Below are 57671 nucleotides of genomic sequence, written 5' to 3' on the forward strand. Positions count from 1 at the left end.
CTGCAGGATCCACGATGCGATGGACTTGAACAGCGGTGCGGCCGACTGCCCACCCGAACCGTCGGAACTGCGCTTGGGATTGTCGAGCATGATCCCGACGACGAACCGTGGGTCATCGGCCGGGGCGATCCCCGCGAAGGTGATGTTGTAGCTCGAGTTCGAGTAGCACCCACACGCGGGATCGACCTGCTGTGCCGTACCTGTCTTGCCGGACAGCTGATAGCCCGGTACCGCGCCCTTGGCGCCGGTACCCTCCTGCTCGCCCGTCGGATCGTCCTGGAAGATCCCGCGGAACATGTTGCGCACCGTCACCGCGGTCTGTGGGCTCACGACCTGCACGCCCTGTGGTCGTGGTTCGTCGGACGGCGATTGCCCCTGTCGTGTCTCGGACTCGAGAATGCGCGGCGGGATGCGCAGTCCGTCATTCGCGATGGCCTGGTACATGCCGGTCATTTGCAACAGCGTCATCGACAGGCCCTGTCCGATCGGCAGGTTCGCGAACGAACCACCGGACCACTGGCTCAGCGCGGGAACCTCGCCGCCGCTCTCGGCGGGCAGACCGACGCCGGTGATGCGGCCGAGCCCGAAGCGGTTCACCATGTCGGCGAACCGTTGCTCGCCGACCTGCTGGGCCAACATGAGGGTGCCGACGTTGGAGGACTTACTGAAGATCCCGGTGGTGGTGTACGGGGCGACACCGTGCACCCACGCGTCGTTGACGGTCACCCCGGCCATGTGGATGCTGCCGGGAACCTGATGGACCTGTTCGGGTGTCGTCAATCCGTACTGGATCGCCGCCGAGGCGGTGATCACCTTGTTCACCGAGCCCGGCTCGAACGGTGAGGTCACCGCGGGGTTGCCGAGGTTGGCGTCGGGCTGATCCGACAACGGCTTGGATGCGTTGAACGTGCCGTCGTTGGCCATCGCGAGCACCTCACCGGTCTTCGCGTCGAGCACCACCGCCGACGCCGACCGTGCCCCGGATGCGGCCTTGGCCTTCATCACCTCGCTCTGCACGTACCACTGGATGTCGGAGTCGATGGTCAGTTGCACGTTGGCGCCGTTGATCGCCGGGTGGACGTTGCGTGTCGATCCGGGGATGATCGCGCCGTCGGAACCGCGGTCGTAGGTCTTGGAGCCGTCGGTGCCGGCCAGCACCGAGTCGAGTGAGGCCTCGAGACCGATCAGTCCGTTGCCGTCGTAATTGACGTCCCCGACGATGTTGGCGGCCAGCGATCCACCGGGATAGATCCGCACGCTCTGCGGATCGGCCCCGACCTCGGGGTAGTCGGTGGTGATCCGCGACGCGACGTCCGGGCTGATCGAGCGCGCGAGATAGACGAACGTCTCGTCGCTGGTGAGCTTCTTGTAGAGGTCGTCGGCGCTGATCGATCCGCCGAGCGCGCCCGAGACACCGTCGGCGATCTGGTGCAATCGCGTCTCGACGTCAGGCAGGCTGGGATTGTCCTTGTGCGCCTTGGCGATCGAGTTGCGCACCGCTTTGGGCAGAAAGGTCAACGACCGTGCCTCGTCGGTGTAGGCCAACGGTCGTCCGTTGCGGTCGAGGATCGCCCCACGCTTGGCGGTCATGATCTGCGTGTATTCGCGCTGCGCAGCTGCCTGTTGCGCCAGCGACGGTGCCTCGATGGTGTGGACCACCACCATGCGGATGGCCACGGCGATGACCGCGAGCAGTACCACCACACCCGCGATCCGACTGCGAACCACAAAGGTGTGCGGCCGCTTCGGGGGTTGTCGGGGGGGCCGCGGTGATCGGCCTGCTCCGCCGGCGGGCGATCGGCCTGCTCCGCCGGCGGCCGAATGGCCGGAGGCGGCCGGTCTGGTCGCACGTGTCGTCATGATCGTCAATTGTCCACCGTACTAACGCGTCTCCGGCGAATTTCCGCTCGGCGGGTTGCTCGTCGCCGGCGCGGGCACGGCCTGCGGCAGCACATTGGGCGCAGGCGCGGTCGCCACCGGGGCCGGCGGTGCCGTGACGGCACCGGCAGGTGCCGGGGTCGTCGGGGCCGTTGCACCCGGCGTCGCGGTGCCGGCCGGAGCGCCGGAACTCGGTGTGGTGGAGTTCGGTGCAGTGGAGTTCGGTGCAGTGGAGTTCGGTGCAGTGGAGTTCGGTGCGGCGCTCTGGGCGCCACCGAGACCCACCGAATCGTCGACCTTCTTCGGATCGATCGTGGCAGCCGGATTGGGCTGATCATCGGGATTGATCGAGGGCATCCGCTTTCCGGTGGCCGGCTCCGGGTCGCCGACGATGTGTGGCTTGCCGTCCGCGCCGACCACCATGCGTGCCGGGTTCTGATCGACCACCAGCCCGAGTGCCCCTGCCGCATCGGACAATTCGGGTGCCGAGTTACCCGACTCGAAGCTGCGCTTGAGTGCGTCGGTGCGATCGAGCAACTCCTGATTCTGTTGGCGGGCGATGCCGATCTGATAGGAGTCCTGCGCAGCCTTGGTGGAGAGCCACAGGCTCAAACCCAGGCCGAAGGCCAGCACCAGCAGCACCGGGATGACGAAAGGTATACGGGAGAGCCGTTCGGACAGGCTGATCCGCCGGGTACGAGACGCCACGACGACGGGTTTGGAGACCGAACCACGTTGCGATCCCCGCTCCTGCGCGGCGATCCGCTTGCTGTGCCGATCGATCGCCCGCTGGGCCGCCCGCGATCGGGTCGGCCGTCCGACTCCGCCGCGGGTGTGCCGGGTGGTGCGTTCGGTGGTGTCGGAATCCTTGTCGCGCAGTCGATCCTGGCGTTCGATGTCGTCGAGAAGGGTCATCTCACCTCCTCCTCTGCGATTCGTTCGATGACGCGGACCCGGACCGGTGCCGATCGCGGATTGGTGTCGAGTTCTTGTTGGTCAGGGCGCTCGGCCCCCCGGGTGACGAGTCGGAATCGTGGTGCCGTGCCGGGCAATTCGACCGGTAGACCGGGCGGCGAGGTCGAGGTCGTCCGTAATGCGAACTCCCGCTTGACGATTGTGTCCTCGAGCGACTGGTAACTCATCATCGCCACACGGCCACCCACCCGCAGCGACGCGAGGACCCCCGGAAGCGCTTGCCGGAGCGCCTCGAGCTCGCCGTTGACCTCCACCCGCAGCGCCTGAAAGGTCCGCTTGGCCGGGTGCCCACCGGTGCGCCGGGTGGCCGCCGGGATCGTCGCGTAGAGCAGTTCGACGAGCCGCGCACTGGTGGTGAAGGGCTCACGCTCGCGTTCACGCACGATCGCCGACGCGATCTTGCCGGCGAAGCGTTCATCACCGTATTCGCGGAGTATGCGGGCGATGTCACCATGCGAATAGGTGTTGAGCACATCGGCCGCAGTAGGACCGGCCTCGGGATTCATTCGCATGTCCAGTGGTGCGTCGACGGCGTAGGCGAATCCCCGATCCGCCTGGTCGAGCTGCATCGAGGACACGCCGAGATCGAAGAGGGCAGCATCGATGCGGTCGGCGCCGGCTTCGGCGAGAACCGCTGGGAGTTCGTCGAATCTGGCCTGGTGGAAGGTGATTCGATTGCCGAAGTCGGCCAGACGGGTAGCGGCGATGTCCAGTGCAGCCGCGTCCCGGTCGATCCCGATGACCCGGACCGACCCGAACTCCCGCAGGATCAACTCGGTGTGACCACCGGCACCGAGCGTGGCATCGACGAACACCGGTTGTGCGACAGTGGGATTCGAGAGAGCCGGGCGCAACGATTCGATAATGCGTCGAGCCATGACGGGCACGTGCCCGTGTTCGCCGGAACGGCGTTCACCCGAGCGACGCGACGGCGGGGTCTGCGCACCCGCACTGTTGTCGTCGTCCTGCGGTGTCACCGGCCTGCCCCTCCGAGTGCGCCGACCCCCGAGCGGCCGCTCCCGTCGCGCGGGCCGGCCTCGATGAGGGGTGGCTGTCGTGTGTTGCTTGCGTCGGCTTGTGGTGGAGCGGGGTCCCGACCCGATCGCGCACCTGGCGTTGGGGAAGTACGCCAGGGTCGGACCGGGTCGGGGCCTCGTGCCACCCGAAGCCCTGTGCATCTGTCCTGCACCCACGTTGCGGAGTTAGAGCACCGCGCTCAACGCCGCGGAGTTCGCCGCCGAGAAGTTCTCCTCATGCTGGCTCTGGTAGTCACGCCATGCCTGTGCGTCCCAGATCTCCAGGTGATCGAAACTGCCGATCACCACACACTCCTTGGACAGTCCCGCGTACTGCCGATGCTCGGCCGACAGGGTGATCCGCCCCTGCCCGTCGGGCCGTTGTTCGTCGGTGCTGGCGAAGAAGTACCGCTGGAATGCGCGCGCTTCGGGATCGTTGCGCGACGCCTCCATCGTCTTCTCCGCGATCGCATCGAACTCCTCGGCCCGATACACCGACAGGCTGTGGTCCTGGCCGCGTGTGACCATCACCCCTCCTGCCAATGCGTCGCGAAACTTCGCGGGCAACGTGAGTCGCCCCTTGTCGTCCAACTTGGGCGTGTAGGTACCGACAAATCTCGTCGACATGTCGGCACCTCCCGCCCACCGGGTCCGGCGTTCCGGATCGCCTCACCCAGTGACGCCCACAGTACCCCACTTTCCACCACTTTCCACCCCAAACCCGCCTCGATTCCCCACCCGACCATAAACACGCAGGTCAAGAGCAGAAGTCAGGGTTCGACACGGCACGGATCGGTCGTGTCGTCGACAGGACAAGGCCTGACAGTTGTGGCCTGTGGTGAGGAATAGGGCTGGTGAGGTTGCTACTTCGGCCTCGTGGGGCGTGGTGGGGCATCGGGTGGGGCGCGGTGGGGAACGCGGTGGGGCGCGGTGGGGAACGCGGTGGGGCGTGGTGGGGAACGCGGTGGGGCGTGGCAGGAGGGACTTGATGAATCCGGTGGCCGAGCCCCGGAAGCGGGCATACGACAGCAGCCGCACACCCGTAGGGGTGTGCGGCTGCTGTGGTGAGTCAGTCGCGGAACCTCAGTGGGTTCGTCGCGGGATCACTCCTGCTCGAACCGGCGGTTGAAGCGGTCTTCCATGCGTTCGGTGAACTTGCGTTTGGGCGTTGCGGCCTTCGAGCCGCGCCCGCCCGAGCCGCGGTCGGCCGATGGCGGCGCACCCTTGCCGGGTAGCCCGCCCCAGAGCGCAAGCAGCGCGGCGGCGAACATGACAAGGAAGCCGACGAGACTCAGGATGGGGAAACCACCCACGTCGAGTCCGATGATGGGTCCCACGATCAACAGCGCGAGACCGAGGACGAAAACGACGGCCGCCTGGATGCGGCGACGACCGGTCGACCGCCCGAGGCGGCGCCGGGTAACGCTGGACGCGAACTTCGGGTCCTCCGCGTACAGAGCGCTTTCGATCTCTTCGAGCATGCGCTGCTCGTGCTCCGAGAGTGGCACCGACCCTCCTTACCTGTTACCGACGAGCCATCGACGAGATGTTCGCCGCGATACTCGCCTGATGACTGTGTTCGCGGCCTACGACCATGATACGAGGTGATTCCGGCGGCGACCACCATAACCGCACTCGTTGGATCGTTTTTGTGTTCGGGGCTGTTACCGGCGCCTATGCGATGACGTGGCGAGGCATCGATGCGTGACCCCCAACGGGTTGTGGCGCATCACGCAGGATGTGCCAGCGATCCGGATTGCGCACCATGTCCGCCTTGTTCGTAGGCGATCACCACGCCCTCGACCGTGTCCAGGAATGTCAACACCAGGCGATGCAGCTCGGCGACGACGACGGGATCGACGTCTCGCTCCAATCCGGCCTCGATGTTCATTCGAAGAACAGACCATGCGGCGAAGCGTTCGGCCTGTTCGGCCAGATCCGGCATGATCACCGCCAGACGATTCCACGCGTTCGACGACAACCCGCGCGTCGAACGGCCGCTGGTCGGCTCACCGATGGCCAGTGCGGCGCCGGCGGCCCGCAGCGCGGTGAGGTACAGCTGCCGGAAGCGTTCGGCGTCGTCGGTGATCCCGTCGGCGTTCTCGAGAAGGAGATCGGCACGTTCGAGCAGGTCACGTGCGCGCCCGACCACGATCGGATCCACCTCGACCTGTGTGGTCGTTCGACGTGTCATCATGGGCCTCCCTCCGTTGTCGCGGTGCTCACGGGCGGCCAGTTGGGCTGTACCGGCCGTTCCCTCGGGTCAACGCGGTCCGAGGGCAGGCGCTTCCCTCGCCCACCGCCGGACCGCGTCGGTCGTCGGGTGGCGGCGAACAGCTTGCGGAGGCACATTCATCGAACACCCGTTCGACGGATTCAATATTAGTCAGATCTGGTCGCCGGAGCAAGGCGTGCGGGCAACCCGATGCGCAACACCATGCCCGACGGCACCGACACAATGCCGCACTCGGCCGGGGTGCAAGGAACGACGACAGGAAGGACCGCACGTGACGATTCGGATCGCCCGTCTCGACGGACGTGACTGTGCGGTCTGGCTCGGTCCCGCGCTCGAGATCTACGTCACAGCGATGAATTACCCACGCGGGACCGAGATGCATCGCGCCGGATTGTGGCGCGAGCACATCCGTCGACCCGGCTGGGAGGCCTACGGCGCGATCGCGACCGCGCCCCACGCCGAGGACGGCTCGCTGGACCTCGTCCGCCGACGGTTGGAGCCGCCCCTGTCCCCCGGCGGCGATGAGGTGCTCGTCGGCATCGCCTACGGCTATCGCGGAGCGCGCGACCAATGGTGGAATCAGCAACTCCGCGCCGGCTTGCGATCGACCGGTCGGGACCCGCGGGTCATCGATGAGATCACCGAGGACTACTTCGAGCTGACCGAACTCCACGTCCATCCGAGTGCCCAGGGGCATCGGATCGGTGAATGGTTGCTGCATCGCCTGCTCGCCGACCGACCCGAACACCACGTCCTGTTGTCCACCCCGGAAATCGCCGACGAGGGCAACCGCGCCTGGGCGTTGTACCGGCGCATGGGATTCGGTGACGTGCTGCGCGGATTCACCTTCACCGGCGACCCGCGCCCGTTCGCTTTCCTCGGGCGACGACTACCCCTGGCCGCACCCACGATCGTGCCGGGCGCCGCCGCCGGTCCCATCGTTCCCGGCGAATCCGACCGCACCCGATGACCGGGCACCCGGTGGGCGATGCGATCGTCGTCGGCGCCGGCCACAACGGACTGGTCGCGGCCGCCTATCTGGCCCGGGCCGGGCGCTCGGTGAGCGTCGTCGAGCGCGACACCATCCCCGGTGGGGCGGTGTCGACCATCGAACGCTTTCCCGGATATCGCGTCGACCGGGGCTCGTCGGCGCACCTGATGATCCGCCACTCCCCGGTCCTCGACGAACTGGCACTCGCCGACGCCGGCCTGACCTACCTCGACTGCGACCCGTGGGCGTTCTGTCCGGCGACCGACACCGCCGGTCCGATCGTCTTCCGCACCGACCTCGACGCCACGTGCGCCTCGATCGAACGTGCCTGTGGACGTACCGACGCCGACGCCTACCGCGCCTTCGTGGCGACCTGGGCACCGCGCGCCCGAGCTCTCATGCGCTCCTTCTACGAGCCGGCCACGCCGGGTCGGTTCGCGCGTGCCTTCGGCGGGCTCGGCCCCACCGCCACCACCGCGCGGACCGGCCTGTTCGGTGCGCGATCGGGTCGGATGATGTCGGTGACCCAGGATCTGATGTCGTCCGGGGATGCCCTGCTGGACCGCTGGTTCGGCTCCGAGCACCTCAAGGCCGCCCTGGCCTGGTTCGGCGCCCAGTCGGGCCCGCCCATGAGCGCCCCCGCGACCGCTCCGATGATCGGGTTCGCGGCACTGATGCACCAGATCCCACCCGGCCGCGCCGTCGGGGGCAGCGGAGCGTTGACCGATGCCCTGGTGCACCGTCTCACCGGTGACGGTGGCGAAGTGATCACCGGTGCGGCGGCCACCGCGATCACCCGATGTGGCGACCACTGGCGGGTAGAGACGGTCGACGGCCGGCGGCGATGTGCCGACACGGTGATCGGCGCCTGCCACATCCTGGCCACCCTCGACCTGCTCGCGGCGGGCGGATTCGACCCCGGATCGCTCGCGCGATGGCGGCGTCAGATCATCGTCGGCTCGGGTATCGGGATGGCCGTACGGCTGGGAACCAGGGAGCTGCCCGAGTATCGGGATCTGCCCGCCGACCTCCCCGCGCACGGCGTGCATTCGGCGTTGGGCCTGCTCGTCACCGATCGGGACCACCTTCGTCGCGCGCAGACCGCGGCAGCGGTCGGCGAACTGCCCGATCGGCCGGCCTGTGTGGCGATGGGATTCTCCGGCATCGACCCGACCCTCAGTCCACCCGGACACCATCTCGTCAATCTGTGGGCGCAATGGCATCCGCGTCATCTCGCCGACGGGTCGGGGTGGGACGAGGTGGCCGCCACCGCCGCCGACGCGGTGGTCGCCGAGGTCGAGCGCCACGCGCCCGGTTTCGCCGACGGCATCGAGCACCGCCACGTCCAAACCCCGCAGGCGCTGGAATCCGAACTGGCACTGATCGGCGGCAACATCATGCACGTCGAGATGACCATCGACCAGATGTTCATGCTGCGTCCGCACCCGGACCTGTCCGGCCACGAGGTGCCCGGCGCCGACGGAATCCTGCTCGCCGGCGCCTCGACCCATCCCGGCGGCGGGGTCACCGGGGCCAGCGGGCGTATCGCCGGACGGGCGGCGATCGCCCGCAGCTCGGGCCGGCACCGCGGCGATACACGCGGTCGGCGCCTATGGCCGCTATCACCCCGGCATCTGGCACGATGATCAGCGTGCGTCCGCCGATCACTCGCCCGAGCCCACCCCGCGCGTCTGCCTTTCTGCTCACGGTCGTGCTGCTCATCGCGGCGCCGTTGATGTCGGGATGCCTGCAACGGTCCACGACGGTCGGTGATCGATTCGCGGGCAGCGTGGTCGTGGCCACCTCACCGGACAATCCGCGTGGCGCACCGAAATTCGACATCCCCGAGTCGATGACCGGCAACATCGCGGTCTCGGACTATCGCGCCAGCACCTCCACGGAGAGTTCGGGCGCCCCGGCATCGGCGCAGCCGGGTTCGCCGTCGGAGGACACCGACCAGCCGGGTTCGTCCCCGTCCGATTCCACGCCGTCGGATTCCACGCCGTCGGAGTCCGCGCCGTCCGATTCCACACAGGCGGCCCCGACCCCGCAGGAACAGTCCGGCGACAGCAGCGACGACGCCACGCTGGTCGGCAGCCGGGCGACCTTCAGCAATCTGACCGCAGGTCAGCTCAGTCAGCTCGGCGATATCATCGCCGACGCCTTCGGCGACACCGCGATGACCATGGACCTGTCGGCCAAGCGCAGCGGCTCGGTGGTGCGATTCCGCGGGTCGACCGACCTCACCGGACTGATCCCGAATCGCGACTACGTCCGGTTCACGATCTCGTTCGCCGGCCCGATCACCGCCACCAACGGTGACCAGAACACCAACACCTCGGTCTCCTGGACACCCGAGCCCGGCAAGTCCGCCGATTTCACCGCCGAATCGACCTACGCCGACCCGTCGACCGCCGCGTTCGGCGGCTGGACGTGGCTGATGGTGCTCATCTGCGCCGCCGTGGTGCTCGTCGTCATCCGGTTGGCCTACGTCTCCCGCGACCGCAGCCCGCGCCCGGGACGCCCGGCATCGGCAGCGGGCAAGAAGACATTCGGGAAAAAGACGTCGGGGACCACGACGTCAGGGACCACGACCTCGACGACCACGACCTCGACGACCACGACCTCGGCGACGAAGACCGCCGGTGACACGACACCGGAGAAGGCCACCGTTCCCGCCGACGCTGCGCCCGATCAGGGAGCTGCACACGAGGACCCCGCGGTGCCGAACCCCGCAGTGCCGAACTCCGCAGCGCCGGACCCCGGAAACACCGGCAAGTCCTGACCCGACTCCCGCCGGATCACCCTGAGCCGACCGATCGGCCCCTCAGCGCGCCCCGACCGTCGGCAACGCGTCGGGCACGCCCACGCCGAGGCGGTCGAGCACCTCGCAGGTCGCCTTGGCGAAGTTCAGGCTGCAGAAGTGCAGGCCGGCAACGCCTTCGGCGATGAGTCGTTGCGCGGTCTCGGTGGCGAAGTCGATGCCGACGGCACGTACCGCGGCGCGATCCTCCTCCGGGCCGTCACCGGCGGCCTCGGCGAAGCGTTGCTCGACCGCGGGCGGGATCACCGACCCCGACAGCTGCGTCATACGACGGGCACTGGCCAGCGAGGTGATCGGCATGAGCCCGGGAATGATCGGCTTGGCCGCCTGCTCGGGGTCGGCGCGTGCCACCCGGTCGCGCAACCGCAGGAAGTCCTCGACGTCGAAGAACATCTGGGTCACCGAATACTCGGCACCGGCACGCAGCTTGCCGACGAGTACGTCGGTGTCCTGGTCGAGATCGCGGGCCCGGTGGTGCCCCTCGGGAAACGAGGCGACGCCGACGTGGAAGTCACCGAGCCCGGAGATCAGCTCGACGAGTTCACGCGCGTACTGCACACCCTGCGGGTGTCGAATCCATTCGCCGAGTGGATCACCCGGCGGATCCCCGCGCAGCGCAAGGAGATTCGTGATGCCCTGGTCGGCGTAGGAACCGACGAGGGCACGCAGTTCGGCGATGCTGTGATTGACGGCGGTCAGATGCGCGACCGTCAGCAGGGTCGTCTGCGTCGCGAGCTCACCGGCGATGCGGACGGTACGATCCCTCGTCGATCCGCCTGCCCCGTAGGTCAGCGACACGAATGCCGGGTCGAGACGTTCGAACACCCGGACCGCCCGCCACAGCCGGGCCTCGCCCTCGATGTCACGGGGTGGCATGAACTCCACCGAGAAGTGCACGACGCCGTTGGCCGGTGGTGCGGCGAGGCGCTCGACGACGGAGAGCGCCGGTGGGGATGAGGTCACCGCGTCATTGTACGTAGGTCGTCACAGTACGTAGGTCGTCACTGCACGTTGGTCGTCACTGCACGTCGGTCGTCCAGGGCGGGGCCGTTCGCGACAGGCACTCCGGGCGTGTCTGTTCGTGGGAGACATGCCCTAGCCTGAGGGAGTGAGCCCGACCGCACCGCCGCCCGCCGCAGAGCCGACGTCGTTGTCGGAGGTACCCGACGCCACGGGCGTGGTCCTCGAGCGCTTCTTCGACGCCACGTTGCCGGTCGCCGGTGCCATCTCGCCGGTCGTGGGGCGCGCCGCCGACATCGTCGCCGACTTCGTCCGGCTCGGCGGCAAACGGGTTCGGCCGATGTTCGCCTACGCGGGCTGGTTGGCCGGGATGAGCAGCCCCGAGAGGCGCCCGCCCCATCCCGAGCAGTCCGTCGCCGATGCGTTGCGGGTCTGTGCCGCACTGGAACTCGTGCAGGCATGTGCACTGATCCACGACGACATCATCGATCATTCCGACACCCGCCGCGGTCGGCCGACGGTGCATCGGCGCTTCGAGACCGCCCATCGCGACGCCGGGTGGTCCGGTGACGGAGCCCGCCACGGTGTCGCCGCGGCCATCCTCGCCGGTGATCTCGCGCTGGCCTGGGCCGACGACCTCGTCGGCGGTCACAGCCCGGCCGGCCCGGACACCGGTGCACCCGCACCGAATCCGCTTCCGGCCGAGGTGTCGGCGGTCTGGGCGGCGATGCGCACCGAGGTGCTCGGCGGGCAGTATCTCGACATCGTCAACGAGGTCAGCGGCGACGACACCGTCGAATCCGCCTATCGGGTGATGGAATTCAAGACCGCCGCCTACACCGTTGCACGTCCTCTCGAGCTGGGGGCCCGCATGGCCGGCGCACCTGCCGCACTGCTCGACGACCTGCGCTCGGTGGGCCACGATCTGGGCATCGCCTTTCAGCTGCGCGACGATCTGCTCGGGGTGTTCGGCGACCCGGATCGGACCGGTAAGCCCTCCGGCGACGATCTCGCCGAGGGTAAGCGCACCGCGCTTCTGGCGTTGGGCCTCGAGCGCGCCGAGCTGCGCGACCCCCGGTCAGCGGCGGTGTTGCGCGACGCGGTCGGCCGCCGTCTCGACGACCACGAATTGAACCGCATCCGTGAGCTTCTCGTCGACGTGGGGGCCGTCGAGGAGATCGAACGCCGCGTCACCGCTCTGCTCGACGCCGCCGTTGCCCGGCTCGAACGCGCCGAGATCGGCACCGACATCCGGGCCGACCTGATCGCGATGGCCGGTCGGATCGCCCACCGCGAGGCCTGACTCATGTTCTCGCGCAGTCGAGTTGTGACGGCGATCGGCCGGCCCGCGCTCGCGCATCCGGCCCCGCCGCCGCGCCTGCCCACCGAGATCTGGCTCGGCGGGATCGGGGCGATCGCGGTGTGTCTGGGCGGCTTCTCGGTCGCCGACATCCCACGCAACCACCCGGGTCTGCAGGACGTGGGACTCGACGCGATCACCTACGGCCACGGAAAGACGTTGGGCGCGGTCGTGTTCTGGCTCGGCGTCGCATTGATGGTGTTCGCGTGGATGAGAGTGGGTCGCCGACTGTGCGCGCCGGTTGCCGGCGACCCCCTCCTGAGCCTGACCACACTGCGGTGGACCGTGATCGGGTGGGCCGCACCGCTGTGCGTGACCGTGCCACTGTTCAGTCGCGATGTCTACGCCTACCTCGGCCAGGGGGTGGTCTTCGCCGCCGGATTCGATCCCTACGCCGACGGACCGGCCCACCATCCCGGTCCCGTACTCGACAGCATGGCGCAGGTGTGGGCGTCGACGACGGCGCCGTACGGCCCGATGTTCATGGCGATCACCCGAGGTGTGGTGGCCGTGTCGGGTGAGCACGTGCTCACCGGTGTCTGGTTGATGCGTCTGGTGCTGTTGCCCGGACTCTTGTTGTCGCTGTGGGCCGTTCCACGTCTGGCGACCCATTTCGGCGCGTCACCGGAGGTCGGGGTGTGGCTGGCGTTGCTCAATCCGATGGTGTTGATCCACCTCGTCGGCGGCCCGCACGTGGAACTGCTGATGATGGGTGTGCTGGCCGCCGGACTCGCACTGACCGTCGCCGGCCGGCACATCAGCGGTCTGGCGGTGCTCGGGCTGGCCGTGTCGATCAAGGTCACCGCGGGTGTGGCGATCCCGTTCGTGGTGTGGATCTGGCTCTCGCACATCCGATCCGAACGCAAGGTCACCGGCGGCGATGTCGCGCGGGTGTTCGCGGTGGTGATCGCCGTGCCGGTCGCGGTGTTCGCCGCCTGGACCGCCGCGCTCGGCCTGGGACTGGGCTGGCTCACCGGGCTGGGCTGGGCCGACCAGATCATCAACTGGTTCACGCTGCCCACTGCCGCAGCACATCTGGTGACGCTGGTCGCGGCACCGTTCACCTCACTGAATCTGTGGCCGGTCCTCACCGTCACGCGGGCGATCGGTGCGGTGTGTCTGGCGATCATTCTCGTGGCGTTGTGGTGGCGCCACCGCGCCGACGAACGCAGCGCGATCGCCGGACTGGCCTGGGCGATGCTGGCGGTGCTGCTGCTCGAACCCTCGACACTGCCCTGGTACTACACGTGGGTCCTCGTCGTCGCGGTCGCGTTCACGCTGCCCGGCTGGGTCCGCGCCGTCGTGGTCGGTGTGTCGACGTTCATGTTGATCGTCTTCCAGCCGGACGATTCGATCGTCTTCTACAAGCTGCCCGAGGTCGCGTTGGCCGCCGCACTGTCGCTACTCGCCGCCATCTCGCTGCTGCGCCCCGACCCGCTGCGCCTGGGCGCCCTGGCCCGCCGGTTGTGGGGCGCCGAACCCGGCGGGTCCCGAAGGTAAGCCCTAGAACGCCTGTGCCTGCGCGCGTCGGATGACCTCGCGTGCCGAGTGCGTGTGCAGCGCCGCCGCCGGATGCATCTGCAGATCGTCGAGCTCGGTGAACAGCCAGCGCAGCGCCTCGTCGCGGGTGAATCCGCCGTCGAGCAGGACATCGACGAGGCCGGTGAAGTGCTTGGCGATACCGAGGTCGTCGAAGAACAGGCAGGGCACCGCGGGCTCGCCGTCTCGGGAGACGGCCAGCAGGCGGTGGTCGCGGATCAAGGTGCGCACGCGATTGGTCGACACGCCCAACCGTCGGGAGACCTCGTCGATCGAATACGTCTCGACCTCGGCCGGGATGACATCGTGCGAGAGGGGAAGTGAACTCACGGCCCAGAGATTACCGTCTCGCGGGCCGTGTCTTCACCTGGTTCGCCGCCACCACCGCCGGGCCCGGTGCGCAGCACCGCAGTGGTTACGGTGCGCAGCACCGCAGTGGTTACGGTGCGCAGCACCGCAGTGGTTACGGTGCGCAGCACCGCAGTGGTTACGGTGCGCAGCACCGCAGTGGTTACGGTGCGCAGCACCGCAGTGGTTACGGTGCGCAGCACCGCAGTGGTTACGGTGCGCAGCACCGCAGTGGTTACGGTGCGCAGCACCGCAGTGGTTACGGTGCGCAGCACACCGGTGGTTCCGGGGCGCAGCGCCGCCACCCGGGTAGATTCACTGTCGTGCAGGCAGGGGTCGACGAGCTGATCGGGGCGGTGCTGGAGGACCGCTACCGCATCGACGCGCCCATCGCCCGTGGCGGCATGTCGGCGGTGTACCTCGCTCTCGATCTTCGGCTGGGCCGCGACGTCGCCGTCAAGGTGATGGACACCCGCTACGCCGCGGACCCACAGTTCTTGCGCCGCTTCGAGTTCGAGGCGCGAGCGGTGGCCGGTCTGAAACATCCCGGGCTCGTCGCGGTCTACGACCAGGGCATCGACGATGGGGTCGCGTTCCTGGTGATGGAACTCGTGGAGGGCGGCAGTGTCCGAGAACTGTTGCGCGAGCGCGGTCCGATGCCCCCGCATGCGGTGGTCGCCGTTGCCGATCCGGCGCTGGGCGGACTGGGTACGGCACACGCGGCCGGCCTGGTACATCGCGACATCAAACCCGAGAACGTGCTGATCTCCGATGCCGGCGAGGTCAAGGTCGCCGATTTCGGGCTGGTCCGCGCGGTCGCCGAATCGGGGGTCACCTCGGCCAGCGTCATCCTCGGTACCGCCGCCTACCTCTCCCCCGAGCAGGTCGAGTCCGCGACCGCCGATGCCCGCAGCGACGTCTACTCGATGGGGGTCATGCTCTTCGAATTGCTCACCGGGCGTACGCCGTTCCGCGGCGATACGCCACTGGCACTGGCGTACCAGAGACTGACCTATGACGTGCCGGCACCCGGTGACGTGATCGCCGGGGTACCGGTCGAACTCGACGAGGTGGTGTTACGGGCGACCGAACGCCGCCCGGCCGATCGCTATGCGAACGCCTTCGAGATGCGGGAGGCACTGCTCGACGTGGCCGAGGATCTCGATCTGCCGCCGTTCACCGTGCCGGCCCCACGACGCTCCGCCGAGCGGGAGACGATGGCCCGCCGTCGTGCGGCGGTCAGCCCACACGGCACCCGGGTTGCCTCGCGGCCCGGGTCCCGATCGACGACCGACGCGCCACCGACGAAGGCGTCGGCGCTGATCGATCGCGATGCCGCACCCGGACCCGCTACGCGCGACCGCGGCAGTGCGCAGGGCCTGCCCGAGCCGTTCGACGATCCCGCCGACGGGCGGCTGCACGCACTGATCTGGCTGGTGATCGTGCTCATCGCGGCGGCCGCGGCGGGTGGCGCCGGATGGTGGGTCGGCTCCCAGTTGCTGCTCTCCTGAGAGAGCAGCACCCGAAAGCCCCGGCAACCGAAAGCCCCCGGCATCCGAAAACCTCAGCCGCGCAACATCTCCGCGACGAGGAACGCCAGCTCCAGCGATTGCTGGGTGTTCAGGCGCGGGTCGCATGCCGTCTCGTAGCGCCCGGCGAGGTCGAGGTCGGAGATGTCCTGTGCACCACCGAGGCACTCGGTCACGTCCTCGCCGGTGAGCTCGATGTGGATGCCACCGGGGTGGGTTCCCAGTGCGTGGTGGACCTCGAAGAATCCCTGCACCTCGTCGACGACACGGTCGAAGTGGCGTGTCTTGTAGCCGGTGGGCGAGGAGTGGGTGTTGCCGTGCATCGGGTCGCTCTGCCAGATCACCTTGTGCCCGCTCGCCTCGACCGCGGTGACGATCGGTGGCAACACGTCGCGGACTTTGCCGTTGCCCATCCGGGCCACCAGGGTGAGCCGGCCGGGCTCGTTGTACGGGTCGAGACGTTCGACGTACTCGACGGCCTGCTCGGGGGTGGTGGTCGGACCGATCTTGATGCCGATCGGGTTGCGGATCAGCTCGGCGAAGGCGATGTGGGCACCGTCGAGTTGGCGGGTGCGCTCACCGATCCACAGGAAGTGCGCCGACAGGTCGTAGAGCACCTTGCCGTCGGCGCCGACGCTCGGGTCCTCGGGCGCCTCGGCCAGGCGCAGCAGGGCCCGTTCGTAATCGAGAACCAGTGCCTCGTGCGAGGCAAAGATGTCGGCGGCGCCCAGCGAGGAGTCGGAGACCCCGCACGCATCCATGAAGCGCAGACCCCGGTCGATCTCCGAGGCCAGCGCCTCGTAGCGGGCGCCGGCCGGGGAGGTGCGGACGAATTCCCGGTTCCAGTCGTGGACGCGCCGCAGGTCGGCCTCCGAGTGGGTCAGCGCGCGAACCAGATTCATCGCCGCGGCGGCGTTGGCGTAGGCGCGCACCAGTCGTGAGGGGTCGTGGATGCGGGTGGCCTCCTCGGCCGGGAACCCGTTGACCATGTCGCCGCGATAGGACGGCAGGCCCAGGGCGTCGGTGTCGGCGGAGCGGGGTTTGGCGTACTGACCGGCGATGCGGGCGACCTTGACCACCGGCAGGCTCGCGCCGTAGGTGAGTACGACGGCCATCTGCAGCAGCGTGCGGATGTTGCCCTTGATGTGGGGCTCGGTGTTGTCGGCGAAGGTCTCGGCGCAGTCGCCGCCCTGCAGAAGGAAGGCCCGGCCCTGTGCGACCTCGGCGAGTTGTCCGGCGAGCGTGCGGACCTCGGCGGGCATACAGATGGGCGGCACCGACTCGAGCACTGTCCGCATGCGCCGCGCGTCCTCGGCGGGCCAACTCGGTTGCTGCAGCGCGGGACGGGCCAGCGCGTCGGCGAAACGCGCCTGCAGGTCGCCGGGCAGCGGCGGGAGTTCGGGCAGTTCGTCGATCGGAACGTCTACGGTCCAGTTCACCACCGCTCCAGCGTAGCGAGGCCGGGGTCGCAAACGTGCATCGGCCGAGATTGATCAGGCGCAACACAGCGAGGCCGGGGTCGCAAACGCGCATCGGCCGAGATTGATCAGGCGTCGGGCTGCCGTGCCTGTTCGATCGCCTGCCACTTGCGCCAGTTGTGGCGAGCATCACTGAGTGCGTCGTGGGCGTCGGTGGGTGCCGACGGCAGGGGTGGGCGCCCCGCGTATTCCCAGTGCTGACGCAGTTCGCGGGTGAAGCGCGGGATCGTTCGCGGCAACGCGGTCATCGGACCCCACAGCTGGCACAGCACGACGTGGTCGTAAGCGCCCACCCAGGCCCACAATTCGACGTCGCCGGGCTCCGCGGTGAGGAAGTCCAGGAGGTCGTCACGGATGGCGCGCCGGGACCGCCACGCCCGTGACGCCGGCGACGGCAGCTTGGGCAGCACGTTCGCCCGAACCCAGTCCCCGGCCCGGCCCGGATCGAACTCGGTGGACACCGCGTAGAATTCTCGACCGTCCTCGGCGACGACACCGATCGAGATGAGATCGATCGTGGTGCCGTCCTCGATAAACTCCGAGTCGTAGAAGAACCGCATACTGGTAAGTATCACCCGCCACCCGGCGAGGGTCGCCGCCGGAGAGGAACGAAGAGCCCGTCATGACGACAATGCTGACTTCGGTGGATGAGCGGTTGCGCCGCTGGTCGCCGACCCGGCGCGCGCGCATCGTCATCGGCGTGATCTTCCTCGCCTCGGCGGGGATGCAGATGTTCGGGGTGCCGTTCACCTCCAGCTTCGGCACCCGGACCCGCATCGACCTCGACGTCTACCGGATCGGTGCGCAGATCTGGCAGCAGGGCCAGAGCCTGTATGCCGACGGGTCGATGCCGTTCACGAGCGATGGCATCTGGTTGCCGTTCACCTATCCGCCGTTTGCCGCCCTCGGCTTCGTCCCGCTCGGTGCCATGCCCCTGGCGGTGGCCGGGGTGGTGATGTCTGTGCTCACCATCGCGCTGCTGGTGCTCATCGTCCACATCGTGCTGTCGCTGTTGTCGGTGGGCGCCCGCACGAACCGTTGGTGGCTCGCAGCACTCGTCGCCGCGGGTGCACTGTGGCTCAATCCGGTGTGGATGACGATGGGTTTCGGTCAGGTCAACGTCATCCTGATGGCGATGATCCTGCTCGACGTCTTCGTCATCGCACGCGTGCGCAAGCCCTGGACGCGGGCGCAGGGCATCCTGGTGGGTCTGGCCTCGGCGATCAAGCTGACCCCGCTGGTGTTCATCGCCGTCTTCGCCGTCGCCCGCCGCTGGCGCGCAGCCGCCACCGCCGGACTCACCTTCGTGCTGGCGGGCGCGTTCGCGGCGGTGTGGCTACCGCGCGATTCGTTGGGTTACTGGACGCACACGCTGTTCCACACGACGCGGATCGGCGATCCGGCCGGACGCATCAACCAGAACCTCAACGCGGCATGGGTGCGCATCCTGCCGGGCGTCGACGGTCAGATCGCCTGGGTGCTCAGTTCGCTGGCGGTCACCGTGCTGGCGTTGTGCGCGGTGCACGTCTGCCGTCCCCGGGAGGCGTTCGCGGCGGACGCCGGCCCCGCGGCGCGGATCAACGCGGTGCTGGCGACCTGCGCGATCGCGGTCTGGGGTCTGCTCGTCTCCCCCACCTCGTGGGCGCATCACTGGGTGTGGGCGATCCCGCTGATCCTGACCGCCATCACGGTCGCCGCGCGCACGTCGTCTCGCGGCACCCGGATCGCCCATCTCGGGTTGGCCGCGCTCGGGCTGATCCTGTTCTCCCTCGGGCCTTTTCAGTTCCTCCCACAGAGTTCGGCCTCGTGGTCGGTGCTCGCGCAGATCGTCGGGAGTTCGTATTCGATCTGGGGTATTGCCGCCCTCGTGGTGATCTGGCGGTTCCCGGCCGAAGGCTTGCGCGCGCCGAGCATCGACGAGGCCACCGGCCGGGCCGAACTCGCCCAGACCCACACGAGCTAGGCGCTCGCCCGCTCAGGCTGCGGGCTTGGACTCCACGGCGTCGGCGGGCGAACGCTCCTTGAGGCTGGCCGCGTAGACGTCGACGTACTGCTGACCCGACAGACGCATCAGCTCGTACATGATCTCGTCGGTGACGGCGCGTTCGATGAACCGGTTGCCCTGCATGCCCTCGTAGCGATCGAAGTTCAGCGGCTTACCCACCCGGACGGTGACCTTGGTCGGCCGAAACATCACCGTCCCAGGCGGATTGAACTTGTTGGTACCGATCATCGCGACCGGGATCACCGGCACCCCGGTCTCCAGAGCGATCCGCGCGAGCCCGGTCTTGCCCTTGTAGAGCCGACCGTCGGGTGATCGGGTGCCCTCGGGGTACATGCCCATCAGCTCACCCTTTTCGAGCTGCCGGCTCGCCGCGGTCAATGCACCGGCGGCCGCCTCCGCCCCGGACCGGTCGATGGGGATCTGCCCGACCGCGGTGTAGAACCACCGCTGGAATCCACCCTTGAGCCCGGTACCGGTGAAGTACTCGGCCTTGGCCAGGAAGTAGATGCGACGCGGGCACATCAGCGGGAGGAAGAAACTGTCCATCACCGCCAGGTGGTTGCTGGCCAGGATGGCCGGTCCGCGCGCCGGAATGTTCTCCAGCCCTTCGATCGTCGGCCGCCCCAACAACCGGAGCAGCGGGCCCAGCAGCACGTATTTGAACACCTGGTACCACATCGCGTGTGTCACTACCCTTCGTCGCACCGACGAGCGCTTTCCGGCCACTCGATCCGGTTGTGAACTCTACTCACCCCAGCCGGTGCCCGTGAGACATCGGCCACCCGACGGACAGGACTGTGGCATCCGCCGACGCCGCCATGGGGTTCCGGTCGCCATCACGCATGGGCCATCGGGCGCCGTCGGACATCGAGGTCATCGGACATCGGGACATCGGGACATCGGGACATCAGACATCGGCGACCTGCGGCACGCGCGCACTGATCCCCTGGCGGGCGACCTCGGCGGCACCGAGCACCCCCGCGTTCTCACCGAGTTGCGTACCGCGGATGCGCGCGAGCTGCCGATGGCCGGCCCCGGTGATCAGACGCGCATAGTGTTCGCGGGCCTCATCGAGGTACAGCCCCGACGCGGTCCCGACACCGCCGGCGATGACGATGAGATCGGGGTCGAAGACGTCGGCGATCATCGCCAGCCCCTGGCCGAGCGAGGCGGCGAACTCGGCGAAGGCGGCCACCGCCACCGCGTCGCCGTCGGCGGCGGCACCGGCCACCCGTCGGCCGGTCAACGACCCGGGGTCGGCGGCCACGTCGGTCGCGAGCTGGCTGCGACCCCAGTCGCCGTCGGCAAGCAACTCGACCACCGTGTCGACCAAAGCCGTTCCGCTGCAGTACCTTTCCCAACATCCGCGCTTACCGCAGGAGCATGGACGGCCGTCCGGGACGATGGTGAGGTGCCCGAGCTCCGGTGCGACACCGAAGCTGCCGCGATAGATCTCCCCGTCGATCAGCAGCCCCGCACCGATGCCGGTGCCGATCGCCAGCACCAGCACATTGTGTCCGCGGGCCGCCGCCCCGTAGTGACGTTCGGCCACCGCGGCCGAGTTCGCGTCGTGTTCGGTGAACACCGGGATACCGATGCGCGCGGTCATCTCCTCGGCGACCCGGGCCTCCCGCCATGGCAGATGGGGGGCGAATCGCACCACCTCGCGATCGGGGGTGAGGAAGCCCGCGATCGCCATCCCGACGGCCTTGGCCGCCCAGCGCGAGGTCAGCTCGCCGACCAGACGGTCGAGGCAGTGTTCGAGGGCCTGGGCCGTCGGCGGGGTCGCCGCGCGCAGGGTGTCGAGCATGACGCCCGAGTCGTCGACCACGGCGGCACGCACGCTGGTGCCGCCGATGTCGATGCCGATTGTCAACTCGCCCATCACTTCTCACTTTCCGATGTCGGGTCGACCACACCGTGTTTGCGCGACGCACCGGTCGGCGGTGTCTGCGGGGCGGCCTCGAGTCGCACCGCGATCGGCTGGTAGCGCCGCGGTGGTGCCCCGGCGTCGGCGGGCGCGCTGCGCAAAGCCGCCGCGATCGCCTCCAGCAGGGTGATGAGTGCGGCGATCAGCCGCGCGAGCAGATCCCCGATCTCCTGCATCAGTGAGGTGATCTCACCGACGGCGGCCGCAGCCGATCCGTCGCCGAGGAAGGCACCGGCCGCGGTGGGACCGCCCGATCCGGACGCGGCCGGTCGTGCCGTGCCGGTGGGCCCCGTTCTGCCGGTGGGCCCCGATGCACCGGTGCCGAACCAACCCGCGACGACGTCGATCTGGGCGGCCAGCGCGAGCAGCAGGTCGCGTAGTGGGTCGCCCGTCGACTCGCCACCGCGCGCCGAACCCGACCCGGTGTCGGCGCCACGGCTGGTGTCGTCAGTGCTCATGCCCTCGCCTCATACGCTCGGCTCATCCGGTCGATACTCCATCTGGCGATTCGTGTGCACAAGCACGGTACCCTCTGCGGCACGCCCGCCTCCATTCCGGGGGCGCGCGCTTGCGCAGCCTCAGGCCTGACGGTCCCGTGGCCAGACGGCCGGATCCGGGGTGAAGCGCACCCTGATCCGTTGGCCGTCCCAGCTCGCCTCACCGACGTGGCAGCGCCGCAGCACCGACGGCAGCCGCACCGCGTGACGGAACCCGTCGACGGTGACGAGCAGGTCGTCGCCACTGCGGCCCAGGTCGAACCGGCTGGGGTCGGGCAGCCGCTGCTCCCACGACATCTCGAAGACGGTGTCGAGCCCCGTACCGGACACCGTCCTCACCTCGGCATCGCCGCTGCCGCGCGCGGCGCCGGTCGGTCGGGCAAGTGACACAGCGAGTTTGCGTAGCCGCGCCGGTCGATCCAGTGGGGCGGCGGCGAGCTCGACGGTGGAGACGGCCACGTGCGGGTCGTCGACGACCACCTCGACGGGCGCGCCGGCACCGACGCCCCGGTTCACCACGATCGATCGCATCGGAAATCCCATCAGGTCGGCGATCGCGAGATGTCGGGGGAGCGCACCGGCGCCGCGTGCGTCGGCCGCCACGACGAGATGCCCGGCGACGACGTGCGGATCGGTGAGCAACTCCGCGATGTCGTCGCAGTCGCCGGCGATGGCGTCGACGGCGGCGGTCAGCTGCGCGAGCATCGGTGTGTCGGCGGCCGCCGCGAGACGTCGGTGGCGCGGCCACAACCGTTCGAGGGCCTGCAGCAGGATCGTCGGCGCCCGCAGCAGGGAGTACGGATCGGCCACCCCGGACAGATCGACGACGATGCGTTCCCAGGTGCCGCTGGTGGCCTCGTCGCGGATGCGCCGCAGCAGCAGGAATTCCTCGACGCCCGGCAGCGCGGCGAGTTCGGCGGCGTCGATGCCGGCCAGCGTGGCCAGCACCGGCAACCTCGTCTTGGCGCCCCGGATACCGGCGGTGAGCAACTCGGCGAACACCGCCCAGGTCTTCTCCAGCGACTCCAGCCGGTCCAGGGTCAACAGGTGTACGCCCGAGGAGACCGCGACGCTCGAGCCGGGCATTCGGAAGACCCCCAACAGATCCGGGGTCGGTGAGAGCCGGTCGACGGTGATCAGTAGGGTGTGGCGGTCCGGCCGGGCCAGCGGTGCGCGGGCGCGGTTACGACCGCGGTCACGACGCAGTGCTCCGGCGGCCGCGACCACGGAGATCCCGGAACCCCCCGGCCCCAGCACCACGTGGATGGGAGTGAGATCGATCAGCCTTCGACCCTCTTCTTCAGGTCGTTGAGGGCGGCATCGGTGATGGCCTTCTCGGCGCGCCTCTTGAGTTGCCCGATCATCGGCACCATCAGGTCCACCATCAGTGTGTAGGTGACCTTGCTCGAGCCGGGCACCTGTTGGACGACCTCGTAGCGGCCCCGCTGATCGCGTTGCAGGTCACTGGAGACCAGCTCCCACGACACCCCGGTGCCGTCGGCGTCCCACTCGTACCGCAATTCGTAGGTGTCGCGCAGCACCCCGGCGTCGAGCACAAACCGTACCCGGCGCGCGCGACCCGCCGAATCCCGTTCGGTGACTTGGACTTCGCGGGCCGCACTGACCCATTCGGGATAGTTGTCGAAGTCGGCGATCACCGCCATGATGTCGGCGGCGTCGGCGTTGACCACGATCGAACGTTCCGTGCGGTCGGCCATCACGCACCCGTCCGGCCGGACGCGGCCGCGGGCTCGCCGACGCCGCGACCGTCCTCGAGGACGTCCTTGCACTCGAAGGCCATCACCTTGCCGGCCACCCGGCGCTGCCGGTTGAGTTCGGCGAGCAGGTCCGCGCGCTCTCGGTCCGACCGCCCGCCGCCGACCACCGACGCGGCCGGTTCGGCATGCAGGAAGTAATGCAGGACGAAACCGTCGAGCACGGGCTCGCACCAGATCTCCATCGTCCCGTCGATCGGCCCCGACACGCGCCAGCGCACCCCGGCGGCCGCCCGGTCCTCGACGACCTCGAGATGCAGATCGGGCCACCATCGGCGCCACCTGGTCCGGTCCCCCACCACGTCGGCCGCACTCACCGGGTCCGCGGCGACGAAGGTGTCGTCGGCAACCTGAATGCTCGTCACGACTCCAGCTTCACATATCGGCGCGGCCGATCGGTAGGCAACGTCTGCTCCGGCATCGTCTGCACCGCACGTACCTCGCGGCGAACCCGATCGGCGGCGCAACGACCTCACCCGGTCCCGGCCCACCCCGCCGCCTCGTGCCAACGGTCGTCGTTACGATGGTCAGGTCATCGTTGACGGTCGAAAGGTGCAGGATATGAGCGAGTACAGCGTTCCCGCGAGGTTCACCATCGAGGCCGATGAGAACGCCACCTCGATCATCTTCGGCATCGCCGAACGCACGCCGGGCCAAACCGTCTTCCGCCGCAAGGAGGGAGCGACATGGGAGCCGGTGCGCGCCGATGACATCGCCGCGCGGATCACCGCTCTGGCCAAGGGCTTGATCGCCTCCGGCGTACAGCCCGGCGATCGGGTGGCGCTGCTGTCGGCGACCCGCCTGGAATGGGTGCTGCTGGACTTCGCGATCTGGTCGGCCGGGGCGATCACCGTGCCGATCTACGACTCGTCGTCGAGCTCGCAGATCGAGTGGATCATGACCGACTCCGCGGCGTCGACGATCATCGTCGAATCCGACGAGCACCGGAAGCTCTACGAGGGCGCGAGTCTCGACCATCCGGTGCGGGTCCTGCAGATCGATCCGGCCGACGGGCCGGGCGCGCTCGAACAATTGACGACCGCGGGCGCCGAGGTCGACGACGACGAGGTCACCAAGCGTCGTGCGACGGTCCACGCGGGCGACCCGGCGACGCTGATCTACACCTCGGGCACCACCGGCCGCCCCAAGGGGTGCGAGCTGACACACGCCAACATGCTCTCGGAGGTCCGTGGGGTGCTCGAGGGCAACATGTCGCAGTTGCTCGCCCCCGGCAAGCGGTTGCTGATGTTCCTGCCGCTGGCCCATGTGCTGGCGCGCGCGATCACCCTGGTGGCCATGGAGGCCGGTGTCGAGGTGGGCTTCACCAACGACATCCCGGGCCTCGTACCGGAATTCGCGGTGTTCAAGCCATCGCTGATCCTCTCGGTACCCCGCGTGTTCGAGAAGGTCTACAACACGGCCCGCCAGAAGGCCCACGACGAGGGCAAGGGTCGGATCTTCGACATGGCGGCGGCCACCGCCATCGACCACGCTGCCGCCGCCGAACGCGGCGACGTCGGAATCGTGTTGCGCGCCAAGCACACCCTGTTCGACAAGCTCGTCTACGGCAAACTCCGCGCCGCGCTCGGCGGCGAGTGCGAGCTCGCGATTTCCGGGGGCGGGCCACTCGGGTCACGCCTGGGATTCTTCTTCTCCGGGATCGGTATCCCGGTCTACGAGGGCTACGGCCTGACCGAGACGACTGCGGCGGTGACCGTCAACACCCCGGGCGCGGTCAAGATCGGCACCGTCGGGAAACCGTTGGCGAGCAACGCCGTTCGGATCGCCGAGGATGGGGAGATCCTGCTGCGTGGCGGCGTGGTGTTCAAGGAGTACTGGCACAACGAGGAGGCCAGCGCCGCCGCCATCACCGACGGCTGGTTCCACACCGGCGATCTCGGATCACTCGACGACGAGGGGTTCCTGAAGATCACCGGGCGCAAGAAGGAACTCATCGTCACCGCGGGCGGCAAGAACGTCTCGCCCGCCGGCCTCGAGGATGTCATCCGTGCCGACGCCCTGGTCTCGCAGGCCGTCGTGGTCGGCGATCAGAAGCCGTTCATCGCCGCATTGATCACCGTCGACCCCGAGGCCTTCCCGGCGTGGAAGGAACGCAACGGCAAGCCCGCCGACGCATCGGTGGCCGACCTCGCCGACGACCCCGACCTACGCGCGGCGATCCAGTCGGCCGTCGACGAGGCCAACAAGACTGTCTCGCACGCCGAGTCGATCAAGAAGTTCCGGATTCTCGGTGACGATTTCAGCGAGGAGACCGGCGAGATGACCCCGACGCTGAAGGTCAAGCGCAACGTGGTCGTCGACAAGTACGCCGGCGACATCGACGCGCTCTACGCCAAGCGCTGAGTCGCCCGTCGGCGCCGCCTGGGTCGTCGACACCACCGGCCGGAGCCGATCACAGCAGCTGACGTAGCCGCGCGGCCATCTGCGACCACTGCCAGTGGTCCTCGACGAATCGGCGTCCCTGACGGCCCATCTCGGCGGCGGCGTCGCGATCGGAGAGGATCCCGATGAGCGCGAGCGCGACCCCGGCGACATCGGTGCCGTCGACGACGGTTCCGGTGACCCCCTCGCGGACGGTCTCCGGGGCGCCGCCGGAGAGGCCGGCGACCACCGGCACACCGCAGGACGACGCCTCCAGGTAGACGATGCCCAGGCCCTCGACGTCGAGGCCCTTGCCCCGGGTGCGCGCCGGCATGGCGAAGACGTCGGCGATGGTGTGGTAGGCGGCGAGTTCGGCGGCCGGGACCGGCCCGGTGAACAGGACGTGCTCACTGACGCCCTCCGCGTGGGCGATGTCGTGGAGCTTCTCGGCGTAGGGTCCGCCCCCGACGATCACGAGTGCGGCGTCGGCGATCTCCGATCGGATCAGCGGCAGTGCACGGATCAGGACGTCCTGCCCCTTGCGCGGCACCAGCCGTGACAGGCACAGGATGGTGGGTCGCTCACCGAGTCCCAGCTCGGCACGAAGTCGTCGGCGCGACGCAAGATCCGGAGCGAACCGGGTGACGTCGACGCCCGGCGGGAGATACTCCAATGCGGCACGCGGACCGAACGCCGACGCGAATCGGCCGCGGGTGTAGCGGCTGACGTAGGTGATGACGTCGGTGTGGTTGCCGATGTAGCGCAGGATGCCGCGCGCCCCCGGGATCATCGACCACCCGACCTCGTGCCCGTGTGTGCTGGCGATGATGCGGCGGGCCCCGGCCCGACGCAGATATCCCGACAGCACCGCCAACGGCGCGGCCGCCCCGAACCACACCGTCGAGATGTCTTCGTCCCGAATGATTTTCGCGGCGCGACGAGCGACGAATGGGGTGGGCAACATCAGCGTCGTCGGATGCCGATAGACCCGGTAGGGTACCGCGGCGTCGAACTCCTCGTGGCTGCGTCCGCGCCAGCGCGGGGCGTAGACCACCACATCGTCCGGATCCAGCAGATCCACGAGATTCTGCAGGTAGGACTGGATTCCGCCACGCCGCGGCGGAAAATCGTTGGTCACCAGGAGCGTTCGGTGCGTCACGCCACCATCCTTGCCGATCTCATCGCAGTTCGGCCGTCAGCCACGCCCGCCACCGGGCAACGAACTGGGCCCGCGTGATACCCAGGGTGGCCGACAACGCGGCATCGGCGCGCATGGCGTCGCTCGATGCACCCACCGCCACGTACAGCGCCCGCAGCCTGGGTTCGCCGAAAGTCGCCGCGACGAAGGTCGCCACCGACCAGGCCGACTGATAGGCCATCCGCGAGGACTCGGCGTCGACGGAGAACTGCTGATCGGTCGGCAGATCGGCCGGGGTGTCACCGGCCTGCACCGCGGCCGCGAGATCCGGGGCGGCATCGGCGGGACGTGTGTAGGTGCCCTTGCGCCCGACGTACTCGGCCACTCCCTCGGTGAGCCACATCGGCGCGGTGGTCGCGGTCTGCGCGCGGGTGGCGACGTGGGTGAGTTCGTGACGCAGGACCACGCCGAGTGCCGGTGCGGGCAGATCACGGGCCACCGGGGTGAGCAGGACACGCTGGCCCGTCACCGAGCCGGCGGACAGGTCGAGGTGGGCGTAGATGGTGGCGGCCGCGGCGGTGTCGGTGGCCGAGGCGGCCAGGGCGTGGAATTGGTCGTCGGCGGCAGTGCTCACCACCACCGAACGCTGGGGCCACCTGGTCCCCCAGAACGCCGATACCGCGGCGATCGCGCCGGGCAGCAGGGAACGGATGCGGGCAACCATCTCGGCGGTGGGGCCGGGCGCCGTCGAACCAGGGGCCACAGAGCCGGAAGCCACAGAGTTGGGCGCCACAGAGTTGGGGGCCGGTGCGCCGGAGGTGGCCGCGGAATCGTCGGCGCCGTCCGGATAGGACGCGATGACCGAGGTGCCACCCGCGGTGGGAACGTCGGCAACGGCCAGCGCCGGCAGGTCCCACATCTGCGTCGGCGGTGCGGGCTCACCGGCCAGGGTCGAGTCGCCGACCAGTTTCCAGGTGTCGTCGTAGCGGGCGGCGACGAGCTGGGTGTCGATCACCACCTCGTCCTCGTCGATGCCGGGGGTGCTCACACCGCCGAGCGCGACGTGCAGTTCGACCGGAGCCACCCAGGTGTCGGAGCTGCCCTGCTGATCCAGCCGTGCCTGGACGTCGGCGCCGACCAGGGTCTCGACTTCCTCGGTGGGAGCGAGCTGGTAACGGAACTCCTTGAGCTGCAGCCGTTTTCCGCGTCCCGGCGTGTCGGGGCGACGCACCGCCGACGACAGGTTGTCCTGTACGGTCTGCAACCGGGCGCGCAGCGCCGGATTGATCGACGGGTCGAGCAGCGCCGCGAGCTGATCGGGGGTGCCCGAGCGCAGCGCGGTCGACAGCGCGTCGAGGAGCTGTGTCACGCCCTGGGAGCGCTGGTCCAGATAGACGTTGCTCGTCGACACCGGTGCCGACGACGAACTCGTGCCGGAAACGACACCGTCACCGTCGCCTCCGCAGGCCGTGATCAGCAGTGACGTGACGACGAGCACCGCACCGGCGCTCGTGGTCACCCCGGTGCGCAGGGTCGCCGACCGCGGGCGGAGCACGCCCATCGCCCACCGCGGGCGGAGCACGCCCATCGCCCACCGCGGGCGGAGCCCGCCCATCGCCCACCGCGGGCGGAGCACGCCCATCGCCCACCGCGGGCGGAGCACGCCCCTAGTACCGACGCGCGGAGTTGTACGGTCCCGCGTCGTCGATGGGGACGACCTTGACCGGCACACCGAAGGTGGAGGCGTGGATCACGTAGCCGTCGCCGACGTACATGCCGACATGCGTGGCGTCGGGGTAATAGATGATGAGATCGCCGGGCTGCAGATCCTGGCGCGAGACCGGCGTGCCGCCGGCGAGTTGCGCCTCACTGGATCGCGGCAGGAGCTTGCCCGCCTGCTTGAACGCCCACACCATCAGGCCCGAGCAGTCGAATGAGTCGGGGCCGGTGGCGCCCCACACATAGGGATCGCCGATGCGGGTCAGCGCGGCCTGCACGGCGACGAGTGCGGGGGCTGTCCCGCGGGGTACGGCTGCGGGGTCGAAGTCGAAGCGCGGCCCCGCGAGCGCGGCGAGCTGCTTACCCGTCAGGCTCTGGTAGATCACCCGGATCTGGGCGGCCTGTAGCTGCAGTTCGGCCTGCTTCTTCTGCAGATCGCCCCGTACGCGTTCGGCGTCGGAGACCGCGCGGGTGGCTGTCGAGGCTGCCGTATTCGCGGCGTCGCGGTCCGAGACGGTTTGGGCGCGCACCTTTTTCAGCGCCGACAGATCGGCGGCGGCGCGACGCGAGACCATCTCCAACCCGGACATCTGGTCGAGCAGGGTCTGGGGCGAGTTGCTGGTGAGGACGGCGTAGAGCCGGTTGGACCGGCCACCCATATAGCTGATGCGCACCAGCGAATCGAAGCGCGTCTGCAGCTCGTTCAGCGACACCTGGGAGCGGTCGAGTGAACTCTGTGCGGCAGCGGCGGCCTTCTTGGACTGCGCGACGATGCCACGCTGTTTGTCGTACTCGATCTGCGCGTTGTGCATCTGTTCGGCCGAGGTCTCGGCCTCACGGCTCAGCGAGGTGTAACGCGCCAGCAGCTGATCCGCCGATTGCGGCGGGTCGGCCACGGCATGCGGCGTCCCGAACACCGCACCGATCTGCGTCAACGCGACCGCGAGCACCGCGATCACGGTGGTCAACGCCAGGCGCGCCGATCGGTTGGGACCGATCGCCGATCCGGCTCCCACGATTGTCACCACATTCCCCTTGCCACTTCCCCACCGACCCGGGCTCGTCACCTCTGCCTCAACCGGGGCGTCGTAGTCCTCGACGCGCTCGGGCGAATCGCGCTGTGCGCGATCCGCCCGAATACATGCTCACACGTTCTCACCGAGAGCGGGATCAGTATCGGCGAACCCCGGTCAGCGACCATGCGTTGACCGACGCCTTCTGCACCGGGACACCCTCGGTGGAGGCGTGGATGAACTGGCCGTTGCCGATGTAGAGACCGGCGTGGCTGCCACCGTTGAAGATCAGGACGTCGCCCGGCTGCGCGTCGGCGTAGTTCACCGCGCGTCCACCGCCGAGCTGGCCGTAGCTGTCGCGCGGGATCGTCTTGCCGGCCTGCTGGTAGGACCAGTAGACGAGACCGGAGCAATCGAAGGCATTGGGGCCGGCGGCGCCGTAGACGTAGGGCGCGCCGATCTTGGTTTCCGCGGCACGAACGGCCTTCTCGGCAGCACTCTGCACCGGGGCGGTGATGCCGCCACCACCCGGGCGGAACTGGTTCGGAACCTGATTCTGATCGATGCCGGGCACCGTGAACTTGCCGAGATTCGGGATCTCGATGGTCGCACTGGGCGCCGGAGCCGGTGCGGCAAGGGCCGGACCTGCGGCTACGGCGAGCGAGCCGACGGTCAGCGAGCCCGCGATCATCGCCTTCTTGGCGATGCCTCCGCGATTCGGCTGTTCCAAACGATGTTTGGCCACGAAACGAGTTCTCCTTTGGTTCTCCCTTGACCGCCTACCGAGTTAGCTGTCGGGTTCGGGCCGAGAGAATGGCCCTACGCGATCCGGACACAACTGTGTCCAGGGCGCGACTCACCCCAATCCGGATTGCTCCGAAAACGTGTGGTTCCCCGGTTCGTCCGTCGGACGATTGAGCGGTGATCTCCCCAGACCGCTTCGGTTTGAAGCGGGACGCTCTGTGAAGGTCTCGGAAAGGTTACGAAATCGGATGCGTGTCTGTCCACTAGGGGACAAAGGGCCCGATTCGCGGTGACGGCTAACCGGCTCGCAGAATCCGCAGACCCGGGCGCGAACCGGGTCCGCATGCAGGGCCGATGGCAAGTTTTGCCGATCGTGCAGACGCCGTGCTCACCATCGAAGCAGCAGCGAACACATCGACCGCGGAGCAGATCTCGGCGTCGGAATCCCCCACCTCGCGGGCCACCCGTCGACCACCGAGATCGTCCCCATCACCGCTGGTCACAGGCTCTACGAAGAGGTTCATCATGCAGCCGTCACACGCGCGGTGACGGCCCGGGCAGCTGGCGCAGTCGATGTACATTTGTGATCTCCATCTCACTTGCTGTCTGTCGGACGTGTCGGCGGGCGATTCATCCCGGTCCGCCCGTCCCGGCCCGTTGCGCAACGGGCCGGGCGAGCTCCGGTGTCGACCACCGCAGCCGACAGTAGAAGCGGCCACCGACAGAATCGGCGCGCCGCCGACGACGGGCCCGAGAACACACCGATCACAGCAGCCACTCGCACCCCAGCCAATGCTGTCGGTGGGTCGAACTAGTGTTCGCGGCGTGGTGGTTGATACGGCTCAGCTCTCCTTCGCCGACCTCGGCGCAGGAGCAGACACCGACGACGCGGGCTTCGGCGAGCAGTCCCTGTTCGATACGACGATCGTGGTGGTCGACCTGGAGACGACGGGGGGCGATCCGGCCCGCGACGCCATCACCGAGATCGGCGCGGTGAAGGTGCGCGGCGGCGAGGTGCTCGGTGAGTTCGCGACCCTCGTCGACCCGCAGCGGTCGATCCCGCCGCAGATCGTCGCGCTGACCGGGATCACGAGCGCGATGGTCTACGACGCCCCACAGATCGGGGAGGTGTTGTCCTCCTTCGTCGAGTTCGCGCGCGGATGCCTGCTGGTGGCCCACAACGCGCGCTTCGACATGGGATTCCTGCGCCACAACGCCGCGCGGCTCGACCTGGCCTGGCCGTTCCACACCAGCTTGTGCACCGTCCGGCTCGCGCGCCGCGTGCTGACCCGTGACGAGGCCCCCACCGTCCGTCTCGGTGCCCTCGCCGACCTGTTCGACGTCTCGGTGCGTCCGACGCACCGGGCCCTCGACGACGCCCGCGCCACCGTGGAGGTCCTGCATCGGCTCCTCGAGCGCATCGGCAACCAGGGGGTGCGCACCTACGCCGACCTGACCGCCTATCTACCCCGCGGCAACCCCCGCCTGCGCGCCAAACGCCATCTCGCCGAAGGACTTCCGGCACGACCAGGGGTCTACCTGTTCCGTGGACCGTCCGCCGAGGTGCTCTACGTGGGTACCGCGACGGATCTGCGACGCCGGGTGATGTCGTACTTCAACGGGTCCGACCCACGACCCCGGATCGCCGAGATGGTCAACCTCGCCGTCCGCGTCGACCACGTCGAATGCGCCCACGCACTCGAGGCCGGGGTCCGCGAACTGCGGTTGATCGTCGCGCACACGCCCGCCTACAACCGGCGCTCCACCCGTCCCCACCGTGGCTGGTGGATCACGCTGACCGGCGAGCGATTTCCCCGACTGCAGATCACCCGAACCCCCGGCACCGACTCCGTCGGACCGGTCGCCAATCGCAACCGCGCCGCCGAGATCGCGGAGCTGATCTCACGAGCCGCCGGACTGCGCACCTGTCGGGCCCGGATGCCGGGCGCCGCGACACACCATTGGTGCCGGACCCCCGCCGACGGTGGCGACGTCCTCGGCGGGTGCGCCGCGGCCACCGACCGTCCACTGACGGTCACCGACTACGTCGGCCGGGTACAGGCCGCCCACGATCTGCTCTCCGGCCGCGACTCGGCTCTGTTGTCAAGGCTCATCGACGAACTCGATCGGCTCACCGACGCGCAGATGTTCGAGACCGCGGCACGTCACCGCGATCGCGTCGCCGCGACCATCGACACGCTGGCACGCTGTCAGCGACTCTCGGCGCTCTGCCGGATCGCGGAGATCGTCGTCGCCCGGACCGACGGCGCGGGTGGTTGGGAGTTGGCCGTGATCCGACACGGTCGGCTGGCCTCGGCCGGGCACGCCCGACGGGGCGTGGCCCCCATGCCGGTCGTCGACGCGTTGGTCACCTCCGCGGAGACGGTGCTACCCGGGGAAGGGCCGCTGCTGGGTGCGTCCCCGGAGGAATCGGCACTGCTGTACCGGTGGCTCGGCGAGCCGGGCGTGCGGATCGTCGCCGGTTCCGAGGGATTCGCGTCACCGGTCGGATCGGCCGCGTGCCGCGGCGAGTGGGCGGCCGCGGCGCGCTCGGCCGCCGAGACCGCCGTGCCCCGCCGCCGGACGCCGGCCCCGCACCCGAAGGCCGTGGCGCAGCGCGCAAAGGCGGAACGGGCCGGGGGATCCACGCCCTAAGCTGATGCCATGATCACCGCCATCGTCCTCATCCACGCCGACGTTCACCGCATCCCGGAGACCGCGCAGGCGGTCGCCGACATCAGCGGCGTCGCCGAGGTGTATTCGTGTGCAGGCGACGTCGATCTCATCGCCAAGATCAAGGTGCGTGACCACGCGGAGATCGCCGACGTGGTGACCGGCCGGATCAACCGGCTACCGGGGGTGACCCACACCGCCACCCACATCGCCTTCCGCAGCTACTCCAGCTCGGAGGTCGAGGGCGGCTTCTCCATCGGCGAGGAGTAGCGCGAGTCGACGTGACTCGAGGTGTGACCTGTCTACGGCCGACCGGCCAGCTCCTGTGAGCGGGCGGCCCACCGATCGAGCAGCGCGGTTGCGGCCCCGGAGTCGATGACGGCCTCGGCGCGCGCTTTCGCCGCCACCATCGCCGTGGTGAGGCTGTCGACGCTGTGGGCCTCGGTCATCTCCGCCGACACGATGGCGCCCGCGGCGTTGAGGACCACCGCGTCGCGGACCGGTCCCCGCGCCCCGGCGAACAGGTCGCGGGCGATCGCGGCGTTGGCGGTGGCGTCGCCACCCTGCAGCGCGGACAGCTCCACGAGTTCGATCCCGAGTTCGCGCGGATCGAAGGCGAGTTCGACGACCCGGCCATCGACGACCTGCCACACCGTCGAGGTGCTGGTCGTCGTCAGTTCGTCGAGTCCGTCGTCGCCCCGGACCACGAGCACGGCCGCGTCCCGTTCGGCGAAGGCCTGGGCGAGCACCGGTGCGAGATCGGCGAAGGCACAGCCGATCAGCCCGCGGGAGGGACGCGCCGGGTTGGTCAGCGGTCCGAGCACGTTGAACACCGTCGGGATGCCGATCTCCCTACGCGGTGGCCCCGTGAAACGGAACGCCGGATGGAAGACGGGCGCGAAGCAGAATCCGATCCCCAGCTCGTCGACGCAGCGACCGACATCGGCGGCCCCCAGGCCGATCGACACGCCGAGCGCCTCGAGGACGTCGGCGCCACCACTCTTCGACGACGCCGCGCGATTGCCGTGTTTGACCACTGCGACGCCGGCTGCGGCGATGACGACGGCGGTCATGGTGGAGATGTTGACGGTGTGCGAGCGGTCGCCGCCGGTGCCGACCACGTCGATCGCGGGCCGGGACACGGTCACCGGTACCGCGTGCTCCAACATCGCCGCGGCCAGCCCACGCAGTTCGGCGGGCGCGGCGCCCTTCATCTTGACCCCGACCCCGAACGCCGCGATCTGTGCTCCGGTCGCCCCGTCGGTCATGATCTCGTTCATCGCCCAGGCCGCTTCATCGACGGTCAGGTCGATGCCGTCGGTGACCCGGCCGAGGATCTGCGGCCACGTGTACGTCTGCGCGCTGCTCACCCCAAGAACTGTAGGGCTGACCCGACAATCCCCGGGCTGTGGGGCCCACCCCACGGCCCGGCCTTTCACCCGCCCATTCACCGGCCGGAGTGGTCCGCCTTCTCGGCGCGCTGCAGCACCTGCCACCCCACTGCCCGACCGCCGTGTCGCGACCCGAGACTGGCCATCCTCGATCGTTCCTGCGACAGGTGCAGCGCGTCGACGAGTTGCACCCGTGCCAGCACCACCGTCTCGTGTCCGTCGGGCACCGGGCTGTCCTGCTCCGGATGCACCGGCCGGTACCCGTCGAGCGCGGCAACCGCGATCGCGTCGGACACCCGCGAGGTGGGCAGCGCCAGGACATGCCGGACCACCGCCTGATCCGCCGGGCGCCACGAAGACCCTTCCAGCACAGTCGAACTCGACGCGGCGTCGTCGACACACGACGCAACGACCTCGAGGTCGGCGTCGTCGACGTCGATCACCTGCGACTCGCGGTGGGAACCGATCCGTGCGGTGAGTCGTTGCCATCGCGAACGGGACACCGGACGGCCGTTCACGTCCCGCGGCGCAGGGTCCGGCTCCTGGCCCGATCGCGAAGTACCCATGCCCCGAGCAAACCACGACGGGCCCCACAGACACGCCGAGACACCCGCGCAACCGGCGCCGACCAGCGCGAAGAGAAAAAGTTCCCACCAATCTCGGACCCAAGTGGTCACCGCGTACTACGAACCGTCATACTTCAACTTGTGACTAGCGCTGTAGGTACTTCCGGAACGGCCATCACCGCGCGCGTGCACTCACTCAACCGGCCCAACATGGTGAGTGTCGGCACGATCGTCTGGCTGTCCAGTGAGCTGATGTTCTTCGCAGGCTTGTTCGCGATGTATTTCGTCGCGCGCGCCAACGCCAATCCGGTCGACGGATGGCCGCCGGAGCCCACCGAACTCAATCTGGCCCTGGCCATCCCGGTGACGACGGTCCTCATCCTCTCGTCGGTGACCTGCCAGATGGGCGTGTTCGCCGCCGAGCGCGGAGACGTCTTCGGACTGCGCCGCTGGTACCTGCTGACCTTCTTCATGGGCGCGTTCTTCGTCTGCGGTCAGGGCTATGAGTACTACCACCTGGTGCACGAGGGCACGACGCTGTCCTCGAGCGCCTACGGCTCGGTGTTCTACATGGCCACCGGATTCCACGGCCTGCACGTCATCGGTGGTCTGGTCGCCTTCATCTTCCTGCTGATCCGCACCAAGCTGTCGAAGTTCACCCCGGCCCAGGCGACCGCGGCGATCGTCGTGTCCTATTACTGGCACTTCGTCGACATCGTGTGGATCGGCCTGTTCGTGACGATCTACTTCATCCGATGAGAGCGCGGCACGCCGGGAGCACCCGGAGTCCCTGCGCAGTAACCGAGCTTTGCGCGGGGTGAACCCGCATCACAGCCCAGAGTCCGTCCGCTAGTAGAGAGACTAGAGATGAGTTCATCTCCACCGCGATCGTCGGATAGCGACGCAACTGACGCGGTCGAATCGGTCGCGACGCCGTCGACGACCCCGGCGAGTTCCGCCCGCCGGTCGAAGGCACGACGCAAGCTTCGCCGACGTGTCAGCGGCACCATCCTGTTGCTCGCCGGTCTGTTCATGGCCGGCATGATCGCGTCGCTGCTGACGCCCAAGCCGCAGGTCGCCACCGCCGACGTCGACAACGCCGCGCTGATCAGTGCGGGCAAGCAGTTGTACGAGACCTCGTGCGTCACCTGTCACGGCGCCAACCTGCAGGGTGTGCCCGATCGCGGCCCGTCGCTGCTCGGTGTCGGTGACGCGGCCGTGTACTTCCAGGTGTCTACCGGCCGTATGCCCGCCGCTCGCGGTGAGGCACAGGCGCTGCGCAAGCCGCCGAAGTTCACCACCGCCCAGATCGACCAGCTCGGTGCCTACATCCAGGGCATGGGTGGTGGTCCCAGTGTGATCTACGAGCACAACCCGGACGGTTCGATCAAAACCGAGAACGGCGTGCGCGTCGTCGCCCAGGATTCACTCCGCGGCGACAACCTCGCCCAGGGTGGCGAGCTGTTCCGACTCAATTGCGCGTCATGCCACAACTTCACCGGCCGTGGCGGTGCGCTGTCCGGCGGTAAGTTCGCGCCGACGTTGTCCGACGTCAAGGAACAGCAGATCTACACGGCGATGCTCACCGGCCCGCAGAACATGCCGAAGTTCTCCAACCGCCAGCTGTCGGTGGACGAGAAGAAGAACATCATCGGCTTCATCAAGTACGTCACCGAATCCAAGCCGCAGGGCGGCCTCGGGATCGGCGGCTTCGGCCCCGTCAGCGAGGGCATGGTGATGTGGTTTGTCGGGGTTGTGGCGATCGTCGCCGCCGCGATGTGGATGGGATCTCGAGCATGACCGTCAGCGATAAGGACGTCCCGACCAAGGACGAACTCGACCAGATGAGCAACGACGAGCTGGTCAAACTCGGCACCAACCTCGACGGTGTCGAGATCATCCACCGCGGCGAGCGTTACCCCGAGCCGGGTACCGGTGTCGAGAAGCGTGCCGAGCGTCAGGTCGCCATCTGGCTGACGATCTCGGGCATCTCCGCGCTCGCCTGCTTCGTCGTCTTTTGTTTCAATCACTGGCACTTCGCCATGCCGGACGACCCGAACTACTGGTGGTACACGCTCAACACGCCGCTGTTGGGCATCACCTTCGGTTTGGCGATCCTGTCCATCGGCATCGCACTGGTGCTGATCACCAAGAAGTTCCTGCCGTCGGAGATCTCCGTACAGGATCGTCACGACGGGCCCGGTTCCAGCGACGTCGACAAGGCGACCATCGTCGCCGAGCTCAAGGACTCCGGCACCACCTCCACGCTCGGTCGTCGCAAGATGATCATCGGCTCGGGCATCTTCGCGTTCGGCGCACTCGCCTTCACCGGTGTGATCGCCGCGGTCGGCGGCATCATCAAGAACCCGTGGGCCGATCGTGACGACGCTCCCCTGTGGAACTCGGGCTGGTCACCGATCTACAACTCCAAGGAGAACCCCACCGAGACGGTGTTCCTGCGTCGCGACGTCGGTGACCCCTACCGGGTGGCGCTCGTCCGGCCCGAGGACCTCGACTCCGGGGCGATGGAGACCGTGTTCCCGTGGCGCGTGTCCGACGGACTCGGTGAGACCGAGGAGTCCCGCGAGAAGCTCGTCTGGGGTCTGCGTTACGTCAGCAACCCGGTGATGCTCATCCGTCTGCGTCCCGCCGACGCGGCCAACGTGATCAAGCGCAAGGGCCAGGAGAGCTTCAACTACGGCGACTACTTCGCCTACACCAAGGTCTGCAGCCATCTCGGCTGCCCGACCTCGCTCTACGAGCAGCGCACCAACCGCATCCTCTGCCCGTGCCACCAGTCGCAGTTCAACGCACTCGACTCGGCCAAACCGGTCTTCGGTCCGGCAGCACGCGCACTGGCGCAATTGCCGATAACGGTGAACGATCAGGGGTACCTGGTCGCCAACCGTGCCCACAACCAGGGCAACTACATCGAACCCGTCGGACCGGCTTTCTGGGAGCGTGACTCATGACCATCGCCGACCGCATGGCCACACAGGCCGAAGAGGTGGACTCGCGGTACCACCTCGCCGCCGGTATGCGCCGGCAGATCAACAAGGTCTTCCCGAGTCACTGGTCCTTCATGCTCGGCGAGGTCGCCCTCTACAGCTTCATCATCCTGCTGCTCTCGGGTGTGTATCTGACCTTCTTCTTCGATCCGTCGATGAGCGAGGTCATCTACCACGGCGATTACGAGCCGCTCAAGGGCGTCATGATGACCCGCGCCTACGAGACCACGCTCAACATCTCGTTCGAGGTGCGTGGCGGCCTGTTCGTCCGGCAGGTGCACCACTGGGCGGCCCTGCTGTTCGCGGCGTCGATCATCATCCACATGGCGCGCATCTTCTTCACCGGCGCGTTCCGGCGTCCGCGTGAGGCCAACTGGATCATCGGCTGCCTGCTGCTGATCCTGGCGATGTTCGAGGGCTTCTTCGGTTACTCGCTGCCCGACGACCTGCTCTCCGGAACCGGTGTGCGTGCCGCGATGAGCGGCATCGTCCTCGGAATCCCGTTGGTGGGCACCTGGATTCACTGGGCGCTGTTCGGCGGTCAGTTCCCGGGCGACATCATCATCCCGCGCATGTACGTGATGCACATCCTGCTGTTCCCGGGCATCATCCTCGCGCTGATCGGTGCTCACCTGGCGCTGGTCTGGTACCAGAAGCACACGCAGTTCCCCGGCCCCGGCCGCACCGAGAAGAACGTCGTCGGCGTGCGCATCATGCCGGTCTTCGCCGCCAAGGGCGGTGCGATGTTCGCGGTGGTCACCGGTGTCCTCGCGATCATGGCCGGTGTCTTCCAGATCAACCCGGTGTGGGTCCTCGGCCCGTACAACCCGGCGCAGGTCTCGGCGGGCTCGCAGCCCGACATCTACATGATGTGGACAGACGGTCTGGTGCGTCTGATGCCCGACTGGGAGCTCTACTGGGGTCATTACACGATTCCGGCGGTGTTCTGGTGCGTCGTGATCATCACGTTGATGTTCGGCGTGATGTTCGCCTACCCGTGGATCGAGAAGCGCCTCACCGGCGACGACGCGCACCACAACCTGCTGCAGCGTCCGCGTGACACCCCGGTGCGTACCGGCCTCGGCGCGATGGCCTTCAGCTTCTACATCATCCTCACGCTGATGTGCATGAACGACATCATCGCGTTGAAGTTCCACGTCTCGCTCAACGCGACGACCTGGGCGGGCCGCATCGGTCTGATCGTCATCCCGCCGCTGCTGTACTTCGTCGCCTACCGCTGGGCGCTGGCATTGCAGCGCAGCGACCGCGAGGTCCTGGCCCACGGTATCGAGACCGGCATCATCAAGCGCCTGCCGCAGGGTGAGTACATCGAGCTGCATCAGCCGCTCGGCCCGGTCGACAGCCACGGTCATCCGATCCCGCTCCCCTACGAGGGCGCAGCCGTTCCGAAGCGGATGAACAAACTCGGCTCCTCCGGTGCCCCCGGCACGGGTTCGATCCTGCTCGCCGACCCGCCCGAGCAGCAGAACCGCAACATCGAGCACGAGCACGAGCAGGAACTCGCCGAGCGCAAGGCCCTGCGCGAGCTGCAGGAAAAGGGCGGCAACCCGCTCGAGTAGCCAACCTCGAGACCGGCGCAACCGCCGGAAGTGCAACGAACACAACGACATCGGCTGTCGTCACGGATCACGTGACGACAGCCGATTCGTTTGTGCCCGATTCGCCCGCTGTCGGGGCCCGGCCAGTACCGTGACAACCATGCCCCGCACCTTCGTCGACCGCCTCCGTGCCCGAGCGGTCGCGCGGCGAGCCGATCGCGTGACCCGCGGCCTCGGGTCCCTCGACGCCGCCGTCTACGACTCCATCGCCCGCTCCCCCAGCCCGCTGCTCGACGCCACGATGCCACCGCTGACACGTGCGGCCGACCACAGCAAGTTGTGGATCGCCATCGCCATCGGACTCGCCGCCAGCGGCCGGCCCGGTCTGCAGCGCGGTGCCGTGCGAGGGCTCGGCTCGCTGGCCGTCACCAGTCTGGTCACCAATCAGGTCGCCAAGCGCCTGCGACGACGGCCCCGCCCGACCGCCACCCTGGTGCCTGCGCCCCGCCGAAGCCGAACACTCCCGACCTCCAACTCGCTGCCGTCGGGGCACTCCGCGAGCGCTGCCGCCTTCGCCACCGGCGTGGCGATCGAAAGTCCCCTTGCGGGACTGGCGATGTCGGCACTGGCCGGTCTCGTCGGCTTCTCCCGGGTGGCGACCGGCGTGCACTATCCGGGAGATGTGGCGATCGGCCTGGGAATCGGCGCGGCCGTGGCGACCGCGGGCGGCCAGATCGCACCGCCGATCACCCGTCGCCGGATCTCGATCCCCCGACCCACCCGTGACGAGGCACCGGAGGTCACCGACGGCGCCAACGTGACCGTGTTGCTGAACCCGGCGTCCGGCGACGGCCGGGGTGCGCGGATCCGCGACCGGATCCGCGCCGAGTTGACCGCCGCCCGAGTCGTGGAGCTCGACTCCGGTGACGACTTCGCCGCGATCGCCCGCGACGCCGCCGAGGACTGCGACGTGCTCGCCGTCTGCGGTGGCGACGGGACGGTCGCCACCGCGGCGGCCGCGGCGCTGGCGACCGACACCCCGCTCGCGGTCTTCCCCGGCGGCACATTCAATCACTTCGCCCGCGACATCGGGGCCACGACCGCCGACGACACGATCGCCGCACTGCGTGAGGGGCAGGTGACCCGCGTCGACGCGGCGTGGCTGGGGTCGGATCGGGTCGTGCTGAACACCGCCAGCATCGGCTCCTACCCGCATTTCGTGCGTGCACGCGAACGCCACGAAGGCCGGACCGGAAAGGCACTGGCCAGCACCCTGGCGATCCTGCATGTCCTGCGCCATTCCCGACCGCAACGCATCCGGGTGGACGGCGAGGACCTCGACGTCACGTTGTTCCTGCTGGGCAACTCGATGTACGGCTCATCCGGCTTCGCCCCGGCCCGTCGCGAACGCCTCGACGACGGACTCCTCGACGTCCGCTTCCTCGTCGCCGGCGGACGGTGGGCGTTCGCGCGGCTGGTCTTCGGGTTGTTGAGCGGCCGCCTGCAGCGCTCCCGCTCCTACCGGGAGATGCAGGTCCCGGAGTTCTCGTTCAGCTCCGAGGAGCCGGTGGTCGTCGCGCACGACGGTGAGATCGGCGAGTCCTATCGGGAAGCCACCTTCACCGTCGCCTATCGTGCCCTCAAGGTGTACGGCTCCAGCGTCGTCGGAAAGCCCTGAGACCGCTTCCGCCCGGACACCGATCCGTCCCAGCCCTTTGCCGAGGCACGACAGGAGGCCCGACCATGCGGTGGATCGATCACGCCATCTGGTGGCATGTCTACCCTCTCGGATTCTGCGGCGCACCGATCCGGGACCACGACGCGGCCCCGGCTCCCCGACTGCGCCGTCTGCTGAACTGGCTGGACTACGCCGTCGAACTCGGCGCCTCCGGGCTGTTGCTGGGTCCGGTCTTCGCCTCGCAGGCTCACGGCTACGACGTCGTCGACCCGTTCCGGATCGATCCCCGCCTCGGCCGGCAGCAGGATTTCGACGATCTCGTCGCGCAGTGTCGGGCACGGGGACTGCGGGTGGTCCTCGACGGGGTCTTCAGCCACATCGGCGATCAGCACCCGGCGGTACTGCGTGCATTGCATGAGGGACCCGGGTCCGAGGCCGACATGTTCGACATCGACTGGGCGGCCGACGGCGGGCCCCGACCCCGCGTGTTCGAGGGGCATTCGTCGTTGGTGCGCCTCAACCATGCGTCCCCGCGCACCGCCGACCACGCGGTGGCCGTGATGAACCACTGGCTCGACCGCGGCATCGACGGCTGGCGGCTGGACGCCGCGTATTCGGTCCCCGTCGACTTCTGGGGTCGGGTGCTACCCGAGGTCCGCGGCAGGCACGGCGACGCCTGGTTCCTCGGCGAGGTCATCCACGGCGACTACAGCGCCTTCGTCACCTCCTCCGGCGTCGACTCGGTGACCCAGTACGAACTGTGGAAGGCGATCTGGTCGGCCATCGCCGACCGCAACCTGTTCGAACTGAACTGGGCCCTGGTGCGCCACAACGAATTCCTGGCGCGGTTCGTGCCGAACACCTTCGTCGGCAATCACGACGTCACCCGCATCGCAAGCCTCGTCGGACCCGATCATGCCGTTCTCGCCGCGGCGATCCTGCTCACCGTCGGCGGTGTCCCGTCGGTGTACTCCGGCGACGAGCAGGGATTCACCGGGATCAAGGAGGAGCGGGTGGGCGGCGACGACGCGGTCCGACCGGCCTTTCCCGACACCCCGGCAGAGCTCGCGGACTGGGGCCGCGACATCATGCGGGCGCACCAGGATCTGATCGGTTTACGACGCAGGCACCCGTGGCTCGTCACGGCGAGAACCGAGTCGTTGACGCTGACCAACACGCGATACAGCTACCGCAGCAGTGCCGCGCACGGCGGCGAATGGATCGACGTCCACATCGATCTCGACGACCACCCGCAGGTCCGCATCGACGATGCAGCCGGCGCCACGCTCTGGTCCTCGCTCCGTTGAACGCGATCGGCGCGGGGCACGCGAGAAGCGTGCACCGCGCCGATCAGAACGTGAAGAGTTCGCTCTCAGTGCTTTTCGGGGCCGACGTGGTATTCGAACACCATTCCGGCGGCGGCAGAGATGATGCACGCCGCGGCGAAGATGCAGAACCAGATGTTGCCGGTGGCGAATCCGATCGCGAACATCGCGGCCGAGGCCGCGAGCAGGATCGGCCACCACGAGTGCGGGCTGAAGAAGCCGAGTTCACCGGCGCCGTCCTCGATGTCGGCGTCCTCGTAATCCTCCGGACGGATCTCGACGCGTCGCGCGACGAACCGGAAGTAGGTTCCGGCGATGAGGGTCAGACCGGCACTGAAGTACATGCCGACCACGCCGACCCATTCCACGCCATGCGAGGTGAACGCCGTGCACAGCGTGTAGATCACGCCGGCGAGGAAGAAGAAGGCCGTCAGGAGCTCGAAGAGCCGGGCTTCGATCTTCACTGGAAGTCACTCTCCTTGATCGTGCAGCCTGCCAGCCGCGTGTTGTTCGGGTCGCCGGTCGCGGCGGCGGTGCCATTGCTCTTGCGGCGGGTGTCGAACGGAACCGTCACCACCGACTCGGGCTGCTGGCAGATCGCTTCCAGCGCTTGGGCATTGGTCGCCTGCGGATGAGTGTCCCGATAGGTGATGTAGCGATCGAAGTCCTGCGGGGAGACCGCCCGAACCTCGAAGTTCATCATCGAGTGGTAGGTGCCGCACATTTCCGCGCAGCGCCCGACGAACGCACCGGTCCGCTCGATCTTCTCGATCTGGAAGACGTTGTCGGTGTGGTTCTGCTCGGGGAACGGCAGCACGTCACGCTTGAACAGGAACTCCGGCACCCAGAAGGAGTGCACGACGTCGGCGGCCGCCAGCTCGAACTGGATGCGCTGATCGGTCGGCAGGACCAGGATCGGGATCTCGGTGGAGGTGCCGATGGTTTCGATCTTGTCGAACCGCAGGTAGTTGCGGATGTCGTCGTCGCGGCCGTTGGCCGGTCCGGGCAGCGGTTCACCGTCGTGGGTGTTCTGCTGCACCTGCAGGTCGAACGGGTTGCCCAGCGTGCTCGGGAACTGCTTCTCCTGGCCGTTGACCTCGGCCTGGCGATAGCCGAACTTCCAGTTCCACTGGAAGGCGGTGACGTCGACGACGACCTTCGGGTCGTTGGTCTTCTTCTCCACGTCGGTCTGCACGATGACGGTGAAGTAGAACAGCACCGCGATGATGACGAACGGGATGGCCGTGTAGGTCAGCTCCAGCGGGACGTTGTAGGCGGTCTGCCGGGGGAACTCGTCCTGACCTTCCTTGTGACGGTGGAAGGTGATGGTCCAGAAGATCAGACCCCACACCAGGATGCCCATCAGCAACGCCGCGATGACCGACCAGGTCCACAGGTGGCGCATCGACTCGGCCTGCGGGGTAACGCCGACCGGCCAGCCGAACCGCACGATCTCGTCGCCACTGCAGCCCGTCATCACCACAGCCCCGACGGCGAGGATCGCGACGATGCCGAACCGCTTGATCATCCGCGATGCAGACGAAACACGCCGGGCCCGGGGCCGTTCACCGTGTGCCAATTTCACGCCTTCCTGCTCGCTCGCCGCGACGTTCCCGCCGTGCGAGTCGCATGCCACATGACCTGCCTCGACGCGTTGTCTCCGAGGGGACCCGACCAACCGGCCGAAACGCCCGCGGGCACCGCGGTCACACCGCGGCCGCGCCTATGTACTACGCAGCGTAGACCAACTCACGGGAACTTTTTCGGTTGGGGTGGATCAGCGCGTCGGATTCCTGTGACCGACCCCGACATCGCCTGTTCGGGAGCGGTTTCGGCCCTCCCCACGGCGGTGCCGGACGGCCCTGCGAACCACGATGCGGCATACTCGGACCCGTCTGCGAACCCCGGCGTTGCGGACGCAATCTGTCGTTCGAACCACTCGATGTCGAAAGAGGCCTGAATCCCTGTGTGTGGCTTGCTCGGTCTGCTGACCCCCGACGGCTCGGCGGCGACCGCCGTCGACCTCATCGCCGAAGCCTGCCACTGCATGCGACACCGCGGGCCCGACGAGCCGGGCACCTGGCACGACGAGCACCTCGTCTTCGGGTTCAACCGGCTCTCGATCATCGACATCGAGCATTCGCATCAGCCGCTGCGGTGGGGTCCCCCGGACAGCCCGGAACGTTACGCACTCGTCTTCAACGGTGAGATCTACAACTACCTCGAGATCCGCGCCGAGCTCGCCGCCGACGAGCAGGCGGTCTTCCGTACCGAAGGCGACGGCGAGGCGATCGTCGCGGCCTTCCACTACTGGGGCCCCGACGCGGTGCGTCGGCTGCGCGGTATGTTCGCCTTCGCCATCTGGGACACCGACACCGGATCGCTGTTCCTGGCCCGTGATCCGTTCGGTATCAAGCCCCTGTTCCTCGCCACCGGTCCTGGCGGAACGGCGTTCGGCAGTGAGAAGAAGAGCCTGCTGGAACTGCTCGACCGGCTCGAGCTGTCCACCGATCTCGATCCGCGCGCCGTCGAGCACTACACCGAACTGCAGTACGTCCCGGAACCGGAAACCCTGCATGCCGCCGTCCGGCGTCTGGAATCCGGGTGCCACGCGACGGTGCGGCCCGGCCACTCCCCCTCGGTGACCCGTTACTTCACCCCGCAATTCGGGGTGCGTCCGGTCACCGACGCCACACGTCAGAAGCGCTACGACGAGATCGCCGACGTGCTCGCCGATTCCGTCGCCAAGCACATGCGCGCCGACGTGACCGTCGGCTCGTTCCTCTCCGGCGGGATCGACTCCACCGCCATCGCCGCGCTGGCGATCCGCCACAACCCCGATCTCATCACCTTCACCACCGGCTTCGAGCGCGACGGCTACTCCGAGATCGACGTCGCCGCCGAATCCGCCGAGGCGATCGGCGCGCGCCACATCGTCAAGGTCGTCAACGAGACCGAGTTCATCGACGCGATCGGAAAAATCGTCTGGTACCTCGACGACCCGGTCGCCGATCCGGCGCTCGTCCCGCTGTATTTCGTGGCCGCCGAGGCTCGCAAGCACGTGAAGGTGGTGCTCTCCGGTGAGGGCGCCGACGAATTGTTCGGCGGCTACACCATCTACAAGGAGCCGCTGTCACTCTCTGCGTTCGACAAGCTGCCGCGCATGCTGCGGCGAGCGGCGGGCAAGGTTTCCGATCGCATCCCCGAGGGCACCCGTGGCAAGAGTCTGCTCCATCGCGGATCACTGACGCTGGAGGAGCGGTATTACGGCAACGCCCGCAGTTTCGACGACGCGCGACTGCGTGCGGTCCTCGTCGACTACCGACCGGAGTGGACGCACACCGATGTCACCGCACCGATCTACGCGCGCAGCGAGGGCTGGGATCCGGTGGCCCGGATGCAGCACATCGACCTGTTCACCTGGCTGCGCGGCGACATCCTCGTCAAGGCCGACAAGATGACGATGGCCAATTCCCTGGAGTTGCGGGTTCCGTTCCTCGATCCCGAGGTGTTCGCCGTCGCCGAGACGCTTCCGTTCGACGAGAAGATCGCGCACGGCACCACCAAGTACGCGCTGCGCAAGGCGCTCGAGCAGATCGTGCCGCCACATGTGTTGCACCGCAAGAAGCTCGGCTTCCCGGTGCCGATCCGGCATTGGCTGGCCGGTGGCGAGATGTACGACTGGGCGCACGAGACGATCAGTCATTCGCAGACCGAGCACCTGTTGAACAAGCCGGCCGTCCTCGCGATGCTCGCCGAGCACCGCGAGGGGGCCGTCGACAACAGCAGGCGCCTGTGGACGGTGTTGATCTTCATGGTGTGGCACGCGATCTTCGTGGAGAAGTCACTGGTGCCCGAGATCACCGACCACACCTATCCGGTGCGGCTGTAGGTCGGGGCGCGCTTTTCAGAACACCTTGCTGATCTCGGCGGCGGCGTCGGCGCCATAGGCGCCCTCGATGCGTTCGATCGCCGAGTCGTGGTCCCAGGTCCAGTCCTGGGTCGAGACCGTCTCGAGGACGAGCACCGCGACCATCGACCCCAGTTGGGCGGCACGTTCGAAGCCGAGGCCCTTGCTCACCGCGGTCAAGAAGCCCGCACGGAAGCCGTCACCGACGCCGGTCGGATCGACCTTGGCCGTCTCCGGGACCACCGGTACGTGGATCCGCGCGCCGTCGGCGCCGATGATCTCGACGCCGCCGGCACCGAGGGTGGTGATGCGGGTGCCGACCATCTCACGCACACGGTCCTCGGTGAGCCCGGTCTTCTCGCGGAGCAGACCCCACTCGTACTCGTTGGTGAACAGATAGGTGGCACCGTCGATCAGGGTGCGGGCCGACTCCCCGTCGAGACGGGCGAGCTGCTGGGAGGGGTCGGCGGCGAACGGGATGCCCAGTTCCCGGCATTCGTTGGTGTGCGCGACCATCGCCTCCGGATCGTCGGCGCCGATGAGGACCAGCTCGGCGTCATTCGCGGAGACCTCGGCGAGCGTGATCTCGCGGGCCTCGCTCATCGCTCCCGGATAGAAGAACGCCAACTGCGCCATCACCTCGTCGGTGGTGCAGGTGAATCGGGCGGTCTGATGTTTGTCCGACACCCGCACGCCGCGGCAGTCGACGCCGTGATCCTCCAGCCAGCGACGGTAGTCGTCGAAGTCCGAGCCGACCGCGCCGACGAGGACCGGCGCTCCACCGAGTTCGCCCATCGCGTAGCAGATGTTGCCGCCGACCCCACCGCGCCGGACGACGAGGTCCTCGGCGAGGAAGCTCAGCGAGATGTGGTCGAGATGGTCGCCGAGCAATTGCTCGGAGAATTTGCCGGGGAACTTCATCAGATGGTCGGTAGCGATCGAGCCACATACATAAATGGTCACGGGGGTCTTCAGCCCTATCTGCTCGGCGGTACTGCTGGGCAACGACCTTTCACGCTACCGACCGGTGCCACAACGCATCCGACCGCATCCCCGGTGTCCGGGAATGCGGTCGGAAGGAGATGGATCTCGGGCGGACTCAGTTGAAGGAGTCGCCGCAGGCGCAACTGCCGGTCGCGTTCGGGTTATCGATGGTGAAACCCTGCTTCTCGATGGTGTCGACGAAGTCGATGGTCGCGCCCTGGACGTAGGGAGCACTCATCCGATCGACGGCCAGGGTGACCCCGGCGAAGTCGGCGGTGAGGTCACCGTCGAGGCTGCGGTCGTCGAAGAACAGCTGGTAACGCAGGCCCGCACAGCCACCCGGCTGGACGGCGATGCGCAACGACAGGTCGTCGCGACCTTCCTGGTCCAGAAGGGCCTTGGCCTTCGACGCGGCGGCGTCGGTCAGGATGACTCCGGTGCTGGTCGCGGCGCCGGATTCGTTCTGCACAGTCATCGATGCTCCTCAGTGCTGGTCGAGGCCGGCTCGGTGGGGCCGGTTGCGGTCAGTCCCCGCGCAGACGCGCGGAAACGCACATTCGTACGGTCGGCTTCAACGGTACCCCGTCATGACATATTCCCGCCGCCGGTCGACTCCCACGCCGCCGCGATACCGCGAGCCATCCGCTCGAGCTGGTGGTCGGCGTCGTCCATCGCCAGCCGCACCGATCCGGCGTGGTCGACGAGCGAATGCGCCGCGGCGATACCGGCGTCGGCGATCTCGTCGGCGCTCAGTGCGATCTGTCCGGCGACGACCACTGTCGGTACCGACGCCGCACGCGCGGTGGCGGTGAGAGCGGAGACGACCTTGCCGCGCAGGGTCTGGCTGTCGAACTTGCCCTCCCCGGTGATCACCAGGTCGGCGCCGGCGATCTGTGCGTCACGATCGGTGACCTCGGCGACCACCGTCGCACCGGAGACGCGCCGAGCACCGAGTGCCAGCAGCGCCGCACCCAGACCTCCGGCGGCACCGGCGCCCGCGTCGGCGCCGACATCGCGCCCGGCCATGCGGGCGAGCACCCGCGACCACTGGGTCATGCGCTCTTCGAGTCGTCCGACGGTGTCGGCATCGGCCCCCTTCTGCGGGCCGAACACCGCGGCCGCGCCCGAGGCACCGAGTAACGGGTTCTCGACGTCGGATGCGGCGACCACCTCGACCGCGGCACAGCGCGCGACCGCGCGGTCCGGGCCGCCGAGGGCCTCGACGAGTCCGCGACCGCCGTCGGTGGTGGCGCTGCCACCGAGTCCGACGACCACCGAACCGACCCCGGCGCGCAGCGCGGCGTCGACGAGCTGGCCCACACCGAAGGTGTCGGCAGCCATCGCCGTCCGTGTGGTGGGGCGCCCGCCGAGTTGATGCAGACCGCATGCCTGCGCGCATTCGACGTAGGCGACGGGGTGGTCGGGATCGCGGTCGTCGAGCAGCCACTGCGCGTCGACCGCGGCGCCGAGCGGCCCGTAGACCGTCTCGGTGTGCAGCGTCCCGCGATGCGCGGCGAGGACCGCGACAAATCCCGGCCCCCCGTCGGACTGGGGTGCGCGGATCACCTCGTCGGCGGGTCGGGCCGAGAGCCATCCGCGGGCGACGGCGTCGGCCGCCGACACCGCGGTCAACGTGTCACCGAAGGAGTCGGGTGCGATCAGGACGCGCATCGGACCTCGCCGATGGGCGTCGGAAAAGCCAGGGAAAACACCGGGGCCGCCATGCGGGGCAAGTATAGGGAGGTCGGCGCATCACGGCAGCGCGGATCACCTAGGCTCGTCGGTGTGAAACTGCCATGGAAGAAGGACGACTCCGCACCCGCGGACGAGTCCGTCGAGACCCTTGACGATTCCGACTCGACGGATTCGGTTGATCTCTCGAAATCGCAGCGTGGCAGTGCCTACACGCCCGCCAAGGGCCGCCCGACACCCTCGCGCCGGGAGGCGGAGGGCCGTCGTCGCGGCCCGGTCGCGCCGCCGCCGACGACCCGCGCCGAGGCCCGCGCGCGCAAGAAGGAGCTGCGCAGCTCGATGTCGCGGGAGGACAAGAAAAAGGCGTCGGCCGACCGCCGCGCCCAGCGCCTCGAGCAGCGCGAGCGGATGATGGCCGGCGACGAGCGCTACCTGATGCCGCGTGATCGCGGTGACGCCCGTCGCTACACGCGCAACCTCGTCGATTCCCGACGCAACTTCGCCGGACTGTTCATGCCGTTCGCGATCGTGTTGATCGTGGTGATGTTCGTCCCGTCGATCGCGGTGTACTCGACCTTCCTGCTGCTGGCCTTCGTCATCCTGATGGCGATCGACGGGGTCATCCTGGGCCGCATGGTCAACAAGCGGGTGGCGCAGCGCTATCCCGACGCCGGCGAGGGCGGTCTGAAGCTCGGCTGGTACGCCTTCACCCGCGCGATGCAGCTACGTCAGATGCGCGCGCCCAAACCGCAGGTCTCCCCCGGCGACGAAGTCTGAGCCGATGACCGCACGAGGGGTCCGGACGCTGGTCCTGGGTGGGGTTCGGTCGGGCAAGTCCGCACACGGCGAACAGTTGCTGCGCGCGGCCGCATCGGTGCGTTATGTGGCCACCGGGCCGACGCTGACGACCGATGCCGAGTGGACCGCGCGCGTCGAGAGACATCGGCAACGGCGCGATCCGAGGTACACGACGGTCGAGACGAGCGATCTGGCGTCGGAACTGCGGGCCGACCCGCACGCCAGCACACTGGTCGATGATCTGGGCAACTGGCTGGCCGCGCGACTCGACGCCACCGGAGCGTGGTCGGCGACGGCCACCGTCGACCGCTCCGCCGAGAACGATGAATTGTGTTCGGCGATAGCCGAATTCACCGGCGATCTGGTGTTGATCAGCCCCGAGGTCGGGTTGGCGCCGGTGGCCCCGACCCCGGCCGGACGACTCTTCCAGGACGAACTCGGCGCGCTCAACGAGGCCGTGGCCGCGGTGTGTGATCGCGTGATCCTCGTCGTGGCCGGCCGCATCATCGACCTGACTGAAGCACCCCGGGCCGAGGCCCCGGCATCGCCCGATGCCGAGACCACCCCTGCACCGACCCCGCCCGCCGCTCCGGCAAGCGCCCCCGCAGCCGCGATCCCGATGACCGGACCCGTGCCCGACGCGACCGACGCCGAGATCTTCGACGCCATCGACCTACCCGACGAACAGGTCGCCGAGGCGGCCCGGGCACGCCAGCTCGAACTCACCAAACCACCCGGCTCGCTGGGCCGGCTCGAGGAGATCGGGGTGTGGATCTCGGCGTGCCAAGGGGTCTGTCCCCCACGGCCGATCGAGACGCCCACCGTCGTGGTCTTCGCCGGCGATCACGGGGTGGCCCAGGGTGGCGTGTCGGCCTTCCCGTCGGAGGTCACCGCGCAGATGGTCGCCAACATCGCCGCAGGAGGTGCAGCCGTCAACGTGCTCGCCCGTCGGTGCGGTGCGACGGTCCGGGTCGCCGACATCGCCGTCGACGCCGACACCGGCCCAGAGGTCTCTGCTTACAAGGTGCGGCGCTCCAGCAACGATCTGCGGGTCACCGACGCATTGACCATCGACGAGGCCCGCCGAGCCCTCGCCGCCGGGCGGGCCATCGTCGACGATCTCGTCGACTCCGGGGCCGATCTGTTGATCGCCGGTGACATGGGGATCGGCAACACCACGCCTGCCGCGATCATCATCGGCACCCTCGCACGTCGCGAACCCGTCGAGGTGGTCGGACGCGGCACCGGCATCGACGACGTCGGATGGATGCGCAAGACCGCCGCGATCCGCGACGGGATGCGCCGCGGGCGTCGTCATCGCAGCGACCCACTCTCGCTGATCGCGGCAGTCGGGGGCGCCGACCTGGCCGCGATGGCCGGCTTCCTCGCGCAGGCCGCGGTGCGGCGCACACCGGTGATCCTCGACGGCGTGGTGGTCACGGCGGCCGCACTCATCGCCGTGGAGATGGCCCCGGGCGCGACGCGGTGGTGGCTGGCCGGTCACCGCTCGGTCGAACCGGCGCATGCCATCGCCCTGGAGTATCTGGATCTCGAACCGCTGCACACCTATTCGATGCGCCTCGGTGAGGGCACCGGCGCATTGTCCGCGCTACCGACGGTCCTCTCGGCCGTCGACATCATGACGTCGATGTCGACCTTCGCCGACGCCGGCGTCAGCGATGCCGACGCGTTGCCGTCGGATTCCGTCGACAGCGCGGATTCCGATGTGGCACAAGCACCTTCGCCCACCTGATCTCACCGATGAGCCCGGTACGCGCGATCGCCGTCTCGCTGTCCTGGCTGACCGTGCTCCCTGTACCCCGGCGTGTCACCGACGCAACCGCCGACAGACGGCTCGGCGGCGCGGTCATCGCAGCGGTACCCGTGGTCGGCGTACTCCTCGCGGCGGTGGCGACCCTGATCGCGTGGGGGCTCTCGTACACCGCCGCGCCGGAGGCGCTGATCGGCGTACTCGTTGTCGGCGTACTCGCCGTCGGCACCCGGGGTATGCACCTCGACGGTCTCGCCGACACCGCTGACGGTCTCGGGTGCTACGGACCGCCGGAGCGGGTCACCGAGGTGATGCGTTCGGGTTCGGTGGGCCCGTTCGGCGTGGCGACCCTGATCCTGGTGCTGGCTCTGCAAGCTGTCGGTCTCACGACGCTGATCGCCCAGAATCGTTGGTGGGAGCTCGGTCTGGCGATCGGTGTCGCACGCGTCGCCGCGGTGCTCGCGTGCCGGCGGGCGCTGCCGCCTGCCCATCCCGACGGCTTCGGTGCTCTGGTCGCCGGTACGCAACGCATCGCCGCGGTCGTGTGGTCGGTGGTGGCGGTCGCCCTCGGCGTCGTGATCGGCGGCCTCGATGGCTCGGTCACCGCCCATTCGATCACCGCCGGGCTGCGGGCGGGGGCCACGATCGTGGTGATGCTCGCGTTCACCTGGCTGTTCAGTCGGCACTGTGCACGACGGATGGGCGGCATCGTCGGCGACGTCCTCGGCGCCGTCATCGAACTCGGCACCGCACTCGTCCTCGTCGGACTGATCCTCTGAGTCGGTCTGCACACTGCACAGCCGCGGCGCATCCTGGGCGTATGCCATTGCCGGACCGCAATTTTGACGGATTCGCACTGTATGCGGCACTCGACGCCCGGCGCCGGGAGCAAACGTTGTCCTGGAACGCACTCGCCCGCCAGGTGTGGGACCTCTCGGCAGCACTCAACGCGGCACGCCCCGATGATCACTCGTTCAGCACATCGGCGATCGCCAGCCTGCGCACACGCGGCAACACCAGCTGCCAGCACGCAGTACTGCTGCTGTGGTGGCTGAACGCGACCACGGAGGACTTCGTCACCCCGGAGGACTTCGTCACAGACCCGGCAACCGGGACCGCCGGCGTCGAACTCCCACGATGCGACGACGCACACCGCCTTCGGTGGAATCTCGGTCGGCTCTACGCCACGCTCGACGCCGCAAGAACCCGGCACGGGGCGACGTGGGCACGGACGGCGGCTCGGCTGGGCTGCTCGCCGGGCCAGCTGACCGGCCTGCGGACCGCCCGCTACTCCACCAACATGCGCCTGGCCATGACGATCACGCAGGCCCTGCGGCGTCCCGCCGCCGAGTTCGTCTACGCCGCCGACTGGTGAGAGCGACTCAGCGCCGGTAGAGCTCGGTCATCCAGCCGTGGGTGTCGGCGAACTTGCCGCGCTGGATACCGGTGAGGGTGTCGCGCAGCGCGAGGGTCACCTCACCGGGTGTGCCGTCCCCGATCGAGTAGTCGTCGGTCTCGCTCTTGACGTGGCCGACCGGGGTGATGACGGCTGCGGTCCCACACGCGAAGACCTCGGTGATGTCGCCGGAGGTCACACCCTTGCGGAGTTCCTCGGTGGTGATCTTGCGTTCCTCGACGGCGAACCCGGCGTCGGTGGCCAGGGTCAGCAACGATTCCCGGGTGATGCCCGGTAGCAGCGAGCCGGTGAGTTCCGGGGTGACCAGTCGCGCGTCGGCGCCCGAGCCGAAGACGAAGAACAGGTTCATCCCGCCCATCTCCTCGATGAACCGGCGCTCCACGGCGTCGAGCCAGACCACCTGGTCACAGCCCTTCGCGGTGGCCTGCTGCTGGGCCAGGAAGCTCGCGGCGTAGTTGCCGCCGCACTTGGCGAAGCCCGTGCCGCCCGGGGCTGCGCGGACGTATTCGGTCGACAGCCACACGCTGACCGGCTTGATACCACCGGCGAAGTAGGCGCCGGCGGGCGAGGCGATCACGCAATAGCGGTACTGCGTCGACGGGGCGTTGACGCCCAGCCCGGCCTGCGAGGCGAACATGAACGGCCGCAGATACAGCGATTCCTCGCCGCCGGCGGCGGGGACCCACTCGTTGTCGGCGTCGAGCAGCGCGCGCAACGAGGAGATGAAGTCGTCCACCGGCAGCGGCGGCATCGCCAGACGCTCCCCCGACCGCTGCAGGCGCAGGCCGTTGGCCTCCGGGCGAAAGGCGGCGATCGACCCATCGGGCTGACGGTAGGCCTTGAGCCCCTCGAAGACCTCTTGGCCGTAATGCAGCACCATCGCCGACGGATCGAGCGCAATGGGGCCGTACGGGGTCACCTTGGCGTCATACCAACCACGGTCCACGTCGTAGTCCACCATCACCATGTTGTCGGTGAAATACTTGCCGAAACCGGGAGCTGCGAGGATGTCCGCGCGCTGCGACTCCGACACCGGGTGCGGGTGCTCGGTACGGGTGAACTGCAAGGTCATTGGCCCATCGTAGCGCCGCGGCGCAAGGCGATCGGTGCCAGGTTCCCGTCTGCGCCGGGCCGGGGTTGCAGTCGTGCGAGGGGTGGCAGACGTGTGGGCACCTCAGACGTGCGACTCGACGAACGGCGGGATCACGACTTCGCACGGCAACGCCCGACCGCGCACATCGATGACCACCTCGGCTCCCTTGCCGATGCCCGCGGCGGTGTCGATGAGCGCCAGCGCGATCCCCTGTTTGAGGGTCGGCGAGAAGGTGCCCGAGGTGCACAGGCCGATCCGTTCGCCGCCCGCCGCGGTGAGCACATCGCAGTCGGCGCGCGGCACCCCACGACCGGTGGCCCGCAGTCCGTAGAGCCGACGGGCGGGACTGTTCTCCTTCTCCGCGAGCAGCGCCTCGCGCCCGAAGAACGCGGGCTTGTTCCAGCCGACCGCCCACCCGGTGCGGGCCTGGACGGGGGTGATCTCCGGTGAGAGTTCGTGGCCGTGCAGCGCATATCCCATCTCGGTGCGCAGGGTGTCGCGCGCGCCGAGTCCGGCGGGCAGCCCACCGAATGCGGTGACCTGAGCCATCAGCGCGTCGAACACCGGTCCGGCGTGCGCCCACCCGGGCAGGATCTCGTAGCCGCGTTCGCCGGTGTAGCCGGTCCGGCACACGCGCACCGGCGCGCTACCCCCGTCGATCGACAGTTCGGCGTCGGCGAACGCCATGTACTCCATGTCGGTGGGCAGCCCCACCGCGGCGAGTACCTCCGGGCTTTTCGGTCCCTGCACCGCGAACACCGCGTACTCGCGGTGCAGATCGGTGATCGCGACACCGTCGGGCGCGACCGCCGCCAACGCTGCGACGACCGCTGCGGTGTTGGCGGCGTTGGGCACGAGGAACACCTCGTCGTCGGCGACGAGGTAGGCGATCAGATCGTCGATGACGCCGCCGGAATCGTTGCAGCACAACGTGTATTGGGCTTTGCCCGGCGCGATCTTGGCGAGGTCGTTGGACAGGGTGGCGTTGACGAACTCCGCGGCGCCGGGGCCGGCGACCAACGCCTTGCCGAGGTGGCTCACGTCGAAGATGCCGACGGCCTCGCGTACCGCGGTGTGCTCGGCGACGGTGCCCGAGTACGCGACGGGCATGTCCCACCCGCCGAATTCGGCGAAACTCGCCCCGAGTGCTGCGTGTCGATCGGCAATGGGTCCGGCGAGGAGTTCGGTCATGGCGCTCAACCTACCGCGAGCGCGGCGCACAAGACGATCACCACAGGACTCACGTCCCGGCGGGAACCCCGAACCCCTGCAGTCCGGGATCGGCGGCGAGGTCGGCGGTGTGCAGGGTGACCCCGTCCGGTGGCTGGTTGCCGCCGACGGTTGTCACCTCATCGCCGTTGACGGCAACCACGATGTTGGTGTGTTGGCCCCACGGGCTGGGTTTGTCGTAGATCACGATGTCGCCGGGCTGCGGGCGATGACCCGGCCCCCGCCAGCGTCCCGAGCTGTGCAGGTAGTCGGTGAGCGTCGCCACCCCCGGGATGCGCCACGATCCGGAGTTCGGATTGTCCAGCGGCACACCGGATTCGTGCATCACGGTGCTGACGAAGTCGGCGCACCATGGTTCGTCGACGCCGCCGGAATAGGTGGTGCCCGACGCATTGCGCGCGTATTCGGCGCGTACCGACTCGATGATGCGGGCTCGAGAAGCGGTCAGTGTGGTGGTGTCGACGACCGGAAACGGCGGCCTCGCCCGGCCGGTCATCCCGTTCACCGCGCGGGACACCGCGTCGTCGTCATGGCGGTATGCACGGACGCCGATCACCGTCGCCGTGCATGCGGCGATCACCACGAGTGCGATCACCCATGCCGCCCTGGTTCGCCTCATCTGTTCGCCCACCCCGTCTCTCGTCGTCACACCGCCATCGCAACGCCGCGTCGTTGTGGCGGGTTCCCGCTGCGATGGCACGTCGGTCGGTCGGATGACGGGCAGCCGACGAGGCGCCTGTGGCAAGGTTGGTCGGGTGAGCAAGAACGAGAGCGTCGACCGCACTCGCGGTCCCCAGATCACCCTGACCACCTCCATCGGCAAAGACGACGAGGCCCTCGTACTCGGCCTCGTCGCCACCTCCTCCGACGACACCACTGCCGACAACACCACCGACCCCGCTGCACCGACCCTGCTCGGCGCCGACGTCCTCGACGATGCGTCGGCGGCGGCAGTCACCGCCGCGCTGTCGGCGGTGGGCGCCACCGGTTCCCACGGTGAGGTCACCCGGCTGGCGGCGCCGGAATCACTCGGCGTACGCATTGTGGCGGCCGTCGGCGTCGGCGACGAGAAATCGCTCGACGACCCGGAGAAACTCCGCCAGGCCGCCGGTGTCGCGATCCGTTCCCTCGAGGGCTTCGACGTCGTCGCCACCACCCTGGGCTCCACCGACATCGGTGCCGCGGTCGAGGGACTGTTCCTCGGCGCCTACCGCTTCGAGGAGTTCCGCTCGTCGCGCTCGGCGTCGACCAAGCAACTGCCCGGCACCGTGCACGTCGTGGTCGAGTCCGCCGACAAGGCGGCGAAAGCCGAACTGGCACATGCCATCGCGGTCGCCGATTCGGTGGCCATCGCCCGTGACTTCGTCAACACCCCGCCGAGCCACCTCTACCCGGAGGAGTTCGCCGAACGTGCGCGCGAGTTGGGCGCGAAGGCCGGACTCAAGGTGGAGATCCTCGACTTCGACTCCCTCGAGAAGGACGGCTATGGCGGGATCGTCGGCGTCGGCAAGGGTTCGTCCCGGTTGCCGCGGCTGGTGCGATTGACCCACGCGGGCAAGAAGTCGGCCAAGAAGGTGGCGCTTGTCGGCAAGGGCATCACCTTCGACACCGGTGGAATCTCGATCAAGCCGGCCGCCAACATGGATCAGATGACCTCCGACATGGGCGGCGCGGCCGCGGTGATCGCGGCGACCATCGCCGCCGCGCGTCTCGACCTGCCGGTGTCGGTGACCGCCACCGTGCCGATGGCCGAGAACATGCCGTCGGGGACCGCGCAGCGTCCCGGCGACGTCCTGACCCAGTACGGCGGGACGACCGTCGAGGTCCTCAACACCGACGCCGAGGGACGCCTCGTCCTCGCCGACGCCATCGTGCGCGCCTGCGAGGACGATCCGGACTACCTCATCGACACCGCCACCCTGACCGGGGCGCAGATGGTTGCCCTGGGCACCCGCACCCCCGGGGTCATGGGGACCGACGACTTCCGCGACCGGGTGTCGGCACTGTCGGCCGAGATCGGCGAGAACGCCTGGCCCATGCCGCTGCCGTCGGAACTGCGTGCCGATCTCAAGTCGCGGGTCGCCGATCTGGCGAACGTCACCCCACACCGGTGGGGCGGCATGCTCGCCGCGGGTCTGTTCCTCAAGGAGTTCGTGCCCGACGGGGTGCAATGGGCCCACATCGACATCGCCGGTCCCGCCTTCAACACCTCCGGCCCCTGGGGTTACACCCCCAAGGG

General features: G+C 68.5%; 53 protein-coding genes and 1 riboswitch (2 of these 54 cut by a window edge). Of the genes, 22 read left to right on the forward strand and 31 right to left on the reverse strand.

Going from position 1 to position 57671, the window contains the following annotated elements:
* The 6 genes from GOPIP_RS14785 to GOPIP_RS14810 all read right to left on the reverse strand — a co-directional run.
* A protein-coding gene (locus tag GOPIP_RS14785) for a peptidoglycan D,D-transpeptidase FtsI family protein (RefSeq protein ID WP_158512637.1) crosses the window boundary here: on the reverse strand, nucleotides 1-1860 show its 5' portion. 60 nt of this gene lie to the left of the window's left edge; the window shows 1860 of its 1920 coding nt (coding positions 1-1860); the start codon lies at nucleotides 1858-1860; its stop codon lies off the left edge, out of view.
* A gap of 21 nt (nucleotides 1861-1881) precedes the next feature.
* Nucleotides 1882-2793 carry a cell division protein FtsL gene (gene ftsL / locus GOPIP_RS14790; protein WP_006370510.1) on the reverse strand — a complete coding sequence of 304 codons (912 nt, stop codon included), beginning with the start codon at nucleotides 2791-2793 and terminating at the stop codon, nucleotides 1882-1884.
* Entirely contained in the window at nucleotides 2790-3731 is a 942-nt protein-coding gene (gene rsmH / locus GOPIP_RS14795) for a 16S rRNA (cytosine(1402)-N(4))-methyltransferase RsmH (protein WP_170320209.1), read from the reverse strand. Before rsmH ends, ftsL begins: the two co-directional genes overlap by 4 nt.
* Before the next feature lie 324 nt (nucleotides 3732-4055).
* Nucleotides 4056-4496 carry a division/cell wall cluster transcriptional repressor MraZ gene (gene mraZ / locus GOPIP_RS14800; RefSeq protein WP_006370512.1) on the reverse strand — a complete coding sequence of 147 codons (441 nt, stop codon included), beginning with the start codon at nucleotides 4494-4496 and terminating at the stop codon, nucleotides 4056-4058.
* A gap of 476 nt (nucleotides 4497-4972) precedes the next feature.
* Entirely contained in the window at nucleotides 4973-5377 is a 405-nt protein-coding gene (locus GOPIP_RS14805) for an SCO2097 family morphological protein (RefSeq protein ID WP_006370513.1), read from the reverse strand.
* Between the two features lie 221 nt (nucleotides 5378-5598).
* A complete protein-coding gene (locus GOPIP_RS14810; RefSeq protein WP_006370514.1) occupies nucleotides 5599-6066 on the reverse strand; it encodes an SAV_6107 family HEPN domain-containing protein in 468 nt (155 codons plus the stop codon).
* Between the two features lie 310 nt (nucleotides 6067-6376).
* Here GOPIP_RS14810 and GOPIP_RS14815 point away from each other — a divergent pair, with 310 nt between their 5' ends.
* From GOPIP_RS14815 to GOPIP_RS14825, 3 genes are read left to right on the forward strand one after another with little or no spacing between them, the layout of a single operon-like run.
* Nucleotides 6377-7075, forward strand: a complete 699-nt coding sequence (locus GOPIP_RS14815; protein WP_006370515.1) for a GNAT family N-acetyltransferase — start codon at nucleotides 6377-6379, stop codon at nucleotides 7073-7075.
* Nucleotides 7072-8742 (forward strand): phytoene desaturase family protein, encoded by a 1671-nt coding sequence (locus GOPIP_RS14820; RefSeq protein WP_006370517.1) that lies wholly within the window; start codon nucleotides 7072-7074, stop codon nucleotides 8740-8742. Before GOPIP_RS14815 ends, GOPIP_RS14820 begins: the two co-directional genes overlap by 4 nt.
* A complete protein-coding gene (locus GOPIP_RS14825; RefSeq protein WP_006370518.1) occupies nucleotides 8739-9881 on the forward strand; it encodes an LppM family (lipo)protein in 1143 nt (380 codons plus the stop codon). The genes GOPIP_RS14820 and GOPIP_RS14825 overlap by 4 nt, the downstream gene beginning before the upstream one ends.
* Nucleotides 9882-9923: 42 nt before the next feature.
* Here GOPIP_RS14825 and GOPIP_RS14830 read toward each other — a convergent pair whose 3' ends face one another.
* On the reverse strand, nucleotides 9924-10883 hold the full coding sequence (locus GOPIP_RS14830) for a methylenetetrahydrofolate reductase (protein WP_006370519.1): 960 nt from the start codon (nucleotides 10881-10883) through the stop codon (nucleotides 9924-9926).
* A 145-nt stretch (nucleotides 10884-11028) separates the two neighbouring features.
* Between GOPIP_RS14830 and GOPIP_RS14835 the strand changes: the two genes are divergently transcribed.
* On the forward strand, nucleotides 11029-12183 hold the full coding sequence (locus GOPIP_RS14835; protein WP_014360363.1) for a polyprenyl synthetase family protein: 1155 nt from the start codon (nucleotides 11029-11031) through the stop codon (nucleotides 12181-12183).
* A 3-nt stretch (nucleotides 12184-12186) separates the two neighbouring features.
* Nucleotides 12187-13740, forward strand: coding sequence for a polyprenol phosphomannose-dependent alpha 1,6 mannosyltransferase MptB (gene mptB / locus GOPIP_RS14840; RefSeq protein WP_035728105.1), 1554 nt, complete (start codon nucleotides 12187-12189; stop codon nucleotides 13738-13740).
* 3 nt (nucleotides 13741-13743) lie between these two features.
* Here the strand turns inward: mptB and GOPIP_RS14845 are convergent, their stop codons facing one another.
* Complete coding sequence (locus GOPIP_RS14845) at nucleotides 13744-14109, reverse strand: Rv2175c family DNA-binding protein (protein WP_006370522.1); 366 nt, start codon at nucleotides 14107-14109, stop codon at nucleotides 13744-13746.
* Nucleotides 14106-14432 carry a hypothetical protein gene (locus tag GOPIP_RS29110; protein WP_035728107.1) on the reverse strand — a complete coding sequence of 109 codons (327 nt, stop codon included), beginning with the start codon at nucleotides 14430-14432 and terminating at the stop codon, nucleotides 14106-14108. The genes GOPIP_RS14845 and GOPIP_RS29110 overlap by 4 nt, the downstream gene beginning before the upstream one ends.
* An 18-nt stretch (nucleotides 14433-14450) precedes the next feature.
* Here GOPIP_RS29110 and GOPIP_RS14855 point away from each other — a divergent pair, with 18 nt between their 5' ends.
* Entirely contained in the window at nucleotides 14451-15638 is a 1188-nt protein-coding gene (locus tag GOPIP_RS14855) for a protein kinase domain-containing protein (RefSeq protein ID WP_035728109.1), read from the forward strand.
* Nucleotides 15639-15691: 53 nt separating this feature from the next.
* Here the strand turns inward: GOPIP_RS14855 and GOPIP_RS14860 are convergent, their stop codons facing one another.
* Nucleotides 15692-17098: a class II 3-deoxy-7-phosphoheptulonate synthase gene (locus GOPIP_RS14860; protein ID WP_035728110.1), complete on the reverse strand. Its 1407-nt coding sequence runs from the start codon at nucleotides 17096-17098 to the stop codon at nucleotides 15692-15694.
* Nucleotides 17099-17202: 104 nt separating this feature from the next.
* Entirely contained in the window at nucleotides 17203-17694 is a 492-nt protein-coding gene (locus tag GOPIP_RS14865) for a polyadenylate-specific 3'-exoribonuclease AS (protein WP_006370525.1), read from the reverse strand.
* Nucleotides 17695-17765: 71 nt separating this feature from the next.
* On the opposite strand from GOPIP_RS14865, the gene GOPIP_RS14870 reads away from it, so the two are divergent.
* Complete coding sequence (locus tag GOPIP_RS14870) at nucleotides 17766-19097, forward strand: glycosyltransferase 87 family protein (protein WP_035728112.1); 1332 nt, start codon at nucleotides 17766-17768, stop codon at nucleotides 19095-19097.
* A gap of 12 nt (nucleotides 19098-19109) precedes the next feature.
* On the opposite strand, the gene GOPIP_RS14875 is transcribed toward GOPIP_RS14870, so the two are convergent.
* The 6 genes from GOPIP_RS14875 to GOPIP_RS14900 all read right to left on the reverse strand — a co-directional run bounded on the left by GOPIP_RS14875 (nucleotide 19110) and on the right by GOPIP_RS14900 (nucleotide 23706).
* Complete coding sequence (locus GOPIP_RS14875; protein ID WP_006370527.1) at nucleotides 19110-19817, reverse strand: lysophospholipid acyltransferase family protein; 708 nt, start codon at nucleotides 19815-19817, stop codon at nucleotides 19110-19112.
* A 229-nt stretch (nucleotides 19818-20046) separates the two neighbouring features.
* Nucleotides 20047-21024: an ROK family protein gene (locus GOPIP_RS14880; protein WP_014360370.1), complete on the reverse strand. Its 978-nt coding sequence runs from the start codon at nucleotides 21022-21024 to the stop codon at nucleotides 20047-20049.
* Nucleotides 21024-21527, reverse strand: coding sequence for a hypothetical protein (locus GOPIP_RS14885; protein WP_006370529.1), 504 nt, complete (start codon nucleotides 21525-21527; stop codon nucleotides 21024-21026). The genes GOPIP_RS14880 and GOPIP_RS14885 overlap by 1 nt, the downstream gene beginning before the upstream one ends.
* Before the next feature lie 120 nt (nucleotides 21528-21647).
* Complete coding sequence (locus tag GOPIP_RS14890; RefSeq protein ID WP_006370530.1) at nucleotides 21648-22826, reverse strand: ArsA family ATPase; 1179 nt, start codon at nucleotides 22824-22826, stop codon at nucleotides 21648-21650.
* 20 nt (nucleotides 22827-22846) lie between these two features.
* The gene (locus GOPIP_RS14895; protein WP_006370531.1) at nucleotides 22847-23284 is read right to left on the reverse strand and encodes an SRPBCC family protein; all 438 of its coding nucleotides are present in this window, start codon (nucleotides 23282-23284) and stop codon (nucleotides 22847-22849) included.
* Complete coding sequence (locus tag GOPIP_RS14900) at nucleotides 23284-23706, reverse strand: hypothetical protein (protein WP_006370532.1); 423 nt, start codon at nucleotides 23704-23706, stop codon at nucleotides 23284-23286. The genes GOPIP_RS14895 and GOPIP_RS14900 overlap by 1 nt, the downstream gene beginning before the upstream one ends.
* 196 nt (nucleotides 23707-23902) lie before the next feature.
* Here GOPIP_RS14900 and GOPIP_RS14905 point away from each other — a divergent pair, with 196 nt between their 5' ends.
* A complete protein-coding gene (locus GOPIP_RS14905) occupies nucleotides 23903-25705 on the forward strand; it encodes an AMP-dependent synthetase/ligase (RefSeq protein WP_006370533.1) in 1803 nt (600 codons plus the stop codon).
* 49 nt (nucleotides 25706-25754) lie between these two features.
* Here the strand turns inward: GOPIP_RS14905 and GOPIP_RS14910 are convergent, their stop codons facing one another.
* The 4 genes from GOPIP_RS14910 to GOPIP_RS14925 all read right to left on the reverse strand — a co-directional run bounded on the left by GOPIP_RS14910 (nucleotide 25755) and on the right by GOPIP_RS14925 (nucleotide 30338).
* Nucleotides 25755-26882: a glycosyltransferase family 4 protein gene (locus GOPIP_RS14910; protein WP_006370534.1), complete on the reverse strand. Its 1128-nt coding sequence runs from the start codon at nucleotides 26880-26882 to the stop codon at nucleotides 25755-25757.
* A gap of 19 nt (nucleotides 26883-26901) precedes the next feature.
* Complete coding sequence (locus GOPIP_RS14915) at nucleotides 26902-28422, reverse strand: peptidase MA family metallohydrolase (RefSeq protein WP_035728133.1); 1521 nt, start codon at nucleotides 28420-28422, stop codon at nucleotides 26902-26904.
* Between the two features lie 106 nt (nucleotides 28423-28528).
* Nucleotides 28529-29596 carry an NlpC/P60 family protein gene (locus GOPIP_RS14920; RefSeq protein ID WP_370530218.1) on the reverse strand — a complete coding sequence of 356 codons (1068 nt, stop codon included), beginning with the start codon at nucleotides 29594-29596 and terminating at the stop codon, nucleotides 28529-28531.
* A gap of 154 nt (nucleotides 29597-29750) precedes the next feature.
* On the reverse strand, nucleotides 29751-30338 hold the full coding sequence (locus GOPIP_RS14925; RefSeq protein ID WP_006370537.1) for a C40 family peptidase: 588 nt from the start codon (nucleotides 30336-30338) through the stop codon (nucleotides 29751-29753).
* A 16-nt stretch (nucleotides 30339-30354) separates the two neighbouring features.
* A riboswitch (cyclic di-AMP (ydaO/yuaA leader) is annotated at nucleotides 30355-30524 on the reverse strand.
* Nucleotides 30525-31129: 605 nt separating this feature from the next.
* Between GOPIP_RS14925 and GOPIP_RS14935 the strand changes: the two genes are divergently transcribed.
* Both GOPIP_RS14935 and GOPIP_RS14940 read left to right on the forward strand, forming a co-directional pair.
* Nucleotides 31130-32992, forward strand: a complete 1863-nt coding sequence (locus GOPIP_RS14935; protein ID WP_035728119.1) for a DEDD exonuclease domain-containing protein — start codon at nucleotides 31130-31132, stop codon at nucleotides 32990-32992.
* A 9-nt stretch (nucleotides 32993-33001) separates the two neighbouring features.
* Nucleotides 33002-33280 (forward strand): Lrp/AsnC family transcriptional regulator, encoded by a 279-nt coding sequence (locus tag GOPIP_RS14940; RefSeq protein WP_006370539.1) that lies wholly within the window; start codon nucleotides 33002-33004, stop codon nucleotides 33278-33280.
* Between the two features lie 32 nt (nucleotides 33281-33312).
* Here GOPIP_RS14940 and trpD read toward each other — a convergent pair whose 3' ends face one another.
* Together trpD and GOPIP_RS14950 are read right to left on the reverse strand one after the other, a co-directional pair.
* Nucleotides 33313-34380 carry an anthranilate phosphoribosyltransferase gene (gene trpD, locus GOPIP_RS14945; protein WP_006370540.1) on the reverse strand — a complete coding sequence of 356 codons (1068 nt, stop codon included), beginning with the start codon at nucleotides 34378-34380 and terminating at the stop codon, nucleotides 33313-33315.
* Nucleotides 34381-34457: 77 nt separating this feature from the next.
* The gene (locus GOPIP_RS14950; protein ID WP_006370541.1) at nucleotides 34458-34967 is read right to left on the reverse strand and encodes a hypothetical protein; all 510 of its coding nucleotides are present in this window, start codon (nucleotides 34965-34967) and stop codon (nucleotides 34458-34460) included.
* Between the two features lie 141 nt (nucleotides 34968-35108).
* Here GOPIP_RS14950 and ctaE point away from each other — a divergent pair, with 141 nt between their 5' ends.
* The 6 genes from ctaE (at nucleotide 35109) to GOPIP_RS14980 (ending at nucleotide 42519) form a co-directional block, all read left to right on the forward strand.
* Nucleotides 35109-35726: an aa3-type cytochrome oxidase subunit III gene (gene ctaE, locus GOPIP_RS14955; RefSeq protein WP_170320210.1), complete on the forward strand. Its 618-nt coding sequence runs from the start codon at nucleotides 35109-35111 to the stop codon at nucleotides 35724-35726.
* A gap of 108 nt (nucleotides 35727-35834) precedes the next feature.
* A complete protein-coding gene (qcrC, locus tag GOPIP_RS14960) occupies nucleotides 35835-36767 on the forward strand; it encodes a cytochrome bc1 complex diheme cytochrome c subunit (RefSeq protein WP_006370543.1) in 933 nt (310 codons plus the stop codon).
* Nucleotides 36764-37939, forward strand: coding sequence for a cytochrome bc1 complex Rieske iron-sulfur subunit (qcrA, locus tag GOPIP_RS14965; protein ID WP_006370544.1), 1176 nt, complete (start codon nucleotides 36764-36766; stop codon nucleotides 37937-37939). Before qcrC ends, qcrA begins: the two co-directional genes overlap by 4 nt.
* Nucleotides 37936-39555 (forward strand): cytochrome bc1 complex cytochrome b subunit, encoded by a 1620-nt coding sequence (gene qcrB / locus GOPIP_RS14970; protein WP_006370545.1) that lies wholly within the window; start codon nucleotides 37936-37938, stop codon nucleotides 39553-39555. The genes qcrA and qcrB overlap by 4 nt, the downstream gene beginning before the upstream one ends.
* A 139-nt stretch (nucleotides 39556-39694) precedes the next feature.
* The gene (locus tag GOPIP_RS14975) at nucleotides 39695-41212 is read left to right on the forward strand and encodes a bifunctional phosphatase PAP2/diacylglycerol kinase family protein (protein WP_006370546.1); all 1518 of its coding nucleotides are present in this window, start codon (nucleotides 39695-39697) and stop codon (nucleotides 41210-41212) included.
* A 65-nt stretch (nucleotides 41213-41277) separates the two neighbouring features.
* A complete protein-coding gene (locus tag GOPIP_RS14980; protein WP_006370547.1) occupies nucleotides 41278-42519 on the forward strand; it encodes an alpha-amylase family protein in 1242 nt (413 codons plus the stop codon).
* Between the two features lie 65 nt (nucleotides 42520-42584).
* Here the strand turns inward: GOPIP_RS14980 and GOPIP_RS14985 are convergent, their stop codons facing one another.
* Nucleotides 42585-43001 (reverse strand): cytochrome c oxidase subunit 4, encoded by a 417-nt coding sequence (locus tag GOPIP_RS14985; protein ID WP_006370548.1) that lies wholly within the window; start codon nucleotides 42999-43001, stop codon nucleotides 42585-42587.
* Nucleotides 42998-44065, reverse strand: a complete 1068-nt coding sequence (ctaC, locus tag GOPIP_RS14990) for an aa3-type cytochrome oxidase subunit II (protein ID WP_006370549.1) — start codon at nucleotides 44063-44065, stop codon at nucleotides 42998-43000. The genes GOPIP_RS14985 and ctaC overlap by 4 nt, the downstream gene beginning before the upstream one ends.
* A gap of 438 nt (nucleotides 44066-44503) precedes the next feature.
* Here ctaC and asnB point away from each other — a divergent pair, with 438 nt between their 5' ends.
* Nucleotides 44504-46429 carry an asparagine synthase (glutamine-hydrolyzing) gene (asnB, locus tag GOPIP_RS14995; protein WP_006370550.1) on the forward strand — a complete coding sequence of 642 codons (1926 nt, stop codon included), beginning with the start codon at nucleotides 44504-44506 and terminating at the stop codon, nucleotides 46427-46429.
* A gap of 15 nt (nucleotides 46430-46444) precedes the next feature.
* Here asnB and GOPIP_RS15000 read toward each other — a convergent pair whose 3' ends face one another.
* From GOPIP_RS15000 to GOPIP_RS15010, 3 genes are all read right to left on the reverse strand, one after another.
* Nucleotides 46445-47410, reverse strand: coding sequence for a carbohydrate kinase family protein (locus GOPIP_RS15000; protein WP_006370551.1), 966 nt, complete (start codon nucleotides 47408-47410; stop codon nucleotides 46445-46447).
* A 136-nt stretch (nucleotides 47411-47546) separates the two neighbouring features.
* The gene (locus tag GOPIP_RS15005; RefSeq protein WP_006370552.1) at nucleotides 47547-47906 is read right to left on the reverse strand and encodes a HesB/IscA family protein; all 360 of its coding nucleotides are present in this window, start codon (nucleotides 47904-47906) and stop codon (nucleotides 47547-47549) included.
* Nucleotides 47907-48016: 110 nt separating this feature from the next.
* The gene (locus GOPIP_RS15010; RefSeq protein ID WP_006370553.1) at nucleotides 48017-49102 is read right to left on the reverse strand and encodes a glycerate kinase family protein; all 1086 of its coding nucleotides are present in this window, start codon (nucleotides 49100-49102) and stop codon (nucleotides 48017-48019) included.
* Nucleotides 49103-49216: 114 nt separating this feature from the next.
* Between GOPIP_RS15010 and GOPIP_RS15015 the strand changes: the two genes are divergently transcribed.
* From GOPIP_RS15015 to GOPIP_RS15030, 4 genes are read left to right on the forward strand one after another with little or no spacing between them, the layout of a single operon-like run.
* On the forward strand, nucleotides 49217-49900 hold the full coding sequence (locus tag GOPIP_RS15015; protein ID WP_035728125.1) for a DUF3043 domain-containing protein: 684 nt from the start codon (nucleotides 49217-49219) through the stop codon (nucleotides 49898-49900).
* Between the two features lie 4 nt (nucleotides 49901-49904).
* Nucleotides 49905-51674: a nicotinate-nucleotide--dimethylbenzimidazole phosphoribosyltransferase gene (gene cobT, locus GOPIP_RS15020; protein WP_006370555.1), complete on the forward strand. Its 1770-nt coding sequence runs from the start codon at nucleotides 49905-49907 to the stop codon at nucleotides 51672-51674.
* Nucleotides 51675-51682: 8 nt separating this feature from the next.
* A complete protein-coding gene (locus GOPIP_RS15025; protein WP_006370556.1) occupies nucleotides 51683-52471 on the forward strand; it encodes an adenosylcobinamide-GDP ribazoletransferase in 789 nt (262 codons plus the stop codon).
* Between the two features lie 41 nt (nucleotides 52472-52512).
* Nucleotides 52513-53067 (forward strand): hypothetical protein, encoded by a 555-nt coding sequence (locus GOPIP_RS15030; RefSeq protein WP_006370557.1) that lies wholly within the window; start codon nucleotides 52513-52515, stop codon nucleotides 53065-53067.
* Between the two features lie 7 nt (nucleotides 53068-53074).
* On the opposite strand, the gene GOPIP_RS15035 is transcribed toward GOPIP_RS15030, so the two are convergent.
* The 3 genes from GOPIP_RS15035 to GOPIP_RS15045 all read right to left on the reverse strand — a co-directional run bounded on the left by GOPIP_RS15035 (nucleotide 53075) and on the right by GOPIP_RS15045 (nucleotide 56051).
* Complete coding sequence (locus GOPIP_RS15035) at nucleotides 53075-54181, reverse strand: branched-chain amino acid aminotransferase (protein WP_006370558.1); 1107 nt, start codon at nucleotides 54179-54181, stop codon at nucleotides 53075-53077.
* Nucleotides 54182-54283: 102 nt separating this feature from the next.
* Nucleotides 54284-55393, reverse strand: coding sequence for a glycine cleavage system aminomethyltransferase GcvT (gcvT, locus tag GOPIP_RS15040; protein WP_006370559.1), 1110 nt, complete (start codon nucleotides 55391-55393; stop codon nucleotides 54284-54286).
* Between the two features lie 49 nt (nucleotides 55394-55442).
* Nucleotides 55443-56051 (reverse strand): CHAP domain-containing protein, encoded by a 609-nt coding sequence (locus tag GOPIP_RS15045; protein ID WP_035728135.1) that lies wholly within the window; start codon nucleotides 56049-56051, stop codon nucleotides 55443-55445.
* Between the two features lie 136 nt (nucleotides 56052-56187).
* On the opposite strand from GOPIP_RS15045, the gene GOPIP_RS15050 reads away from it, so the two are divergent.
* A protein-coding gene (locus GOPIP_RS15050; RefSeq protein WP_006370561.1) for a leucyl aminopeptidase crosses the window boundary here: on the forward strand, nucleotides 56188-57671 show its 5' portion. Its footprint extends 64 nt past the window's final position; 1484 of the gene's 1548 nt are visible here — the first part of the coding sequence; its start codon is at nucleotides 56188-56190; its stop codon lies beyond the right edge, outside the window.

The sequence above is a fragment of the Gordonia polyisoprenivorans NBRC 16320 = JCM 10675 genome, from assembly GCF_000241325.1.
Lineage (GTDB): Bacteria > Actinomycetota > Actinomycetes > Mycobacteriales > Mycobacteriaceae > Gordonia > Gordonia polyisoprenivorans.

Coding starts and splice junctions, on each gene's coding strand:
- ftsL (WP_006370510.1), bottom strand. CDS start 2,793: ATGACCCTTCTCGACGACATCGAACGCCAGGATCGACTGCGCGACAAG.
- rsmH (WP_170320209.1), bottom strand. CDS start 3,731: ATGGCTCGACGCATTATCGAATCGTTGCGCCCGGCTCTCTCGAATCCC.
- mraZ (WP_006370512.1), bottom strand. CDS start 4,496: ATGTCGACGAGATTTGTCGGTACCTACACGCCCAAGTTGGACGACAAG.
- GOPIP_RS14810 (WP_006370514.1), bottom strand. CDS start 6,066: ATGATGACACGTCGAACGACCACACAGGTCGAGGTGGATCCGATCGTG.
- GOPIP_RS14820 (WP_006370517.1), top strand. CDS start 7,072: ATGACCGGGCACCCGGTGGGCGATGCGATCGTCGTCGGCGCCGGCCAC.
- GOPIP_RS14825 (WP_006370518.1), top strand. CDS start 8,739: ATGATCAGCGTGCGTCCGCCGATCACTCGCCCGAGCCCACCCCGCGCG.
- mptB (WP_035728105.1), top strand. CDS start 12,187: ATGTTCTCGCGCAGTCGAGTTGTGACGGCGATCGGCCGGCCCGCGCTC.
- GOPIP_RS14865 (WP_006370525.1), bottom strand. CDS start 17,694: ATGCGGTTCTTCTACGACTCGGAGTTTATCGAGGACGGCACCACGATC.
- GOPIP_RS14870 (WP_035728112.1), top strand. CDS start 17,766: ATGCTGACTTCGGTGGATGAGCGGTTGCGCCGCTGGTCGCCGACCCGG.
- GOPIP_RS14875 (WP_006370527.1), bottom strand. CDS start 19,817: ATGTGGTACCAGGTGTTCAAATACGTGCTGCTGGGCCCGCTGCTCCGG.
- GOPIP_RS14880 (WP_014360370.1), bottom strand. CDS start 21,024: ATGGGCGAGTTGACAATCGGCATCGACATCGGCGGCACCAGCGTGCGT.
- GOPIP_RS14885 (WP_006370529.1), bottom strand. CDS start 21,527: ATGAGCACTGACGACACCAGCCGTGGCGCCGACACCGGGTCGGGTTCG.
- GOPIP_RS14895 (WP_006370531.1), bottom strand. CDS start 23,284: ATGGCCGACCGCACGGAACGTTCGATCGTGGTCAACGCCGACGCCGCC.
- GOPIP_RS14905 (WP_006370533.1), top strand. CDS start 23,903: ATGAGCGAGTACAGCGTTCCCGCGAGGTTCACCATCGAGGCCGATGAG.
- GOPIP_RS14915 (WP_035728133.1), bottom strand. CDS start 28,422: ATGGGCGTGCTCCGCCCGCGGTCGGCGACCCTGCGCACCGGGGTGACC.
- GOPIP_RS14935 (WP_035728119.1), top strand. CDS start 31,130: ATGCTGTCGGTGGGTCGAACTAGTGTTCGCGGCGTGGTGGTTGATACG.
- GOPIP_RS14940 (WP_006370539.1), top strand. CDS start 33,002: ATGATCACCGCCATCGTCCTCATCCACGCCGACGTTCACCGCATCCCG.
- GOPIP_RS14950 (WP_006370541.1), bottom strand. CDS start 34,967: ATGGGTACTTCGCGATCGGGCCAGGAGCCGGACCCTGCGCCGCGGGAC.
- qcrC (WP_006370543.1), top strand. CDS start 35,835: ATGAGTTCATCTCCACCGCGATCGTCGGATAGCGACGCAACTGACGCG.
- qcrA (WP_006370544.1), top strand. CDS start 36,764: ATGACCGTCAGCGATAAGGACGTCCCGACCAAGGACGAACTCGACCAG.
- qcrB (WP_006370545.1), top strand. CDS start 37,936: ATGACCATCGCCGACCGCATGGCCACACAGGCCGAAGAGGTGGACTCG.
- GOPIP_RS14975 (WP_006370546.1), top strand. CDS start 39,695: ATGCCCCGCACCTTCGTCGACCGCCTCCGTGCCCGAGCGGTCGCGCGG.
- GOPIP_RS14980 (WP_006370547.1), top strand. CDS start 41,278: ATGCGGTGGATCGATCACGCCATCTGGTGGCATGTCTACCCTCTCGGA.
- ctaC (WP_006370549.1), bottom strand. CDS start 44,065: ATGATCAAGCGGTTCGGCATCGTCGCGATCCTCGCCGTCGGGGCTGTG.
- GOPIP_RS15005 (WP_006370552.1), bottom strand. CDS start 47,906: ATGACTGTGCAGAACGAATCCGGCGCCGCGACCAGCACCGGAGTCATC.
- GOPIP_RS15010 (WP_006370553.1), bottom strand. CDS start 49,102: ATGCGCGTCCTGATCGCACCCGACTCCTTCGGTGACACGTTGACCGCG.
- cobT (WP_006370555.1), top strand. CDS start 49,905: ATGACCGCACGAGGGGTCCGGACGCTGGTCCTGGGTGGGGTTCGGTCG.
- GOPIP_RS15025 (WP_006370556.1), top strand. CDS start 51,683: ATGAGCCCGGTACGCGCGATCGCCGTCTCGCTGTCCTGGCTGACCGTG.
- GOPIP_RS15030 (WP_006370557.1), top strand. CDS start 52,513: ATGCCATTGCCGGACCGCAATTTTGACGGATTCGCACTGTATGCGGCA.
- GOPIP_RS15035 (WP_006370558.1), bottom strand. CDS start 54,181: ATGACCTTGCAGTTCACCCGTACCGAGCACCCGCACCCGGTGTCGGAG.
- gcvT (WP_006370559.1), bottom strand. CDS start 55,393: ATGACCGAACTCCTCGCCGGACCCATTGCCGATCGACACGCAGCACTC.
- GOPIP_RS15045 (WP_035728135.1), bottom strand. CDS start 56,051: ATGAGGCGAACCAGGGCGGCATGGGTGATCGCACTCGTGGTGATCGCC.